Origin of the sequence: Streptomyces sp. 4F14, assembly GCF_048159485.1 — a bacterium.
GTDB lineage: Bacteria > Actinomycetota > Actinomycetes > Streptomycetales > Streptomycetaceae > Streptomyces.
This window is the reverse complement of record NZ_JBLRVY010000024.1, coordinates 115,343-170,048: the sequence shown is the minus strand read 5'-3', so window position 1 is coordinate 170,048 and position 54,706 is coordinate 115,343. Positions and strand designations below refer to the sequence as shown.

Annotated in this window: 50 protein-coding genes and 2 pseudogenes (2 of these 52 cut by a window edge); 23 read left to right on the top strand and 29 right to left on the bottom strand. The window is 72.6% G+C overall.

Annotated elements, in window-relative coordinates; all coding sequences use genetic code 11:
* Together ACLZOT_RS34485 and ACLZOT_RS34480 are read right to left on the bottom strand one after the other, a co-directional pair.
* Positions 1–1,000, bottom strand: the 5' portion of a protein-coding gene (locus ACLZOT_RS34485) for a glycoside hydrolase family 13 protein (RefSeq protein WP_416973089.1). The gene continues 602 nt to the left of window position 1, outside the view; the window shows 1,000 of its 1,602 coding nt (coding positions 1–1,000); the start codon lies at positions 998–1,000; its stop codon lies beyond the left edge, outside the window.
* A gap of 17 nt (positions 1,001–1,017) precedes the next feature.
* Entirely contained in the window at positions 1,018–3,318 is a 2,301-nt protein-coding gene (locus ACLZOT_RS34480) for a hypothetical protein (protein WP_416973088.1), read from the bottom strand.
* Between the two features lie 162 nt (positions 3,319–3,480).
* Here ACLZOT_RS34480 and ACLZOT_RS34475 point away from each other — a divergent pair, with 162 nt between their 5' ends.
* The 5 genes from ACLZOT_RS34475 to ACLZOT_RS34455 are packed head-to-tail and all read left to right on the top strand — an operon-like array spanning position 3,481 to position 9,223.
* The gene (locus ACLZOT_RS34475) at positions 3,481–4,530 is read left to right on the top strand and encodes a LacI family DNA-binding transcriptional regulator (protein WP_416973087.1); all 1,050 of its coding nucleotides are present in this window, start codon (positions 3,481–3,483) and stop codon (positions 4,528–4,530) included.
* Positions 4,527–6,125, top strand: a complete 1,599-nt coding sequence (locus tag ACLZOT_RS34470) for an FAD-dependent oxidoreductase (RefSeq protein WP_416973086.1) — start codon at positions 4,527–4,529, stop codon at positions 6,123–6,125. Before ACLZOT_RS34475 ends, ACLZOT_RS34470 begins: the two co-directional genes overlap by 4 nt.
* A 47-nt stretch (positions 6,126–6,172) precedes the next feature.
* Positions 6,173–7,444 (top strand): ABC transporter substrate-binding protein, encoded by a 1,272-nt coding sequence (locus tag ACLZOT_RS34465; RefSeq protein WP_416973085.1) that lies wholly within the window; start codon positions 6,173–6,175, stop codon positions 7,442–7,444.
* 2 nt (positions 7,445–7,446) lie between these two features.
* Positions 7,447–8,391 carry a carbohydrate ABC transporter permease gene (locus ACLZOT_RS34460; protein ID WP_416973084.1) on the top strand — a complete coding sequence of 315 codons (945 nt, stop codon included), beginning with the start codon at positions 7,447–7,449 and terminating at the stop codon, positions 8,389–8,391.
* Positions 8,381–9,223 (top strand): carbohydrate ABC transporter permease, encoded by an 843-nt coding sequence (locus ACLZOT_RS34455; protein ID WP_416973083.1) that lies wholly within the window; start codon positions 8,381–8,383, stop codon positions 9,221–9,223. The genes ACLZOT_RS34460 and ACLZOT_RS34455 overlap by 11 nt, the downstream gene beginning before the upstream one ends.
* Here ACLZOT_RS34455 and ACLZOT_RS34450 read toward each other — a convergent pair.
* Positions 9,216–10,718 carry an aromatic amino acid ammonia-lyase gene (locus ACLZOT_RS34450; RefSeq protein ID WP_416973082.1) on the bottom strand — a complete coding sequence of 501 codons (1,503 nt, stop codon included), beginning with the start codon at positions 10,716–10,718 and terminating at the stop codon, positions 9,216–9,218. The genes ACLZOT_RS34455 and ACLZOT_RS34450 overlap by 8 nt on opposite strands.
* A 142-nt stretch (positions 10,719–10,860) precedes the next feature.
* Here ACLZOT_RS34450 and ACLZOT_RS34445 point away from each other — a divergent pair, with 142 nt between their 5' ends.
* The 4 genes from ACLZOT_RS34445 to ACLZOT_RS34430 are packed head-to-tail and all read left to right on the top strand — an operon-like array spanning position 10,861 to position 14,147.
* Entirely contained in the window at positions 10,861–11,901 is a 1,041-nt protein-coding gene (locus tag ACLZOT_RS34445) for an ABC transporter ATP-binding protein (protein WP_416973081.1), read from the top strand.
* Positions 11,898–12,539 (top strand): ABC transporter permease, encoded by a 642-nt coding sequence (locus ACLZOT_RS34440; protein WP_416973080.1) that lies wholly within the window; start codon positions 11,898–11,900, stop codon positions 12,537–12,539. Before ACLZOT_RS34445 ends, ACLZOT_RS34440 begins: the two co-directional genes overlap by 4 nt.
* Before the next feature lies 1 nt (position 12,540).
* Positions 12,541–13,203 (top strand): ABC transporter permease, encoded by a 663-nt coding sequence (locus ACLZOT_RS34435; RefSeq protein ID WP_416973079.1) that lies wholly within the window; start codon positions 12,541–12,543, stop codon positions 13,201–13,203.
* Between the two features lie 11 nt (positions 13,204–13,214).
* Positions 13,215–14,147 carry an ABC transporter substrate-binding protein gene (locus ACLZOT_RS34430; protein WP_416973078.1) on the top strand — a complete coding sequence of 311 codons (933 nt, stop codon included), beginning with the start codon at positions 13,215–13,217 and terminating at the stop codon, positions 14,145–14,147.
* Between the two features lie 7 nt (positions 14,148–14,154).
* Here the strand turns inward: ACLZOT_RS34430 and ACLZOT_RS34425 are convergent, their stop codons facing one another.
* The 3 genes from ACLZOT_RS34425 to ACLZOT_RS34415 all read right to left on the bottom strand — a co-directional run bounded on the left by ACLZOT_RS34425 (position 14,155) and on the right by ACLZOT_RS34415 (position 17,325).
* Positions 14,155–15,513 (bottom strand): alpha-L-fucosidase, encoded by a 1,359-nt coding sequence (locus tag ACLZOT_RS34425; protein ID WP_416973077.1) that lies wholly within the window; start codon positions 15,511–15,513, stop codon positions 14,155–14,157.
* Positions 15,514–15,655: 142 nt separating this feature from the next.
* The gene (locus ACLZOT_RS34420; protein ID WP_416973076.1) at positions 15,656–16,135 is read right to left on the bottom strand and encodes an AAA family ATPase; all 480 of its coding nucleotides are present in this window, start codon (positions 16,133–16,135) and stop codon (positions 15,656–15,658) included.
* Entirely contained in the window at positions 16,132–17,325 is a 1,194-nt protein-coding gene (locus ACLZOT_RS34415; RefSeq protein WP_416973075.1) for a Cmx/CmrA family chloramphenicol efflux MFS transporter, read from the bottom strand. Before ACLZOT_RS34415 ends, ACLZOT_RS34420 begins: the two co-directional genes overlap by 4 nt.
* A gap of 150 nt (positions 17,326–17,475) precedes the next feature.
* On the opposite strand from ACLZOT_RS34415, the gene ACLZOT_RS34410 reads away from it, so the two are divergent.
* Positions 17,476–18,363 (top strand): helix-turn-helix transcriptional regulator, encoded by an 888-nt coding sequence (locus ACLZOT_RS34410; protein WP_416973074.1) that lies wholly within the window; start codon positions 17,476–17,478, stop codon positions 18,361–18,363.
* Between the two features lie 10 nt (positions 18,364–18,373).
* On the opposite strand, the gene ACLZOT_RS34405 is transcribed toward ACLZOT_RS34410, so the two are convergent.
* The 3 genes from ACLZOT_RS34405 to ACLZOT_RS34395 all read right to left on the bottom strand — a co-directional run bounded on the left by ACLZOT_RS34405 (position 18,374) and on the right by ACLZOT_RS34395 (position 20,764).
* Complete coding sequence (locus tag ACLZOT_RS34405; protein WP_416973073.1) at positions 18,374–19,333, bottom strand: quinone oxidoreductase family protein; 960 nt, start codon at positions 19,331–19,333, stop codon at positions 18,374–18,376.
* 103 nt (positions 19,334–19,436) lie between these two features.
* Complete coding sequence (locus tag ACLZOT_RS34400) at positions 19,437–20,336, bottom strand: hypothetical protein (protein ID WP_416973072.1); 900 nt, start codon at positions 20,334–20,336, stop codon at positions 19,437–19,439.
* Positions 20,333–20,764 carry a peptidase inhibitor family I36 protein gene (locus ACLZOT_RS34395; protein WP_416973071.1) on the bottom strand — a complete coding sequence of 144 codons (432 nt, stop codon included), beginning with the start codon at positions 20,762–20,764 and terminating at the stop codon, positions 20,333–20,335. The genes ACLZOT_RS34400 and ACLZOT_RS34395 overlap by 4 nt, the downstream gene beginning before the upstream one ends.
* Positions 20,765–20,924: 160 nt before the next feature.
* Here ACLZOT_RS34395 and ACLZOT_RS34390 point away from each other — a divergent pair, with 160 nt between their 5' ends.
* The 3 genes from ACLZOT_RS34390 to ACLZOT_RS34380 all read left to right on the top strand — a co-directional run bounded on the left by ACLZOT_RS34390 (position 20,925) and on the right by ACLZOT_RS34380 (position 24,974).
* Positions 20,925–22,841 (top strand): BTAD domain-containing putative transcriptional regulator, encoded by a 1,917-nt coding sequence (locus ACLZOT_RS34390; protein ID WP_416973070.1) that lies wholly within the window; start codon positions 20,925–20,927, stop codon positions 22,839–22,841.
* Positions 22,807–23,724 carry a tetratricopeptide repeat protein gene (locus tag ACLZOT_RS34385; RefSeq protein WP_416973105.1) on the top strand — a complete coding sequence of 306 codons (918 nt, stop codon included), beginning with the start codon at positions 22,807–22,809 and terminating at the stop codon, positions 23,722–23,724. Before ACLZOT_RS34390 ends, ACLZOT_RS34385 begins: the two co-directional genes overlap by 35 nt.
* 101 nt (positions 23,725–23,825) lie before the next feature.
* Positions 23,826–24,974: an NAD(P)-binding domain-containing protein gene (locus tag ACLZOT_RS34380; RefSeq protein WP_416973069.1), complete on the top strand. Its 1,149-nt coding sequence runs from the start codon at positions 23,826–23,828 to the stop codon at positions 24,972–24,974.
* A 12-nt stretch (positions 24,975–24,986) separates the two neighbouring features.
* On the opposite strand, the gene ACLZOT_RS34375 is transcribed toward ACLZOT_RS34380, so the two are convergent.
* The 3 genes and pseudogenes from ACLZOT_RS34375 to ACLZOT_RS34365 form a co-directional block, all read right to left on the bottom strand.
* Entirely contained in the window at positions 24,987–25,613 is a 627-nt protein-coding gene (locus tag ACLZOT_RS34375) for a TetR/AcrR family transcriptional regulator (RefSeq protein WP_416973068.1), read from the bottom strand.
* A 35-nt stretch (positions 25,614–25,648) separates the two neighbouring features.
* Positions 25,649–26,428: an SDR family oxidoreductase gene (locus tag ACLZOT_RS34370; RefSeq protein WP_416973067.1), complete on the bottom strand. Its 780-nt coding sequence runs from the start codon at positions 26,426–26,428 to the stop codon at positions 25,649–25,651.
* Between the two features lie 151 nt (positions 26,429–26,579).
* Positions 26,580–27,168, bottom strand: a pseudogene (locus ACLZOT_RS34365) (alpha/beta hydrolase); the annotation flags it as partial.
* A gap of 76 nt (positions 27,169–27,244) precedes the next feature.
* Here ACLZOT_RS34365 and ACLZOT_RS34360 point away from each other — a divergent pair.
* Positions 27,245–28,104, top strand: a pseudogene (locus ACLZOT_RS34360) (helix-turn-helix domain-containing protein); the annotation flags it as partial.
* 596 nt (positions 28,105–28,700) lie between these two features.
* Here the strand turns inward: ACLZOT_RS34360 and ACLZOT_RS34355 are convergent.
* On the bottom strand, positions 28,701–29,342 hold the full coding sequence (locus ACLZOT_RS34355) for a flavodoxin family protein (protein WP_416973066.1): 642 nt from the start codon (positions 29,340–29,342) through the stop codon (positions 28,701–28,703).
* Positions 29,343–29,425: 83 nt separating this feature from the next.
* On the opposite strand from ACLZOT_RS34355, the gene ACLZOT_RS34350 reads away from it, so the two are divergent.
* Positions 29,426–30,307 (top strand): sigma-70 family RNA polymerase sigma factor, encoded by an 882-nt coding sequence (locus ACLZOT_RS34350; protein ID WP_416973065.1) that lies wholly within the window; start codon positions 29,426–29,428, stop codon positions 30,305–30,307.
* Here the strand turns inward: ACLZOT_RS34350 and ACLZOT_RS34345 are convergent.
* Positions 30,304–31,323: a hypothetical protein gene (locus tag ACLZOT_RS34345; RefSeq protein WP_416973064.1), complete on the bottom strand. Its 1,020-nt coding sequence runs from the start codon at positions 31,321–31,323 to the stop codon at positions 30,304–30,306. The two genes, ACLZOT_RS34350 and ACLZOT_RS34345, sit on opposite strands and share 4 nt — an antisense overlap.
* Before the next feature lie 98 nt (positions 31,324–31,421).
* On the opposite strand from ACLZOT_RS34345, the gene ACLZOT_RS34340 reads away from it, so the two are divergent.
* Complete coding sequence (locus tag ACLZOT_RS34340; protein ID WP_416973063.1) at positions 31,422–32,960, top strand: serine/threonine-protein kinase; 1,539 nt, start codon at positions 31,422–31,424, stop codon at positions 32,958–32,960.
* Between the two features lie 7 nt (positions 32,961–32,967).
* On the opposite strand, the gene ACLZOT_RS34335 is transcribed toward ACLZOT_RS34340, so the two are convergent.
* The 6 genes from ACLZOT_RS34335 to ACLZOT_RS34310 form a co-directional block, all read right to left on the bottom strand.
* Positions 32,968–33,876 carry an alpha/beta hydrolase family protein gene (locus ACLZOT_RS34335; RefSeq protein WP_416973062.1) on the bottom strand — a complete coding sequence of 303 codons (909 nt, stop codon included), beginning with the start codon at positions 33,874–33,876 and terminating at the stop codon, positions 32,968–32,970.
* 31 nt (positions 33,877–33,907) lie between these two features.
* Positions 33,908–34,954 carry a GDSL-type esterase/lipase family protein gene (locus tag ACLZOT_RS34330; protein WP_416973061.1) on the bottom strand — a complete coding sequence of 349 codons (1,047 nt, stop codon included), beginning with the start codon at positions 34,952–34,954 and terminating at the stop codon, positions 33,908–33,910.
* Positions 34,955–35,147: 193 nt separating this feature from the next.
* Complete coding sequence (locus ACLZOT_RS34325; RefSeq protein WP_416973060.1) at positions 35,148–35,624, bottom strand: hypothetical protein; 477 nt, start codon at positions 35,622–35,624, stop codon at positions 35,148–35,150.
* Positions 35,625–35,668: 44 nt separating this feature from the next.
* Positions 35,669–36,493, bottom strand: a complete 825-nt coding sequence (locus ACLZOT_RS34320) for a carbohydrate ABC transporter permease (protein ID WP_416973059.1) — start codon at positions 36,491–36,493, stop codon at positions 35,669–35,671.
* Between the two features lies 1 nt (position 36,494).
* Positions 36,495–37,424, bottom strand: a complete 930-nt coding sequence (locus ACLZOT_RS34315; RefSeq protein ID WP_416973058.1) for a carbohydrate ABC transporter permease — start codon at positions 37,422–37,424, stop codon at positions 36,495–36,497.
* A complete protein-coding gene (locus ACLZOT_RS34310) occupies positions 37,421–38,764 on the bottom strand; it encodes an ABC transporter substrate-binding protein (protein ID WP_416973057.1) in 1,344 nt (447 codons plus the stop codon). The genes ACLZOT_RS34315 and ACLZOT_RS34310 overlap by 4 nt, the downstream gene beginning before the upstream one ends.
* A 241-nt stretch (positions 38,765–39,005) precedes the next feature.
* Here ACLZOT_RS34310 and ACLZOT_RS34305 point away from each other — a divergent pair, with 241 nt between their 5' ends.
* Entirely contained in the window at positions 39,006–40,034 is a 1,029-nt protein-coding gene (locus tag ACLZOT_RS34305) for a LacI family DNA-binding transcriptional regulator (protein ID WP_416973056.1), read from the top strand.
* 7 nt (positions 40,035–40,041) lie between these two features.
* Here the strand turns inward: ACLZOT_RS34305 and ACLZOT_RS34300 are convergent, their stop codons facing one another.
* The 5 genes from ACLZOT_RS34300 to ACLZOT_RS34280 form a co-directional block, all read right to left on the bottom strand.
* On the bottom strand, positions 40,042–40,959 hold the full coding sequence (locus ACLZOT_RS34300; protein WP_416973055.1) for a glycosyl hydrolase family 32: 918 nt from the start codon (positions 40,957–40,959) through the stop codon (positions 40,042–40,044).
* Between the two features lie 56 nt (positions 40,960–41,015).
* The gene (locus ACLZOT_RS34295; protein WP_416973054.1) at positions 41,016–42,050 is read right to left on the bottom strand and encodes a LacI family DNA-binding transcriptional regulator; all 1,035 of its coding nucleotides are present in this window, start codon (positions 42,048–42,050) and stop codon (positions 41,016–41,018) included.
* Positions 42,051–42,225: 175 nt separating this feature from the next.
* A complete protein-coding gene (locus ACLZOT_RS34290; RefSeq protein WP_416973053.1) occupies positions 42,226–43,260 on the bottom strand; it encodes an alcohol dehydrogenase catalytic domain-containing protein in 1,035 nt (344 codons plus the stop codon).
* A 118-nt stretch (positions 43,261–43,378) separates the two neighbouring features.
* Entirely contained in the window at positions 43,379–44,203 is an 825-nt protein-coding gene (locus ACLZOT_RS34285; protein ID WP_416973052.1) for an aminoglycoside phosphotransferase family protein, read from the bottom strand.
* Positions 44,204–44,481: 278 nt separating this feature from the next.
* Positions 44,482–45,354: a LysR family transcriptional regulator gene (locus ACLZOT_RS34280; RefSeq protein WP_416973051.1), complete on the bottom strand. Its 873-nt coding sequence runs from the start codon at positions 45,352–45,354 to the stop codon at positions 44,482–44,484.
* A 131-nt stretch (positions 45,355–45,485) separates the two neighbouring features.
* On the opposite strand from ACLZOT_RS34280, the gene ACLZOT_RS34275 reads away from it, so the two are divergent.
* Positions 45,486–46,346, top strand: coding sequence for an SDR family NAD(P)-dependent oxidoreductase (locus ACLZOT_RS34275; protein ID WP_416973050.1), 861 nt, complete (start codon positions 45,486–45,488; stop codon positions 46,344–46,346).
* On the opposite strand, the gene ACLZOT_RS34270 is transcribed toward ACLZOT_RS34275, so the two are convergent.
* Positions 46,347–47,336, bottom strand: a complete 990-nt coding sequence (locus tag ACLZOT_RS34270) for a cation diffusion facilitator family transporter (RefSeq protein WP_416973049.1) — start codon at positions 47,334–47,336, stop codon at positions 46,347–46,349. It lies immediately after the preceding gene.
* 149 nt (positions 47,337–47,485) lie between these two features.
* On the opposite strand from ACLZOT_RS34270, the gene ACLZOT_RS34265 reads away from it, so the two are divergent.
* From ACLZOT_RS34265 to ACLZOT_RS34255, 3 genes are all read left to right on the top strand, one after another.
* Positions 47,486–47,887: a hypothetical protein gene (locus ACLZOT_RS34265; protein ID WP_416973048.1), complete on the top strand. Its 402-nt coding sequence runs from the start codon at positions 47,486–47,488 to the stop codon at positions 47,885–47,887.
* A gap of 82 nt (positions 47,888–47,969) precedes the next feature.
* Positions 47,970–49,079, top strand: coding sequence for a PLP-dependent cysteine synthase family protein (locus ACLZOT_RS34260; RefSeq protein WP_416973047.1), 1,110 nt, complete (start codon positions 47,970–47,972; stop codon positions 49,077–49,079).
* The gene (locus ACLZOT_RS34255) at positions 49,076–50,317 is read left to right on the top strand and encodes an MFS transporter (RefSeq protein WP_416973046.1); all 1,242 of its coding nucleotides are present in this window, start codon (positions 49,076–49,078) and stop codon (positions 50,315–50,317) included. Before ACLZOT_RS34260 ends, ACLZOT_RS34255 begins: the two co-directional genes overlap by 4 nt.
* On the opposite strand, the gene ACLZOT_RS34250 is transcribed toward ACLZOT_RS34255, so the two are convergent.
* Positions 50,307–51,170: a LysR family transcriptional regulator gene (locus ACLZOT_RS34250; protein WP_416973045.1), complete on the bottom strand. Its 864-nt coding sequence runs from the start codon at positions 51,168–51,170 to the stop codon at positions 50,307–50,309. The genes ACLZOT_RS34255 and ACLZOT_RS34250 overlap by 11 nt on opposite strands.
* Positions 51,171–51,238: 68 nt before the next feature.
* Here ACLZOT_RS34250 and ACLZOT_RS34245 point away from each other — a divergent pair, with 68 nt between their 5' ends.
* Positions 51,239–52,138 (top strand): EamA family transporter, encoded by a 900-nt coding sequence (locus ACLZOT_RS34245; RefSeq protein WP_416973044.1) that lies wholly within the window; start codon positions 51,239–51,241, stop codon positions 52,136–52,138.
* Positions 52,135–53,244: a sensor histidine kinase gene (locus ACLZOT_RS34240; protein WP_416973043.1), complete on the top strand. Its 1,110-nt coding sequence runs from the start codon at positions 52,135–52,137 to the stop codon at positions 53,242–53,244. The genes ACLZOT_RS34245 and ACLZOT_RS34240 overlap by 4 nt, the downstream gene beginning before the upstream one ends.
* Here the strand turns inward: ACLZOT_RS34240 and ACLZOT_RS34235 are convergent.
* Positions 53,228–54,058, bottom strand: a complete 831-nt coding sequence (locus ACLZOT_RS34235) for a YwqG family protein (RefSeq protein ID WP_416973042.1) — start codon at positions 54,056–54,058, stop codon at positions 53,228–53,230. The genes ACLZOT_RS34240 and ACLZOT_RS34235 overlap by 17 nt on opposite strands.
* 65 nt (positions 54,059–54,123) lie before the next feature.
* Positions 54,124–54,706, bottom strand: partial view of a family 78 glycoside hydrolase catalytic domain gene (locus ACLZOT_RS34230; protein ID WP_416973041.1) — the end only. Its footprint extends 2,504 nt past the window's final position; the window shows 583 of its 3,087 coding nt (coding positions 2,505–3,087); its start codon lies off the right edge, out of view; the stop codon is at positions 54,124–54,126.

The following is a 54,706-nucleotide window of genomic DNA, read 5'->3' as shown; positions in this document are numbered from 1 at the left end:
CCACCCATTTCCGCGCGGCCCTGCGGCCGTAGCGGCTGGCGTGGCGCATGACGTCGTGGTTGGAGAGGACCCAGGTGGCGGGGGCGCCGACCGCGCCGAGGGTCGTGAGGGTGCCGTCGATGACCGTGCGCAGGTCCGCCGCGTCCCAGTCGGTCATCAGGTAGTCGAAGTTGAAGGCGGTGTGCAGGACGTCGGGGCGGACGTAGGCGGCGAGGCGCTCGGGCGCGTCCGTCCATGCCTCGGCGACGAAACAGCGGTCGCCGGGGTATTCGTCGGCCACTTTCCGCCAGGCGCGGTAGATGTCGTGGACTTCGTCGCGGTCCCAGAAGGGGTGCGCGGAAGCCCCTGCGAGATCCGGGAGTTCGGGATCCTTGACGAGTCCGTGGGCGACGTCGATGCGGAACCCGTCCACGCCCCGGTCGAACCAGAACCGCAGGACGGCCTCGAACTCGGCGTGTACGTCCGGGTGTTGCCAGTTGAGGTCGGGCTGCTCGGGCGTGAAGAGGTGGAGGTACCACTCCCCGTCGGCAGCCCGGGTCCAGGCGGGGCCGCCGAAGCGGGAGTCCCAGTCGTTGGGCGGAAGGGAGCCGTCGGGGCCGCGTCCGGGCCGGAAGACGTAGCGCTCACGTTCGGGACTGCCGGGCCCTGCCGCCAACGCCGCCTGGAACCAGGCATGTTGGTCGGAGGAATGGTTGGGCACGATGTCCGGAACGATCCGGATCCCCAACGCATGGGCCTCCTCGATGAGTTGCTCAGCCTCGTCGACCGTCCCGAAGAGGGGGTCGATCTCGCGGTAGTCGGCGACGTCGTAACCGTGGTCGGCCTGCGGCGACTTGTACCAGGGATTGATCCACAGGGCGTCCACACCGAGGGACTTGAGATACGGCAGCCGCGACCGGATACCGGCGATGTCGCCGACCCCGTCGCCGTTCCCGTCGGCGAAGCTGCGGATGTAGACCTGGTAGATGACGGCGTCGCGCCACCAGGGCGGAGTGGGCACAGAAGCTCCTTGAGGCGTCAGGCGAGTGTGTTGTCCGTGCGCGGTACGAGGCCGTAGTAGATCCTCGGCGCCCCGTCCAGTGTCAGGGAAGCCTTCCCGTTCGTGACGGGGATCTGCCGGCTCCGCCCGATCGCGTCGACCTGGCGTACGGCGCCCGGCGCGGCGGCCACGAGGGTGGTCTTGGTGGGCCAGGGGTCGGTCCAGACCTCGGGGGCGGGGAAGTGCCAGCCGGTGCGCTGTCCGGTGGTGTTGAGGAGGTAGCCGTCGGCGCGGTTCCACAGGACGACGGCGGGTCCGGTGGGGGTGTCGAACCACAGGCCGAACGTCTTGGGGTCGGCGAAGGTCAGCTTGCCCCGGAAGGTGGCCCGGTCGAGGGTGCGGGCGGCGTTCGCGTAGGCGAGGAGGGACGGTTTGGGGCTGAGGTCGCGGTTCATGAGGCCGTAGTGGTACTCGACGTTGTCGGGGTCGGCGATCTGCGGCATGCCGAGGACGCTGTCGTGGAACTGGTACCAGCACACGCACGTGACGCCTTCGGCCTTGGCGAGCGCGAGGGTCAGGAAGACGTTCTCGGCGGCGTGCCGATAGGTGTCGTGCCACCAGCTGTTGGGCTTCGTGGGGGCGTACGCCTCGGTGAGCCAGATCTCCTTCTCGCCGTACTGGGCCATGAGCGCCTTGAGTTGGCGCAGTCCGCCGTAGAAGTTCCAGTACGTGCCGGCGCCGTCGGTGCTCCAACTGTCCCCGGGCGGGATGTAGTCGGGGGTGAAGTTGCCGCGTCCGGGGTGGTAGGCGAAGGCGTCGATGAGGTCCCAGCCGCCCGCGGCGGCGAAGTTCTCCACCCACGGTCCGTCCATGCCGGCGAGGCCGTTGTTCATCAGCTTCACGGTGGCGCCGGTGGCCGCGCGCCGGTCGAAGACGGGCCGCAGGGCCTTATCGAGGTAACTCACCGCTGCGTCACCGGTGTTGAAGGGCCGGTTCAGCTCGTTGCCGACCTCGAAGTACCCGGCGCCCGCCCCGACGGCGACGGCCAGGTTGTCCTCCGCCCAGCCGGCCGCTACCGCGTCAGTGACCTGAAGCGACGGCTGGAGTTCGATGTTGTGCCGCATGCCGCGCGCGTCGAAGGCGGCGGGCGGGAGTCCGGGACCGCCGTCGTACGCGATCCGCACGAGGCTGATCCCGGCCTGCTGCCACAGGTCGAGGACGGCGTCGGCGTTCGGGCGTTGCAGCCAGGGGTAGTTGGCGATGCCGAACATGCTGTCCGCGCCGGCCTGGTAGGTGAACGGCGACAGGACGGCGAGGTTGGTGCGGGCGAACGCCTCGTCGCCGCCCGATCTCACCACGACCTCGGCGAGGGCGATCCCCGAGGCAGGGGCGGGCAGGGTGAAGGTGTGCGACCAGGCGGAGTCGGCCGCCACAGCCCCCGTCGTGGTCGTGGCGGCGAGCACCAAGCCGTCGAAGTCCCGTACCCACAGCTCCAGTTCGACGGTCTTGGCGGCACCCCCGTTGGCGACGAGGGCGGTGAGCGCGATCTGTTCGCCGGGGGTGTCGTAGAGGTTGAAGTCGCGGTTCGTGGTGAGTTCCAGGCCGAGTTCGCGGCCCCGGCCGATGGTGGCGGTGGCGGAGGGGCGGGTCTCGGAGAAGTAGAAGTCGGCGCGGCTGGTCCAGCCTCCGGCGGGGTCGGCCGTACCGGGTGCGTGGATCCAGGTGCTGTTGGTCCAAGCCTGCCGGGAGCGGTCGAGGAGGTACAGGCCGTGCAGGGCGGTGCCCCAGGTGGAGGTGTGGGCGACGCCGAGGGTGGTCTCGTACGGGATGCCGCCGCCGGTGTCGCGGACCCACTCGGTGACGGGGATGTAGTCGTCGGGCGCGGTCGGCGCCTGGATCGCGCGGCTGAACAGGAACCCGTCCGGGACAAGGGTGTTCGCGCCGGTGACATGCCATTCCAGCGCCGCGTGCGAGGTGCTGACGGTGAACCACCCGGTCACGGTGACGGCGGTGTCGAACGTGTAGTCCATGCGGATCGCCGGGGTGCCGTCCGGCAGCGTGCTCAGTGTCGGGGTGCCGCCGGTCGAGACCGCAATGCCCGTCGCACTGTCCTTGACCTGGAACTTCGAGCCGGCGGAGCGGGTGACGCCGGAGCCGTCGCGGATGGCGAGTCTGCCGCCAGGGCTGGCCAGCAAACTGATGCCGCCGGCGGTCAAGGTGACGTCCCCCGCCGCCGCGTACGCGGTGACCGGGGTGGATTCGGCGACGAGGACGACGCCTGCGGCGAGGGCCGCGCCGAGGAAGGCCCGGCGGTTCAGAGGGGATCGGGAGAAGGTCATCGGCTGCTCCAGTCAGGCGCCTGATAATGCCTATCTTCAGATTCGTGAACGACACATTTCCAGCCCGCTACTGTACTGTCAACGGGTACTTGTCAGGGGATCTGGCGTGAACTACGGTCATCGCTCAGAGATGAAGATAGGCATTATCACGATGGAGGAGCGATGGCGTCGAGACCTCGCCGTGTCACGCAACGCGAGATCGCGGAGCTGGCGGGCGTCAGTCAGACCACCGTGTCGGTGGTGCTGAACGACCGCGACGGCTCGAACGTGCGGGTCCCCGAGGCCACCCGGGCGCGGGTCAAGCAGGCCATGGAACAGCTCGCGTACGTCGCCGACCCCGCCGCCCGCAGGCTCGCCGGCCTGGACAACCAGATCATCGGCGTCTTCACCTACGAGGCGGCGCTCTCCCCGGAGAGCATGGACTTCTACGGCCCCCTCCTGAACGGCATCGAGCGGGCCGCCGAGCAGATCGGCTGGGACCTGCTGTTCTTCACGTCCTCGCCGGTCGAGAACGGCACGCGCAGCCTCTTCCACCGGAAAACGCGTCTGCGGCTGACCGACGGCTGTGTCCTGCTGGGCCAGCAGATGGTGGCCTCGGAGCTGGAGCGGCTGGTCGCCGAGCAGTTCCCGTTCGTCGCGATCGGCCGCCGGGACGAGACCGCCGCCGCCGTGCCGTACGTGGCGATCGACTACGCGACGCCGACGACCTCGCTCATCGACCAGGCCGCGGCCGGGGGCCATCAGCAGGCGCTGTACGTCCACCGGGGCCGGGACACGCCGACCGCGCGGGACCGGCGCGACGCCGTCGAGGCCGCCTCGGCGCAGGGGCGGCTGGCGTTCCTGCTGGTCGGCGAGGAGCGGATCGGCGAACTGGCGCGGCTGGCCCGGGCGACGGACGCCACGCTGATCGTCGCGGAGGACGCGTTCCTCGCGGAGGACGTCGCGCACGCCCTGTCCGGGGCCGGCGTCGCCGTACCGGAGGAGGTCTCGGTGGCCGCGCTCGGTGAGGTGCGCGGTCATCGGGTGGACGGGCGGACGCTCGCCGGGTTCCACGTGCCCCGGCAGCGGCTGGCGGCCGAGGCGCTCGACCTGCTCCAGCTCCTCATCTCCACGGATCCGCAGGAGTGGGCCGGGCTGGAGCGGAAGCGGCTGCTGGTGGCCGAGGTCGAGCCGGGGGACACGATCGTCGCGCGGCCGGGGTCCACGTCATGAGCGGCCGGATCACGGCCGAGGTGGCGGTGATCGGCGGCGGGCTCGGCGGTGTCGCCGCCGCGCTGGCGCTGCTGGAGCGGGGCCGCCGGGTGGTGCTGACCGAGGAGTACGACTGGCTCGGCGGCCAGCTCACCTCGCAGGCCGTGCCGCCCGACGAGCACATCTGGGTGGAGCGGTTCGGGGTCACCGCGCGCTACCGGGCGCTGCGGGAGGACATCCGCCGCTACTACCGCGACCACTACCCCCTGACGGCCGCCGCCCGCGCCGACCGCGAACTCAACCCGGGGCGCGGCCGGGTCAGCAAGCTGTGCCACGAGCCCCGGGTCGCCCACGCGGTCCTCACCGCGCTCCTCGCGCCGTACCGCTCGACCGGCCGCCTCACCGTCCTGCAACCCGCGATACCGGTCGCCGCCGAGGTCCGTGACGACGTGGTCCGCAGCGTCACCGTCGCCGACCCGCGCACCGGCGCGCAGACCGTGATCGCCGCCGAGTACGTCCTCGACGGCACCGAGACCGGCGATCTGCTGCCGCTGACGGGGACCGCGTACGTCGTCGGGGCCGAGGCCCGTACGGAGACCGGGGAGCCGAGCGCGCCCGAGGCCGCCGATCCCGGGAACGTGCAGTCGATCGCCTGGTGCTTCGTCTTCGACCACGTCGCCGGGGACCACACCATCGAGCGTCCGGCCGACTACGACCACTGGCGCTCCCTCGAACTCCCCTTCTGGGGCGCCCCGATGCTGTCGTTCACCGCGCCGAACCCGCGCACTCTGGTGCCGGAGGAGCGCACGATGAACGTCAACCCGGCGGACGACGTCACCGGAGATCCCCGGTACGACGCCGGGGACCGGGACCTGTGGCAGTTCCGGCGGATCGCCGCCCGGCAGAACTTCGCCGCCGGGTTCTACGACAGCGACATCGTGCTGGCGAACTGGCCGCAGCTCGACTACGTGGGCGGCTCGATCATCGACACCGGCGACCGGCAGCAGCACCTCGACGCCGCGAAGGCCCAGTCACGGGCGTACGTGTACTGGCTCCAGACCGAGGCGCCCCGGCCGGACGGCGGGCGGGGCTGGCCGGGGCTCAGGCTGCGCGGGGACCTGGTCGGTACGGCCGACGGGTTCGCGCAGGCGCCGTACATCCGCGAGTCGCGGCGGATCCGGGCGCTGACGACCGTGCGGGAGCAGGACATCTCCGTCAAGGTGCGGGGGGACGCCGGGCCCGCGCGGTTCGAGGGGTCGGTCGGGGTCGGGATGTACCGGATCGACCTGCATCCCTCGACCGGCGGCGACAACTACATCGACGTCGAGTGCGCGCCGTTCGAGATACCGCTCGGGGCGCTCGTACCCGTGGCCACCCGCAACCTGGTGCCGGCCGCGAAGAACATCGGCACCACCCACATCACCAACGGCGCCTACCGGCTGCACCCGGTCGAGTGGAACGTCGGTGAGTCGGCCGGGGAGCTCGTGGCGTACTGCCTCGACCTCGGCCTGAGCCCCCAGCAGGTGGCGGCGGACGAGCGGCTCGTCGAGCGCCTCCAGGGCCGGTTGACCGAGGCCGGGGTCGAACTCCACTGGCCCGAGATCGCCGGTTACTAGCCAACTCCCAGGCGCGGCACGCGCCGAGAACACGAAAGACGCTCGCCATGAACAGAACGAGAAAGCTGGTCGGTGCTCTCGCCCTCACGACAGCGCTGACCTTGACCGCCGCTTGCAGCGCCTCCACCGACGGCTCCGGATCGACGGACGCCAAGGACGTCAAGCTCCGGATGACCGTCTGGACGTCCAACCAGGACCAGTTGAAGCTGTTCGACTCGATCGCCGCCGCCTACCGCGCCCAGCACCCCGACATCGCGTCGATCACCTTCGAGAGCCTGCCCTTCGACGCCTACAACACGACCCTCACCACCCAGATCGCCGGCGGCAACGCCCCCGACCTGGTGTGGATGGGCGACCTGTCGCGGGACCTGATCGCCGCCGACGCCCTGGTGGGCCTCACCGACAAGCTGAAGTCGACCGCCGACTGGCAGTACGACGACCTGGAGGCCAGCGCCGTCAAGGAGTTCAGCCGGGACGGCACGCTGTACGCGTACCCGTTCTCGACGTCGCCGTTCGCGCTGTACGTCAACACGGACCTGCTCGCGAAGGCCGGGCAGCGGGTCGACCCGAAGAACCTGACGTGGGACCGGGTCGCCGCCGCCGGGGCCGCCGTCAACAAGGCGACCGGGAAGGCCGGGTTCGTCGTCCGGGACTTCGACTACAAGGCGTGGAACACCCTCGCCACGGTGTGGACCGGCTTCGGTGCCTCCGCGTGGAGCGAGGACGGCAGGAAGTGCACGTTCACCAGCCCGCAGATGCGGCAGGCGTTCACGTTCCTGCACGACGCGGCGTTCAGGACGAAGGCGATGCCGGGGCCGGGGACGACGGCCGACTTCTTCGCCGGTGACGCCGCGTTCACCGTCGCCCAGGTCTCCCGCTCCTCGCTGCTGACGGGCAAGTTCAAGTACGCCCTGTATCCCCTCCCGGCTGGTCCGGCCGGGCAGCACTCGGTCATCGGGCAGGCCGGGGTGGGCGTCCTGACCGCGAGCAAGCACAAGGCGCAGGCCACGGACTTCCTCGCCTATCTGACCAACCCCGTGAACTCGGCGAAGCTCGCCCGGTTCTTCCCGCCGCCGCGCAAGTCCCTGCTGACCGGCGCGAAGCTCGCCGCCGACAACAAGGTGCTGACGGCCGCCCAGCTCCAGACGGCCGTGGTCGACCAGCTCCCGAACGCCGTCACGCTCCCCAACCACACCAACCCGGCCGAGATCGCCCAGCGCGGCAAGACGGCCCTGGACGCGATGTGGAAGCCCGACGCGGACGTCGCCGCCGTCCTCAAGTCGGTGTGCTCCGCGATCGAACCGGTCCTGGCCAAGTAGCCATGGCCACCCTCACGCCTTCGCGGGTGCAGGCCAAGGCGCCCGGCAGCACCGCCAAGCCGCCGTACTGGACGACCCGCCGCCGCGACGTCCTCGCCGGTTACCTGTTCATCGCCCCGCAGCTCCTCGGGGTCGTCCTGTTCGTGCTGATCCCGGTCGGGCTGGCGGTCTGGTACAGCCTCAACGACTGGAACGTCTTCACCGGCGAGCAGACCTTCGTCGGCGCCGACAACTACGCCGCCCTCGCCGACGACCCCCAGCTCCCGTCCGTGCTGGGCGCCACCGCGCTGTTCTGCGGCGGGGTCGTGGTCCTCAACATCGGGCTGGGGCTGCTGCTCGCGGTGCTCCTCAACCGGCGGTTCCGGGGGGCGACGTTCTTCCGCACCCTGTTCTTCTCCCCCGTCGTCGTCTCCGTCGTCGCGTGGACCCTGGTCTGGGGGTTCCTCCTCCAGGACAACGGCGCGATCAACGGCCTCCTCGACAGCGTCGGCATCGACGGGCCGAACTGGCTCCAGCACGGCGACACCGCGATGGTGTCGGTGGTCGTCACACAGGTGGTCCGCAGCGTCGGCGTCAACATGGTGCTCTTCCTGGCCGCGTTGCAGGGCGTGCCCTCGGAGTTGTACGAGGCCGCCCGGCTCGACGGCGCGAACAGCAGGGTGCTCTTCACCCGGATCACGCTCCCGCTGATCTCGCCGACGCTGCTGCTGACGGCGATCATCACGGTCGTCGGGGCGCTCCAGTCGTTCGCGCAGATCGCCGTACTGACGGGCGGCGGGCCGGAGTTGAGCACGACGGTGCTCGTCTACTACGTGTTCCAGCAGGCGTTCGAGTTCAACCACATCGGGTACGGCTCGACGCTCGCGCTGATGCTGTTGTCGTTCGTCATGCTGCTGACGCTGGTGCAGTGGCAGTTGCGCCGGAAGTGGGTGTTCCATGAGGAGTAGTCACAGGGCCGCGCTGCGGCGGGTGCTCCTGGTGGTGGCGCTCGGGGTGCTGGCGGTCCCGTTCGTGGTGCCGACGGTGTGGATGGTGGCGGCGTCGGTGAAGCCGCTGCCGGAGATCTTCAAGGCGCCGCCGTCGCTGTGGACGTCGGATCCGACGTTCTCCGCGTACCGGGAGGCGTTCAGCTTCCAGCCGTTCGCCCGGCAGTACGCGAACAGTGTCTACATCGCGGTCCTGGTCACGCTGATCACGCTGCTGGTGTCGAGCCTCGCCGGGTACGCGTTCGCGCGGATCCGCTTCCCCGGTGCCAACGCGCTGTTCCTGGTCGTCCTGGCGGGGCTGCTGGTGCCGAGCGAGGTGACGATCGTGCCCCTGTTCCAGATGTTCAAACAGGTCGGGATGATCAACACGCACTGGCCGTTGATCCTGGTCACCGCGCTCGCCGGGCCCTGTGTGCTGGCCACGTTCGTCATGCGGCAGTTCTTCATCGCGCTGCCCGCCGAGCTGGAGGAGGCGGGGCGGCTGGACGGGCTCGGGCGTCCGGCGATCTGGTGGCGGATCTTCCTGCCGCTGGCGAGGCCCGCGCTGTCCGCGGTGGCGATCCTGACGTTCCTGACGTCGTGGAACCTCTACCTCGAACCGACGGTGTACCTCACCTCGCCGGAGCTGTTCACGCTCCCCCAGGCCCTCACCCGGTTCACGGACTCGTACGGCGGCGAGATGTGGAACACCCAGCTGGCCGCCGCGACGATGACCGTGCTGCCGGTGCTGGTCGTGTTCGTCGTCGCCCAGCGGCAGTTCGTGGAGGGGCTGGCGCACTCGGGGCTCAAATGACCTCCCAGATCTCCGTGAACCGGTCCAGCAGCCGGGCCGCCGCGCTCACGTCGTCCGTCAGCGGGCGGTCGGCGTGTTCGGCGTCGAGCACCTCCTCGGCCAGCTCCAGCGCCCGGGCGATCGGCAGGCCTGGGTCGGGGCGCAGGTCGCGCAGGCGCAACGCCCGTACGGCGGCGACGAGTTCGCAGCCGACGACGAGCCGGTACGCCCCGCAGGCGCGCAGGGTCTGGCGGGCGGCGAGGGACGCGAAGCTGGCCTGTTCCTCGACGCCCCGGGAGAGGACGGCGTGGCCGAGGGAGGCGGGTGCGGAGAAGGCGCGCAGGTCGCCGAGGGCGGCGCCGGCGGCGTACTCCAGGATCATGACGCCGGAGGAGCCGGGGCGGTCCTCGGCGAGGAAGGGGCGCAGGCGGGTGTAGGCGGGTTCGTTGAGGGTGGAGAGGCGGGCGGTGGACAGGCGGGCGACCTGGACCAGGGAGAGTCTGAAGTGGTCCAGGGCGAGGGCCAGTTGGGCCTGGTAGAAGCCGCCGTGGTGGTAGGCGGTCTGGTCCTCGGGGCAGATGAGGGGGTTCTCGGCGGCGGCGTTGACCTCGATGCCGAGGACGTCCTCCAGGGCGTCGGCGGCCTCGTGGGCGGGGCCGTGGATCTGGGGCAGGCAGCGGAAGCCGTACGGGTCCTGGATGCGGCCGAGGGGCGGGACGGGGTGGTCGTCGGCGCCGATCAGCTCGCGCATGCGGCGGGCGACCTCGATGGAGCCGCGGTGCGGGCGGGCCGCGTGCACGGGGGCGGCGTACGCCTCGTGGGAGCCGTCGACGGCGAGCAGGGAGAGGGCGGCGACGACCTGGGTGGCCTGGACGAGGCCGCGCAACTCGGCGACGGCGAGGGCGGCTTGGCCGAGGGTCAGGGCGTTGCTGCTGATGAGGGCGAGCGCGTCGTTGTTGTCGAGGGGCTGGGGTGCGGGGGCGCCGGGGCCGCGCCAGGGGTGTTCGCCGGCGAGGGCCAGTCCGACCTGGGCGAGGGCGGCGAGGTCTCCGGTGCCGACCGAGCCGAACTCGTTGACGACGGGGTGGGCGCCGTTCTCCAGGGCTTCGCACAGGGCGGTGACGACGCCGGGGCGCAGGCCCGCGCCGCCGGCGAGGAGCTGGTTGGCGCGGACGGCGAGCATGGCGCGGATCTGCCGGGCGGGGAGTTCCTCGCCGATGGCTCCGGCGTGGCTGCGCAGGAGGCGCAGTCCATGGGCGGCGGCCTCGTCGGTGGGGACGGCCTCGCCCCGGTTGGCGCCGACGCCGGTGGAGCGGCCGTAGACGCGTCCGGTGGCGGCGATCTGCCGGGCGGCGTCCCAGACGTCGGTGGTGCGGCGCATCGCGTCGGTGCCGGGGACCGGGCGGGCGGTGCCGTCGGCGAGGCGGACGATGTCCGGGACGCCGAGGGCGATTCCGTCGAGGACGACGACGCCGTTCTGTACGGCCTCCGTGGCGTCCAGAATCCGAGACGACATTGAAGAAATAACCTCCCAGATGTGGACACTGTGTCCCACCCACCGATCATCCGCCACGATGGATCGGCCTCGAACCGTTGACAAGTTATTCAGTCGCGATGAACTCTGCATGACGTTATGCATCCCGGGCAAGGGGCAACTCATGATCCAATTCGACGCGGTCCACAAGCGCTTCCCCAACGGCACGACAGCGGTGCACGACCTCACGCTGGACATGCCCGAGGGCGGCGTGACCGTCCTGGTCGGCTCCTCCGGCTGCGGCAAGACCACCACGCTGCGCATGATCAACCGCATGGTGGAGCCGACCTCCGGCACCATCGAGGTCGCGGGCAAGGACGTCACCCGCCAGGACGCGGCCGAGCTGCGCCGCTCCATCGGCTACGTCATCCAGCAGGCCGGCCTCTTCCCGCACCGCACGGTCCTCGACAACATCGCGACCGTCCCCCTCCTGCTCGGCCACGGACGCCGCAAGGCCCGCGCCCGCGCCGGTGACCTCCTGGAGACCGTCGGCCTGAGCCCCGACGTCGGCAAGCGCTACCCCCACCAGCTCTCCGGCGGCCAGCAGCAGCGCGTGGGCGTGGCCCGCGCGCTCGCCGCCGACCCTCCGGTGCTGCTCATGGACGAGCCCTTCGGCGCGGTCGACCCCGTCGTCCGCACCCAGCTTCAGGACGAACTCCTGCGCCTGCAGAAGGAGTTGAGCAAGACCATCGTCTTCGTCACGCACGACATCGACGAGGCCGTACGGCTCGGCGACAAGATCGCCGTCTTCCGTACCGGCGGCCACCTCGTGCAGTGCGCCTCCCCCGCCGAACTGCTCGCCCGGCCCGCCGACGACTTCGTGGCCGGGTTCCTCGGCGCCGAACGCGGTCTGAAGCTGCTGTCGCTCAAGACCCTCACGGACGTCCCGCAGGGCCCGGCCCCCGAGGGCGGCCCCTGGACGCTCGTCCTCGACGCGGCCCGTAGGCCCCGGCACTGGGCATCCGACGGCGCCGAGCTGCCCGTCCGGCCCCTGCGCGACAACGATTCCCTGCTCGCCGCGCTCGACGAGTCCCTCGCCTCCCCCACCGGCCTCGTCGCACGCGTCGACGCCGACGGCACCCTGACCGGCGTCACCTCGCGCGCCGACATCCACGACCACGCGGGCCACGCCCACACCGCGGCGCGCGCAGGCAGGGCGGCGTGAGCGTCGACTGGTCCTGGATAGCGGACCACACCGACGACCTCACCAGCCTCACGCTCTCCCACCTCCAGGCGGCGCTCACCGCCGTCCTGCTCGGCCTGCTGGTCTCCCTGCCGCTGGCCGTGCTCGCCCACCGGGTCCGCCCCCTGCGCGGCGTCCTCCTGGGCCTGTCCAACGTGCTGTTCACGATCCCGTCCATCGCGATCTTCGTGCTCCTGCTGCCGGTCAGCGGCCTCACCCGCACCACGACCGTCATCGGCCTGACCGTCTACACACTGGTCGTGCTGCTGCGCAACACCGTCGAGGGCCTCGACTCGGTGCCCGCGAAGACCAAGGAGGCGGCCGTCGCGATGGGCACCCGCCCGCTGCGGGTCCTGCTGACCGTCGAACTCCCCCTCGCCCTCCCCGTGATCATGGCCGGCGTCCGGATCGCCACCGTCATGTCGATCTCCCTCGTCTCCGTCGCCACCTACATCGGCGACGGCGGACTCGGCCAGCTCTTCACCGACGGCTTCCAGCGCGACTTCCCGACCCCGGTCATCGCGGGCGTGGCCCTCACGATCCTGCTCGCCGTCGTCGCGGACGCCGCGCTGGTCGCCGTGCAGTACGTCCTCACCCCGTGGAAGAGGCGGCGAGCCTGACATGTACGAACTCTTCAAGAACCTCGGCTCCTGGCTGACCAGCGGCGCCCAGTGGTCCGGGACCGACGGCATCGCCCACCGGCTCGCCGAGCACCTCCAGTACTCGCTGCTCGCCACCCTCGTGGCCGCCGCGATCGGCCTCCCGCTCGGCCTGCTCATCGGCCACACCGGCAAGGGCGCCTTCCTCGCCATCAACCTGGCGTCCTTCGGCCGCGCCCTGCCGACCGTCGGCCTCGTCGTCCTGGTCTTCCTGGCCGGCGGTCTGTCCATGCTGCCGGTGTACGTCGCGCTGGTCGCCCTCGCCGTCCCGTCCATCGTCACCAACACCTACGCCGGGATGACGGCCGTCGACCCGGACGTCAAGGACGCGGCGCGCGGCCAGGGCATGCGCGGCCACCAGGTCCTGTTCCAGGTCGAACTCCCCCTCGCGCTGCCCTTGATCATGACCGGGCTGCGGCTCGCGCTGATCCAGGTCGTCGCGACCGCGACCATCGCCGCGTACGTCTCCTTCGGCGGCCTCGGCCGGTACGTCTTCGACGGCCTCGCGCAACGCGACCTCGTCCAGGTCCTCGGCGGCGCGGTCCTCGTCGCCGCGGTGGCCATCGTCCTCGACCTGATGCTCAGCGGCCTCCAGCGCTTCCTCTTCCGCCACCGCACCGCCTAGGGAACCCCACCATGAACCGACGCGCTCTCCTCGGCGGCCTCTTCGCCGCGGCCTCCGTCCCCGCGCTCGCCTCCTGCTCCGGCGGCATCACCTCGCTCGACAACACGAGCACGGACACCTCCGGCGGCGGCTCCAGCAAGGACGGCATCACCATCGGCACCGCCAACTTCACCGAGAACCAGATCCTCGGCTACCTCTACGCCGCCGTCCTCACCCAGGCCGGCGTCAAGGTCAAGGTCCGCCCCAACCTCGGCACCCGCGAGATCGTCATCCCCGCGCTCCAGGGCGGCGACATCGACCTGCTGCCCGAGTACCAGGGCGCCCTCCTCGACTACCTCGACCACAAGGCGACCGCCAGCGAGGAGGGCGAGATGCAGAACGCCCTCACCATCGCCCTGCCGGGCGGCCTCCAGGTCCTGCCGTACGGGCTCGCCGAGGACGCCGACGCGTTCGCCGTCACCCGCGCGACCGCCGAGAAGTACGGGCTGGCCTCGCTGGCCGACCTGCGCAAGCAGAACGGCAAGCTGATCCTCGGCGCCGCCCCCGAGGTCAAGAAGCGCAAGGTGGGGGTGGTCGGGCTGAAGGAGGTGTACGGCGTCGAGTTCAAGGAGTTCAAGTCCCTCGACTCCTCCGGGCCGCTCGTCAAGGGCGCCCTGAAGAAGGGCGACATCGACGTCGCGAACCTCTTCACCACCGACACCGACATCCTCGACAACGGGTGGGTCGTCCTCGCCGACCCGAAGAACCTCATCCCCGGCCAGCACGTCGTCCCGCTCATCGCCGACCGCAAGGCCGACTCCACGGTCCGCAAGGCGCTCGCCCGCCTCGGCAACGTCCTCACCACCGCCCACCTCACCGAGCTGAACCGGCAGGTGGACGGCGAGAAGAAGGATCCGGACGACGTGGCGAACGCCTACGCGAAGCGGCACGGGCTGCTGAAGTAGCCGCCTGTCAGACCCCGGCGGGCCGTCCGCACACCTCGACGCACAGGACCGAGACGTCAGGGTTCGGCGCGGTGGCCGGGACCGTGACGGTGATCGTGTCGCCGGTGCGCCGGTAGCGGAGGCTCGTCCCGGGGGCGTTCATCGCGAAGACGCGGGTGATCCTGTTGCGGAGCGCCGGGATCTGGAGGGTGCCGGTGGTGGGCCAGGTGAAGACGTGCGCGAAGAGCCGGCCGTCCTTCGCGGTGAACCTGCCCCACGCCGGTTCGGCGGCGAAGGGGCTGCCGGTGGTGCCGTAGACGCTGTCGCCGTACGTCGCCGTCCAGGCGCCGAAGCCGGTCAGGACCTTCCGGGTGCCCGGGGTGACGGTGCCCGCGCCCGTGGGGCCGATGTTGAGGAGGTAGTTGCCGTCGCGGGAGACGACGGTGACGAACTCCTGGAGGAGGTCGTGGACCGAGCGGTACGAGTTCTCCCGGCCCTCGTTGTAGCCCCAGGCGCCGTTCATGGTCACGCAGGTCTCCCACGGGCGCTCCAGCGGGGCCGGGGGCACCTTCTCCTCCGGGCACGCGAAGTCCCCGAGGCCCAGGTCACGCTTCACGCGCTCGTTGACGATCAGGTCGGGCTTGCGCGCGGTCAGCCAGTCGTACAGCTCCCGGCCGTCGGACTCCACCCACCAGTCGTCCAGCGTCGGGGCCGCCGGGTTGCCGCACCAGTCGCCGTCGAACCACAGCACCGCCGGGTCGTAGCGGTCCAGGAGCTCCTGGAGCTGGGCCTTCATGTCGGCGATGTACGCGGTGCGGGCGGACAGGGAGGTCATGGAGGAGAAGACCGTGCGGTGGTTGACGGTCTGCGAGGAGTGGTTCCAGTCCATGATCGAGTAGTAGAGGCCGAACCTGATGCCCCGGCGCTCGCACTCCCGCTTCAGCTCCGCGAGGAGGTCGGGGCGGTAGCCGCTGTAGTCGTGGAGGTTGTACTCCTTCGTGCCGGTGGTGTCCGTGAAACTCGGTACGTCCGAGTCCCACATCGCGTACCCCTCATGGTGCTTGGCGGTGATCACGAGGTACTTCATGCCCGCGTTCTTGGCGAGTTCGGCGATGTCGGCGGCGCTGAAGGAGACCGGCGCGAAGGGGGCGCTGACCTGGTTCTGGTACGGCGCCTTGGCCCAGTTCTCGCTGTAGAACGCCCACTCGCCGTGGCCCCGGTAGGAGTACGACCCGAAGTGGATGAACATCCCGAACCGGGCCGCGTACCACCAGTCCATCTTCGCGGGCACGGAGTACGCCTGCGCCGTCCCCGGCAGGCCGAAGGCGACGGCGCCTCCGGCGAGGGCGGCGGCCTTCACGAGGGAACGTCGGCTGAGCGTGGACACGGAGCGACTCCAGGGGTGGGGGGCAGCGGGACGATGCGTGACGGCCACGAGGCACGGCGTCACACATCGGATGATTCTGGAGGGTCGACAAGGAGTGCGTCCAGGGGTGTGCACGTGGTGCGTGATCGGGGCTTCAATCGGCCTACGAAAGGTAGGATCTCCGAGGGGCGTCGAACAGAGCCAGCTCGTCCGCGCCGGGCGCCTGGAACACCGCCGCGTACCCCTCCAGCAGCTCCCGGCTCACCGGCACCAGCCCCGGCGCACTGCCCCGCCCCGCGAGACGCCGGCCCAACTCGTCGACGGGTACGGCGAGATGGTGCAGCTCCACGCCGACCCCGAGCGCCCGCGCCACCGCACGCTTCTCGTCGCGCTCGGCGCGGCCCCAGAAGCCGAACTCCAGCACCACGGTCTGCCCGAGCCGCAACAGGTCCTGGGCGTGCTCCCACAACCGCCGCTCCAGCCGGTCACGCGCCTCCTCGTCGAACAGGTCGATCCCGAGGTCGGCCAGCCACTCGTCCGGACACAGCCGCACCGCCGGGATCTCCCGCACCAACCGCTTGGCGAGGGTCGTCTTCCCGGAGCCGGGGAGCCCGCAGAGGAGGATCAGTACGGGACGGTTCATACGTGCATGCTCGCGCAGGCGTCCCGGGCGGCGGAAACGGTTTCCCGGCCGGCGAGGGCCCGGTCCGTGAGGGTGCTCGCGAGCGCCGCGAGGGCGAAGGCCGCGCCGATCCAGCCGATGCCCGGAAGGCCGAGGCCCGTGTCGATGACCAGGCCGGAGAGCCAGGGGGCGACGGCGATGCCGACGTTGAAGGCGACGATGTTGAGGGCGCCGCCCAGGGTGCGGGTGTCGCCGAGGAGCGTGAACACCCGGGCGTTGACCGCCGGGTTGGTGGCGAAACCCCCGGCTGCGAGGACAACCGCGAGCGGGATCACCAGTGCCGGGACCCCGGCGGTCAGCGCGATGGCGGCGGCCGCGGCGGCGGCCGTGCCCATGCCGGTCAGGAGGACGGCGTACGGGGCCCGGTCGGCGACGCGTCCGCCCACCGTCAGCCCGGCCAGCGCGCCGACGCCGTACAGGCCGAGGACCAGCGGCACGAGGGATTCGGGGACACCTGTGACGTCTTCGAGGAGGGCGCCGAGGTAGGAGAAGACGGCGATCGTGGCGGAGACCGCCAGGGCTGTGGTGGTGTAGGCGACCCACAGCCGGGGTACGGCGAGCGACCGCAGTTCGGCGCGCAGGCGGGGCCGATGGGCCGTGGTGTCACGGCCACCGGGCAGCGCGACCAGTGCGGCGAGCGCCGACAGCGCGCTCAGCGCCGCGACCGCCCAGAACGCCGCCCGCCAGCTCGCGTGCTGCGCCAGCACCGTGCCCGCCGGAACGCCGAGGATCATCGACAGGCTCAGCCCCGACACCACGACCGACATGGCCCTGCCGCGCCGGGAGGGCGGGACGGCGGACACGGCCGCGACCGAGGCGAGCGCCCAGAACCCCGCGTACGCCATCCCCGTCACGACCCGCATCGCCAGCAGGAACCCGAAGTCGGGGACGAGCGCGGCGGCCGCGTGCCCGGCGACGAACACCGCCTGGAAACCCACCAGCGCGGCCCGGCGCGGCAGCCGCAGCGTGGCCAGCGTCAGCAGCGGGGCGCCGACGATCATCCCCGCCGCGAACGCCGAGACCAGCAGCCCGGCGTCCGGCAGGGACACGCCGAGATCGTCGGCCAGCGGGGGCAGCAGCCCGGCGAGCATGAACTCCGAGGTGCCTTGCGCGAAGGTGCCGAAGCCGAGGAGGTGGACGAGGAGAGGCATGGTGCTCCGGGGGACGTTCACGGGCGGACGCCGTCCAGGCTCTCCCGTACCGGCGGCCCGTACGCCGCCGTACCTGGCCCGGCCGAGCCGGGGTCCAGGTGGGCCACCCTCGGCCCGGCGCCGGTGCCGAGGGGGCCGAATACTGGGGGGATGGAGCGGAACGCCGAACTCGGAGACTTCCTGCGCACCCGCAGAGCCCGCCTGAACCCGGCCGAGGCGGGGCTGCCTCCGGGGGCGGGCGTACGCCGGGTCCCGGGTCTGCGCCGCGAGGAGGTCGCGCGGCTGGCCGGGGTGAGCACGGACTACTACACGCGTCTCGAACAGGGGCGTCACCCGCGCGTCTCCGAAGCCGTCCTGGACTCCGTGGCGCGTGCGCTGCTGCTGTCGGACGACGAGCGCGACCACCTCTTCGACCTCGTCCGCCACCGCGTCACGCGTTCCCGTCCGCGCCGTCCGGAGCGCGTGCAGCGGGTGCGGCCGGACGTCCATCAGCTCCTGGACACCCTGAACGGCGCGGTCCCCGCGTTCGTCGCCAACCACCGGCAGGACGTGCTCGCCTCGAACCCCCTGGCCCGCGCCCTGATCGTCGACTGGGACGCGCTGCCCTACCGGGAGCGCAACTTCGCCCGGTACGTCCTGCTCGACCCGGCGGCCAGGCGGCTGTACCGGAACTGGGACGAGGTCGCGGAGATCGTCGTCGCCGACCTGCGTCTGGAGGCCGGGCGCCATCGTGACGACGCGCTGCTGAACGAGCTGATCGGCGAGGCGGCCGTCGAGGTGCCGGAGTTCGGCACGTGGTGGGACAGCCACCGGGTGGCGCAGTGTGTCCACGGGACGCAGCACTTCGACCACCCGGTGGTGGGGGAGTTCACCCTCCACCACGAGACCCTCTCCTTTCCGGCCGACCCGGGGCAGAGCGTGTGCCTGTACAGCGCCGAGCCCGGTTCCGCGTCGGCCCAGGCCCTGTCCCTCCTCGCCAGCTGGAGCGCCCCCACGCGGGACGCCCACGCCCTGAAGGAGACCCACGACACGCCGTGAGCCGGGGCCGTCAGAGTTCGAGGACGACCGAGCCGACGGCCTCGCGGGAGGCCAGCCGGGTGAAGCCCTGCTCGAAGTCGTCGAGGGGAACGGTGCTGTCGATGACCGGGCGCAGCTTCCCCTCGGCGGCGAGCCGCCCCAGCGCGTCGAGTCCCTCGCGCGTGGCCGTCTCGGTGTCCGCGTGCAGGGCGTAGGCGGTGACGTGCTTCTCGCCGACGAGGAGGTCGACGATGTCGATGTCGGCCCGCTTGCCGCCGGTGAAGCCGAGGGAGACGAGGGTGCCGTGGCGGCGTACGGCGCGCAGCAGTTCGCCGAGGCGGGGTCCGCCGACGGGGTCCGCCGCCAGGTCGACGCCCTGGCCGTCGGTCAGTTCGGCGACCCGTGCGCCGAGGTCCTCGCGGGACAGGTCGATGACCGCGTGCGCTCCGGCGCGGGCGGCGTGGCGGGCCTTGGCCGGTGAGGAGACCACGGCTATGGACCGGGCGCCGAGGGCCGTGCCGGTCTGCACGAGCGCGCCGCCGACGCCGCCGGCCGCGCCGGAGACGAGGAGGGTCTGTCCTTCCCGTACTCCGGCGATCCGGGTCAGGGCGATGTACGCGGTCAGGTGGTTGACGGTGAGAGCCGAGCCCTCCGAGAAGGTCAGGGTCTCGGGCAGTTCGAGGAGCCGGTGGTCGGGGACGACCGCCCACTCCTGGTAGAGCCCGTCCACCAGGACCCCGATGTCGCCGTGCCCGTAGACCGCGACCCGTGTACCGGCCGGGAACCGGTCGCTCTCCTCGACGACGCCCGCTCCCTCGTTGCCGAGCACGAGCGGCACGGGCGGCGCCCCGAAGTGCCCCGTGCGCAGGGAGTTGGCGAACTGGTTGACGGTCGCCGCGCGCATGCGGACCAGGGTGGTTCCGGCGCGGCGTACGGGCTGGGGGCGCTCTTCGACGGCCATCTCGGGAGGGGTGCCGACACGGCGGGTCACGATCGTCTTCGTGCACCCAGTGTTGGGCCCCTGACCTGCCCCGACGGGGTCTGATCCCGGCCCACCCGGACCTGGGTCCAGGTGGGCCGGGCTCTTCCGGTGGTCAGGCGGTCGGGCAGGAGTACGTGTCGCCGGGAGCGGGGTCCGTGGCGGGCCGGGCCAGGATCTGTTGCGCGGCGTCGCACTGCCGGCGCAGCAGCAGCTTCCAGGTGGGCAGCAGGTCCGGGGTCTCGGTGAGCACCTGCCGCTGGGCGGCGGCGAGACCGGTGTACGCCCACCGCAGATAGCCGGTCTCGCCCTTGCAGGACACGTCTGCCCGTGCGACCGGCTCGGCCTTGAACGTCGCTTTCGCGGGGAGTTCGTCCAGCACCTGCGACGGCTCGCGCAGCGTGAACCCCGCCCGTTTCATGCAGGCGGCCCAACTCGCGTTCAGGGACGCGAAGTCCGGGTGTCGCCGGAGCAGGTCCTGTGCCCGTACCTCCGCCTTGTACAGGGCGACACGGGTGTCCGACCAGCTCTTGAGGTTCTTCCGCTCGCCGAGCAGCCGTACGTCGGCCTGGGTCCGGCAGCCGTTCTCGTCGCCGTACAGCGCCCGCATGTACTTCTCGTCCACGGGCCCCGCTTTCTCGACGACCGGGCGCTCCCGCGACGCCAGGGGCTGTTCGAGGGATTCCAGCCCGAACGGCTTGGGGCGGTCGGGGACCCCGGCCTTGGCGGGGGCCGGGTAGGAGAAGCCGGCCTGCTTCATGCAGCGCGCGATCAGCTCCTCCTTCGCCGCTCCGATCCGGTTGCCCACCTCCTCGGTGTCGTAGACGGCGGCGTAGATGGGCGGGAGCCAGTGGGGCGCGACGGCGCTCGGCGCGGTCGCGGGGCCGGCGGCGGGGGCTGGGGCGTTCGAGCACGCGGTACCCAGCGCCGCCACCACCGGCAACAGCAGTGTCGTCGCCATGAGGCGCCTCGGCGGCCGGTGGCCGCCGAGGTCCTCTCGTCCGTCGACCGTCATCCGGTCAGGTTGAAGCAGGTGATGCTCGTCGTCCCCCTGAGGAGGAGCGAGCTCGCCTGGTCGTTCTGGGAGGAGGGCAGGTATGTCGGGGTCTGCCGGCCCGGGTTCACGCAGAACAGGAAGCCCACGTGGTTGATGTCCCGGTAGTAGTGGCTCTCGTAGCCGCCGGTCGAGGAGTTGCTCGCCGCGGTGATGTTGTCGTTGACGACTCCACCGCCGTTGCTGAAGCTGTCGTTGGTGAAGCTGTTGTCGGTGTTGAAGTAGTTGTGGCGCTGGTTGTCGCCCTGGTTGTCCTTGAACACGCAGTGGTAGCCGGCCGGGCAGTTGGAGGCGGCCGAAGCGGGTGAGGCGACCAGGAACCCGCCCAGGGTGATCGCCGCGACCGAGCCGAACGCCGTCGCCGTGCGTGCGATGGACAGTCTCTGCATGGTTCTTCTCCTTGGAGTCGAGGTTTCGAACTGCGGTCCCACGGTGTGGCGTGAATGTGGGCAGGCACCTTGCGAAAACCTTGCTTTACTGGTCGGCGCGGGTCGGCTGGTGGGGGAGCAACACCGTGGGGGCGGTGGACCGGAGTGACTCGGGGTGAGCATGAGCGACTTCCTGCTGCTGGGCACGGTCGAGTTACGGAGCGCGGACGGCGCCGCCGTGGACCCGGGCCCGGCCAAGCAACGCACGGTGCTGGCGGCGCTGTTGGTGGACGCGGGCCGCTGGGTGCCGGTGGAGACCCTGATCGACCGGGTCTGGGGGCAGGACCCGCCCGCCCAGGTGCGCCCCTCGCTGTACGCCCACATCACCCGGGTCCGCCGGACGCTCGCGGACATGGACCCGCCCGCGGGCGATGCCGCCGCGCGGCTGCGGCGCGGTCCCGGGGGCTATCTGCTCGACGTACCGCCCGACCGGGTCGACGTGCACCGGTTCCGGCACCTGGTCGAGCGGGCCCGCCGCGCCGGCCTCGCGGACGCCGAGCGCAGCACGCTGCTGGGTGAGGCGCTCGGGCTGTGGCGCGGTGAGCCGCTCGCGGGGCTGCCCGGGGAGTGGGTGCGGCGCACCCGGCACGGCTGGGGGCAGTACCGGGTCGAGGCGGTGGCGGCGTGGGCGGACGCGGAGACCGCCGAGGGCCGGCACACGGAGGTGATCCGTGCGCTGACCGGTCTGCTCGCGGAACATCCGCTGGTCGAGCCGTACGCGGTGGCGCTCATGCGGGCGCTGCACGCCGCCGGGCGGGGCCCCGAGGCGCTGGCGGTGTACGCCGGTCTGCGGGAGCGGCTGGTCGAGGAGCTGGGCGCCGATCCGGGTGCCGAGGCGCGGCGGGCGCATGAGGCGGTGCTGCGCGGCGACGACGTGCGGCCCGCTGCCCGGCCGCCGGTGAGGGCCTCGGTGGTCCCGGCGCAACTGCCACTGGAGGCGCGGGGGTTCACGGGCCGGGCGCGGGAACTGGCCCGGCTGGACGAGGTCGTGGCCGACAGCGCGGAGGGGCCCGCCACGGTGGTCGTCTCGGCGGTCGCGGGGGCGGGCGGCATCGGCAAGACGTGGCTGGCGCTGCACTGGGCGCACCGCCGAGCCGGGCGCTTCCCCGACGGTCAGCTCTTCGTCGATCTGCTGGGTTTCAGCCCGTCGTCGCCCCCGATGGAGCCGGCGACGGCCCTGCGGGGTTTCCTGGAGGCGCTGGGGGTCGCGCCGGGCGCGGTGCCGTCCACCCTGCACGGCCTGACCAGCCTGTACCGGAGTCTGCTGGCGGACAAGCGGATGCTGCTGGTCCTGGACAACGCGGCCGGCCCGGACCAGGTCGTGCCCCTGCTGCCCGGCCACCCGGGGTGCGTGGTGCTGGTCACCAGCCGCCGCAAGCTGACCGAGCTGGTCGTCCGGCACGATGCCCGGCCCCTCGGGCTCGACGCGCTGAGCCCTGACGACGCGCGCCGCCTCCTGGACACGCGGCTGGGCACCGCGCGTACGGCGGCCGAGCCGGACTCCGTGGCCGAGCTGCTGGCGGTGTGCGCCGGGTACCCCCTCGCGCTGGGCGTCGTCGTCGGCCGTGCGGCGTGCGCGCCGAGGCTTCCGCTGGCGCGGCTCGCGGCCGAGCTGCGGGAGTCCGCGACGAGGCTGGACGCCCTGGACGACGGCATGCCCTCGGCGAGCCTGCCGCAGGTGCTGTCCTGGTCGTACCGCGCGCTGGCGCCCGTACAGGCGCGGCTGTTCGCGCTGCTGGGGCTGGCTCCCGGCCCCGACATCGGTCTGTTCGCGCTCTCCTCCCTCGCGGGCCTGCCCGGCTCTGCGGCCCGCACGGCCCTGCGCGCTGGAGAACCTGCACCTCGTCGAGGAGCACGACTCCGGCCGCTGGCGCATGCACGACCTCGTCCGGCTGTACGCCGCCGAGCGGGGCCGCGAGGACGTCTCGGCGGACGACCGGGAGGCGGCGCTGCGGCGGCTGGCCGAGTTCTATCTGCACACCGCGTGCGCGACCCGCCCGTTGATGCGGGTGTACGAGACGCCTCGGGGTCTCGGTGACCCGGTGCCCGGCTGCCGGCCGCAGCCGCTGGCCACGCAGGCCGAGGCGGTGCGGTGGCTCGCCGGGGAGCTGCCCAATGTGCTCGCCGCCCAGGGGCTGGCGGCGGAGCGGGGCTGGCGGCAGCTCGTGTGGCAGTTCGTGTGGGGTCTGGACCACTTCCACAGCCTGCTCGGGCGGGCCCGCGACCGCCTCGCGATGTGCAGGGCCGGCCTCGCGGCCCTCGGCCTGGACGACGCGCTCGACGTCCAGGTGACGGTGCACCGGCAGCTCGGGCACGCCGCCGCGCATGCCGGAGCCCATGAGGAGGCCACGGAGCACCTGACGCACGCGCTGGGCCTCGCCGAGCGGGCCGGCGATCACGGCTCCCAGGCCCTCATCCACATCTCGCTCGCCCAGGCGTACGGGCAGCGGGACCGCGTCCCGGCGGCGCTGGAGCACGCCACCCGCGCCCTGGTGCTGCACGAGCGGGTGGACCAGCCGGTGACGAAGGCCACCGCGCTCAACTCGGTGGGCTGGTACAGCGCCCTGCTCGGCCGCTACGAGCAGGCGCGTGAGCACTGCGAGACGGCGTTGGAGCTGTGCCGGCGGGTCGGGCACGCGTCGCTGGAGGCGGACGTCCTGGACAGCCTCGGTTACATCGCCGACCGCACCGGCCGGCACGGTGAGGCGGTGGACCACTACCGGCTCGCGGCGGACCGGTACCGCGCGCTCGGCGGGGACTACTGGGCCGCCGACACGCTCGACCGCCTGGGGCACGCCTACCGTGCGCTGGGCCGGCGCGACCGGGCGCGCGCCGCCTGGGAGGAGGCGGCCACGCTGTACCGGGACCAGCACCGCGCCGGGCACGCGGAACGGGTCCAGCGTCTGCTCGACGTCGAGTAGGTCCGAGGCCGCCGGGTTCACCGAGCGCACCCCCTGCGGGAATAGGTGATACGTCAGCTTGTTGAAGGACATGCCCGGTCAGGCAGCCTTCAGGAGTCGCGATGCAGCACGAGTTCACCGGTCACACGCGGCGCGCGGGTGTCGTCGTCATCGGCGGTGGGCAGTCCGGTCTCTCCGCCGGGTACCACCTCAAGCGGCGTGGGTTCACCAGCGCCCTCGACGACCCGTCCGGTGACCGCACCTTCGTGGTCCTCGACGCCGAGCCCGCGCCCGGCGGGGCCTGGCGGCACCGCTGGGAGTCGCTGCGCATGAACACCGTGAACGGCATCTTCGACCTGCCGGACTTCCCGCAGCCGCCGGTCGACCCCGAGGAGCCGAGCCGTACGGCCGTGCCCCGGTATTTCGCCGGGTTCGAGGAGGCGGTGGGGCTGCCGATCCTGCGGCCGGTGACCGTCAGCTCGGTGCGGGCGCTGGACGCGCGGCCCGACGGGGAGCTGGAGGTGGAGTCCAGTGCCGGGACCTGGACCACGCGGGCCGTCATCAACGCCACCGGCACCTGGACCAACCCCGTCCTGCCGCACTACCCCGGCCAGGAGACCTTCACCGGCGTCCAGCTCCACACCCGTGACTACGGGTCCGCCGAGCGGTTCGCCGGGCAGCGCGTCGCCGTCGTCGGCGGTGGCATCTCCGCGCTCCAGCAGCTGGAGGAGATCTCCCGGGTCGCCACCACCCTCTGGTACACGCGCCGTGCCCCCGTCTTCCGCGACAGCTGGTTCAACCCCGAGGTCGAGGGCCGCGAGATCATCTCCAAGGTCGCCGCCGACGTCGAGGCGGGGCGGCCGACCGGGAGCGTCGTCTCGTACACCGGTCTCGCCTGGACCCCGTACGCGCTGGCCGCCAAGGCGCGCGGGGCGCTGGAGCGCCGGCCCATGTTCACCGCGATCGAGCCCCACGGCGTCCGGGAGGCCGACGGCTCCTTCACCACCGTCGACACGATCCTGTGGGCCACCGGCTTCAAGGCCGCGCTGGCGCACCTGGACCCCCTGGGCCTGCGCAACGAGTCCGGCGGAATCACCATGCTCGGCACCCAGCCCGCCCGTGAGCCCCGCGTCCACCTCGTCGGGTTCGGGCCGTCCCAGTCCACCGTCGGCTCCAACCGCGCGGGCCGCCAGGCCGTCAACAGTCTGCTGCGGCGGTGGAAGGCGGCGGCCGCGCAGGACGGTGACCCGGCGCGGGTGCCGGTCGGCTGAGCGCCGCGCCGGCTACCGCCCGGACGACCCGTCCGCGAGGGCGGTCAGGAGCGGCTTGGTCAGGCGGGTCATCTCGGCGGGCGGGCGGGGACAGCCGCGCAGCAGCCAGTCCGTGGCGACGCCGAGGAGCGCGCCCGCGACGAACGCGGCCGGGACGTCGTGCGGGAGGTCCGAGGGGTCCGGTTCGACGCCGTCCGCCGGGGCGAGGTGCGCGGAGTGGTACGCGGTCGCCGTGGTCCGGCGGCGGACGTGCTCGATGACACGGGCGCTGCCCGTGGGGCCCAGGAGGCTGCGGTAGAGACCGGCGTGCTGCGCGAAGTGGGCGAAGAACGCGGTCAGCGCGGGGTCCGGGTCCTCGTCGGAGGCGCCCGTGCGGGTGGGGTCGAGGTCCAGGACGAACCCGATCATGTCGTCGATCATCGAGGTGCTGGCGGCCTCGGCGAGTTCGTGGACGTCCTTGTAGTGGTCGTAGAACGTCGAGCGGCTCACCTCGGCCCGGTCCGCGACGTCGGCGACGCTGATCTGTGCCAGGTCCCGCTGCTCACCGACCAGGTCGATCAGGGCGCGCTCCAGGGTCGTGCGGGTGCGCCGTACGCGCCGGTCGACCGGCGGGGTACCGCTGCTCTTCGTCGTGGCCATCCGCGTGATCCTACCGACCCCTCCCGACGTGGCCCTCAGGCCGCCTTGACCGTGCCGCCGTCGATCACGTAGTTCACGCCGGTGATGTTCCCCGCGACGCCGGACAGCAGGAACGCGATCAGTGATGCCACCTCCTCCGGTGCGGTCATGCGGCCCGTCGTGACGTTCTGCCCCGTCACCATCTGCTGCCGGAACTCGGCGAGGCTCATGCCGGACGCGGCGGCCCACTGGGCGACCGTGCCCTCGGGGTTCGAGTAGACGGACGTGTCGACCAGCCCCGGGGAGATGGTGTTCACGCGGACGCCCTGCGGGCCGAACTCCTCCGACAGGGCCTTCCCGAGCGCGGTGACGGCGGCCTTCGCCGCGCTCATCGCGGGCGGGAAGCCGCCCGGCATCAGGGCCAGGATCGACGACACGTTCACGACCGCGCCCCGCCGTTCGATCAGGCTGGGCAGCGCCGCGCGCGTGGCGCGGACCGTGCTGAGGACGTTCATGTCGAACGCTCCGGTCCACTCGGCGTCCGCGACATCGAGGAACCCGACGGTCGCCCCGTCTCCGCCACCCACGTTGTTCACCAGCAGATCTATCCCGCCGAGCTCGGCGAGCGCGGCGTCCATGAGGGCGGTCACCCCTTCCCCCGTACTCAGATCGGCGGCCACCGCGTACGCACCCGTCTCCTTCAGCTCCGCCGTGACACTCCGAGCGGCCCCCGCCACCCTGACCCCCTCGGCGATGAGCGTACGGACGGTGGCGAGACCGATACCCCGGCTGGCACCGGTGACGACAGCGGTCTTGCCCGCGAGATCGAGATTCATGGCATTCCCCTCTTCGTGAAGCGACACGGACACACGAGGCGGTCGCTCTCAGCGGCGACCGCTCGACATCCACGTTAGCCTACGGATGCAGGTTTTCCAACACTCGTAGGTATTCACGTCAGCTCTCTGGTGAACGCCAGCAGGGAGGCGGCCGTTCGGGGAGGGGGCGTTCGTCGAGGTACGCGCGCGTCCCTCGCATCGTCGCCGTGAGCGTGTGCAGCGTCATCTGGCGGACCTCGTCGAGGAGTTCGGGCGGGATCTCGTAGCCGGGCCGGCTGAAGCCCGTGCTCGCGAACCGGCGGATCTGTTCGTCGGTCGGCGGCCACTGGGAGATGTCGGCGCCGGACGCGATGAACGCGTGCAGACCGGGACCGGTGTTGATGAGGGCGAGCCCGCTCACCAGGTCGGGGCGCTGTTCCGTCAGGGCCGTCGCGACCGCGCCGCCGCTGGAGTGGCCGACGGCCACGGCGTGTCCGACGCCGAGCCGGTCCAGTACGGCGGCCAGGCGCCGCGCCTGGCCGGGGAGGGCGTAGCCGCGGTCGGCGGGTTTGGCCGAGCATCCGTGTCCGAGGAGGTCGGGGCGGACGACGTGGTGCGAGGGCAGTGAGCAGGGGGACCAGGGCGTCCCAGGAGCGGGCCGAGGACGCGGAGCCGTGGATGAGGAGGAGTACGGGGGCGTCGCGGGGGCCGTCGTGGCGTACGTGGATGTCGCCGTCGTCCGGCGTCAGGGTGTCGGTCATGCGCCCACTGTCGCGGCGGGCGCCCATCGTCGTATTGGACGAATGTTCCCCGCGCCCCCTCAAGTAGCCTGAGCCTGTGGGGACTTTCCGGCACGGCACCACCACGTGGGACGTCGCCTGCCCGGAGCGTCCCAGCCGCGTCGTCGGTCTCTCGATGGCCGGGTTCCGGGTCCGCGATCTGGACGCGCTGCGGATGGTTTCGCACCCGGCGGTGACGGAGCTCCTGGAGTTCGGGGCGGGAACCCCCGTACTCGACCGCGCGGCAGGACGACAGCGCGGATCCCTCGTCGCCGGGCCCGGACTGGGGTCGGGCGGCGCGGCCGTGGTGCGCGGCGAGGACGTGGTGCGCGGCGCGGCCGTGGTGCGCGCGAGGACGTCGAATGCGTACAGGTACGGCTGTCTCCCGTGATCGCACGCGCGGTACTCGGTGTCCCCCTCGCCGACCTCGACGGTGACGCCGTCCCGCTGGACGCCCTGTGGGGCCGTGAGGCCGACCGGATCCGCGAGCGGCTCGCCGAAGTGCCGTCGCGGGAGGGGCGTTTCGCGCTGACGGAGGCGCTGTTGACCCGCCGCTACGAGGCGGCACCGCCGGTGGACCCGGAAGTCGCCCGGGCCTGGCACCGTATCGCCGCCACCCGCGGCCTGGCCCGGATCGATGCACTCACCGCCGAAGTCGGCTGGAGCCGGGGGCGCCTGTGGTCCCGGTTCCGTGCCCAACTCGGCCTGCCGCCCAAGCGCGCCGCCACCCTGGTGCGCTTCGACCACGCCGCCCACCGCCTGGTCGCGGGCGAGCCGGCGTCCCGGGTCGCGGCGGACGCCGGGTACGCCGACCAGTCGCACCTGCATCGGGAGGTCGCGGCATACACGGGGGCGACCCCGGCGACGGTGGCCCGCGAACCGTTCCTCGCGGTCGACGAGATGGCGTGGCCGGGAGCCGGGTTCCGATCAAGTCCTGCGCCGCGCCGACCTGTTCGGTTCACTGGGGCAGGTGTTCCTGAGGGTCACATGCCCGCGAGGCGCTGGACCTTCGCGATCTTGCAGGTGACGTTCGAGGTGACCTGGGCCGTCCCGCCGGCCGTCTGCTTCGACTTCTGGCCCGCGCCGAGGCTGTTCGCGGTGGCGGCGCCCTCGGCGACGCGGGTGCCGGAGCCGTCCACGAACTCCAGTTGGACCAGGTACGTCGCCGAGTCCTTGCCGCTGTTGGTGACCGTGACCTCGGCCTCGGGGATCTTCGTCGCGGAGTCGACCTCGCAGGAGTCGATCTTCACGTCGCCCGTGGCCGAGGTCATCGCGCCGACCGGGGCCGACGGCGTGGGGAAGGCGGTCGGGGTGTTGTCGTCGCCGCCGGTGAAGGCGGGGCCGTCGTCGTTCGACGAGCACGCGGTGAGAGTGGCCAGGGCGGTCACGGCGAGCAGTGCCGTCGTGGACATGATCCTCGTTCGGATGGGCAACGGACCTTCTCTTCCCTCGTGACGACACCGGGCCAGTTCATTAGCTCAGATGAATGTGACGAGCATAGCATTCACAACAGCTCACACAACTAGCCCCTGTGCGGCCCCGACACCTCGCCCCACCCGCTGCACCCGCGCGATCCCCGCGACCCGCTCCCCCAGCCGGAACGCGGTCCGCAAGTCCGAGGCGGGCGGCGCGACATCGGCCCCCCGGTCGGCGTCCGCCTGGGCCATCGCGCCGAGCCAGCTCCCGATCCGGTTCGCGTCCTCGGCCGAGCCGGTGCTCGTGGACCACCCGGCGGGCAGGTCGAGGCCGACCCAGAGCATCCCGTGCTGCGCCGCGAGGACCGTCAGGTCGACCAGCGTGTTCAGCTTGTCGCCGCTCATGCCACCGCTGGTCGTGAACCCGGCCGCGACCTTGTCCCGCCAGCGCAGATCGTCGGCGAGGACCTTGCTGGTGCGCTCGGCGAACGCCTTGAACACCGCCGAGGGGCTGCCCATGTAGGTGGGGGTGCCGAAGACGATCGCGTCGGCGGCGTCCAGCGCCTCCCACAGCACGGGGTCGTCGGGGTCGTCCACGGCGACCAGCTCCGCGAGGGTCCCGGCGACGGAACGGGCGCCGTCCGCCACGGCCTCGGCCTGCCGGGCGGTGTGGCCGTAGCCGCTGTGGAAGGCGACCGCCACCCGCGTCGAACCGTCTCGAACAGCCGTCGACTCGATCATGTAATACTCCGTTCTCGTACAAATCCGGCTCCCAGAAGCCGGTTTCCGAACACAGGACGAAGCAGCGCGCGAAAAGGTGACCGATGGACGAGCGGGACGCGACAGCCGAACGTTTCGAGACGCATCGCGGCCACCTCCGCGCCGTCGCCTTCCGCATGCTCGGCTCGCTCGCTGACGCCGAGGACGCGGTCCAGGAGGCGTGGATCCGCCTCGACCGCTCCGCCCCGGCCGACGTGGACGACCTCCGCGCCTGGCTCACGCGAGTCGTCGGCCGGATCTGCCTCGACATGCTGCGCTCCCGTACGGCACGCCGCGAGGTCCCCGCCGAGCAGGCCGCCGCCGAGACGGTCACCGACGACCGCGCGCCGGACCCGGAGCGGGAAGCGGTCCTGGTCGAGTCGGTCGGCCGCGCGCTGCTCGTCGTCCTCGACCGGCTCACCCCGGCGGAGCGGATCGCGTTCGTGCTGCACGACCTGTTCGCGGTGAGGTTCGACGAGATCGCCCCGATCGTGGACCGCACCCCGGCGGCGGCCAAGAAGCTCGCGAGCCGAGCGCGCTTGCGTGTCCACGGCGCGACACCGCCCGAGGACGACGTAGACCTGGCCGAACACCGCCGGGTCGTCGAGTCGTTCCTCGCCGCCGCGCGCGGCCGGGACATCGCCGGTCTGCTCGCCGTCCTCGCCCCGGACGCCGTACGCCGCGCCGACGCGCTCGCCCTGCCGCCCGGCGTACCGCTGGAGGTGCGGGGCGCGGAGGCGATCGTCGAGGAGACTCTGCTGCTCACCCGCAACGCGCAGGCCGCCGACGTCGTCCTCGTCGACGGTCGTGTGGGTCTCGCGGTCGCGCCTCAGGGCCGGCTCCGTCTCGTGCTCACGTTCCTGGTGCGGGACGGCCGGATCGCCGAGTACCGGGTGACCGGCGATCCGGAGCGGCTGGGGCTGCTCGAACTCGCGGTGCCCGCCTAGCGGGCCGAGACCGTCGGGTCCGGGCGGGTGCCGGTCAGCAGGGGGCCGAGGTCCTTGGCACGCCAGGCATCGAAGAGGGCGGTCACCTTGCCCAGGGGGCGGGCGGTGAGCCGTACGACGTGTTCGGAGCCGTCGAGGACCTCGGCCTTCGGGTCGGCGAGGACCTTCGACCAGGGTTCGTTGGTCAGGTAGGAGGTCACGGACTGCACGCGGCCGGGCCAGGCGGAGGCGATGTCCTCGGCGGCGTCCCGGCTCTTGGTCACCATGCAGACGACCGCCGTCGCGTCCTGAGGCGACGACGTCTGGACGCCGATACCCATCAGCTTCGGCGAGGTGTTGATGTCCATGCCGATCTGGGCGGCCTTCACCGGGCCGAGGCAGTCCGCGACCGCGCCGACGTCGAAGGCGTCGGAGAGCGGCCGGGGGCCGGTGAGCGTCTTGGTGTCGATGTCCTTGGTCGCGCCCGCGTAGACGACGCGGGTCGGGGAGACCCGGATGACGTTCAGCGCGGTGAGGATGCCCAGCTGCGCGAACCGGTCGTTCGCGTCGATGGCGTGGTTGTCGCGGATCACCCACTCCGCCTCGCCGCCGCCGACGTCGCGCTTCTTGTAGCCGAGCTTCTGGAGCTTGGCGCCGATGGCAGACGGGTCGAACGTGCCGTTCAGAACCCCTACTTGCTCAGGGGGTTGGCCCAGCGTCAGGGCGGTGCGGGCGGCGAGCGGGTCGATGCCGGTCAGGTCGTGGAGCTGGGCGGCGGCTTGGACCAGCTGGGACTCGCCGTACCCGAGGAGGGGGTCCGGATTCTCGGCGGCTCCCCGGGCGCGGACGCCGGCGACGTCGCCGAACTCGCTCCAGTAGTGCGTCAGGAAGCTGTCCCTGACGCCGCTCAGCGCGGTGATCAACTCGGTGTGGGGCCGGGGAGCGGGGTCGTCGCCCTTCCCCGAGCCGCAGCCGCTCGCGACGGCGATCGACAGGGCCGCGCACACCCCGGCCGTCCAGCGCACAGCACGTTTCACGTTATCCCCCTCGGTGATCTGAACCCAGATTCATGAGGGTACATTGGTCATTCACATCAGCTCATACCGTATGGTCCGCGCAACGTCCGGAGACACGCATGAGGAGTCTGGATCCCACGGATCCCCCGGCCATCGGGGGCTATCCCCTCCTGGCGAGGCTCGGCGCCGGCGGCATGGGGCAGGTGTACCTGTCCCGTACGCCGTCCGGCCGCCCTCTCGCGCTGAAGACCGTCCGCGCCGAGTACGGCGAGGACCCGGACTTCGCGCGGCGGTTCGCCCGCGAGATCACCAGCAGCGACCGGGTGCGCTCGCCGTGGGCGGCGTCCGTGGTCGACTACAGCCCGCCGGGCGGCCGTCCGCAGTGGCTGGCGACGGAGTACGTCGCCGCACCGGCCCTCTCCGACTGGGTACGGCTCCACGGCCCGCTGCCCGAGCCCGCCGTCCGCGCGCTGGCGCTCGAACTAGCCGAGGGACTGGGCACCGTCCACCGCGCATGCCTCACCCACCGCGACGTGAAACCCTCCAACGTCCTGCTCGCCCAGCGCCGCCCCCTCCTCATCGACTTCGGCATCGCCCGCGCCGCCGACGACACGCGCCACACCCGTACGGGCGGCGTCATCGGCTCGCCCGGCTACATGCCGCCCGAGCAGGTCACAACGGGCACCTCGGCGGAACCGGGCGACATCTTCGCGCTGGGCGCGGTCCTGGTGTACGCGGCCACCGGCGGAGGCCCCTTCCAGCGCACGGGCGAGGAGTCCTCGGCGGCGCGGCTCCTGTACCGGGTCGTGCACGAGGAACCCGCGCTGGACGGCGTACCGCGCTCACTCGCGCCGCTCCTCGCCGCGTGCCTGTCCAAATCGCCGCAGGCACGCCCGACGACGGAGGAGCTGCGGGGCCGACTCGGCGCGGGCGCCTGGGACATCGCGCTGACGCCGGGGCTGACGGAGGACATCGGGGCGCGGGAGGCCGAGCTGTGGGGGTTGCTGGAGCGGTCGGCGTCCGGGGCGGGGTTCGGGCCGACGCCGGTGATGGCCACGGCATCGTACGAAGCGCCGACCACGTACGGGCCACCGCCCGCCGACCCGTCCAAAACCGCCCCGCGCCCCGCCTCCCGCCTCCGCCCGGCCGCCATCGCCGTGGGAGCCGTCGCTGTCGTCGCCGCCGTCGCCGCTCTGGCCTGGCTGAACGGCGGCCAGGACGGCGCGGACGAGAACCGGCACCCCTCCCCCGCCTCCGACGCCCTCCCCGCCTCCTGGGTCGGCACCTGGAAGGGGACCAGCGCGGGCAGCCTCGAAGGGGACGGGGTCCTCAACCCCCGTACCACCTCCGCGAGCGTGACCTTCACGCTCCACGCGGCACGCCGGGGCGAGCTGGCGGGCCGTCAGGTCAGTCACGAGACCGACGCCGACAGCGGCAAGGATCTCGGCTGCACGGAGACCCTCCGGCTCCAGGAGACGCACGGGACGACCATGATCTTCGAGGCGGTGACCGGTTCCGCCTCGGACCCGACCTCGGCCGTCCTGTGCCTGCGCGGGAACGTCTACGCCCTCACGATGACCGGCCCCGACACCCTGGCGGTGGGTGACGAGACGACCCAGACACAGGGCGAGCCCACGCACTACACCCGTGTCTCCTGACCACGGCTCAGTACGGGCACGTGGTCCGGGACCTGGAGATCCCGCTCGGGTCGGCGAGCGCGGGGCACAGGAACTGCGTGTACCGCGTGTCGTCGTCGAGGAAGATCTTCAGCCAGGGGATCGCGCGGCGGGTCACGGCGGAGTTGCCCCGCGTGGGGAACCCGTGTCCGCCGGTGGCGAGTTCGAGGAACGCGCCCTCGGTGGCGGCGGGCAGGGTCGCGTACAGGTTGTCCACGGAATTCGGCGTCACGACGGTGTCGTCCCGTGCGCTGATGATCATCGTCGGGACGCGGAGGGTCGAGAGGTTCTGCGAGGGCGAGTAGGGGGCGAGCGGTACGGCCGCCTTCAGGGACGGCCGGCGTTCGGCCGCGCTGATCGTGCCGCCGCCTCCCATCGAGTGCCCGAGCACGCCCAGCCGGTTGGGGTCGACGCGGTCGCGGACGGGGCTGCGCTGCGTCAAGTAGTCGAGCGCGGCGAGGAGTTGGGTACCCCTCGCGGTGTCCCAGTCGAGGGTGCTGTTGGTGTCGATGCCGATGACGACGAACCCGAAGGACGCGAGCCAGGGCCCCATCCAGGCGCCCTCGGTGTCCCAGCGGGCCGTGAAGCCGGGTACGGCCGCGAGGCCGGCCCAGGTGCCCTGGGTGGTATCCGTCGGGTAGTAGATCTTCCCGCCCTTGAAGCCGTTGCCGGAGCCGACGGTCAGTTCGGCGGTGGCGAACGTGCCCCGCTCGGCGGCGACGCTGCTCACCGTCGGGTCGGGGCCGCGCTGGTAGGGGTTGTCCTGCACGGTCGCCGGACCGCGCAGGTAGGGGTTGTCCCGCGCGGTCGCCGGCGGGGTGGAGACGAGCGCGGCGAGCAGGCCGATCACGGCCGCGACCAGGGCGGCGCGCAGTCGTACCGTTCTGTTCGGGTGCATGCGGTGCGTTCCTCTCTACGGGCGGTGGGGGTCAGGAGGTTCGCGCGGTGCAGGTGGCGGTGGCCGAGGGGGTGCCGGGGGTGCTGGCGATGAAGCCGAAGGTGGCGCTCGCGCCGGGGGCGAGGGCGCCGTTCCAGGACGCGTTCACGACGGTGGCCGTGCCGTCGGCCGCTGTGGTCAGGGTGCCGTTCCATGCCTGGGTGATGCGGGCGCCCGTACCCGGTACGACGGTGGCGGTCCAGCCGGTGACCGGGGACGCGGAGGTGTTCGTCACCGTGACCTCGCCCTGGTAGCCGCCCTGCCAGGAGGAGACGGCGCGGAAGGTCGCCGCGCAGGTGGTCGGGTCGCCCGGGTCGCCGGGGTCGCCCTGGACGAGGTGTGCGGTGAGGGCCGGGTACCAGCGGGCGGCGATCTTCGCGTTGCCGGGGTCGGAGGGGTGCACCCCGTCGTACGTGTCCGTCGCCGTGGCGAACCCCGTCCACTGGTCGACGACCGTCACCGGGGAGCGGCTCGTGCTCGTCGCCTGTGCCCAGGCGGGGATGCGGGCGTTGAGGTCGACGACGCGCTGGGCGCAGGGGGCGCAGTTCGCCGGGGTCATCGGGATCAGCTGGGCGACGAGGATCTTCATGTCGGGGTTGGAGGCGCGCATCTGGCCGACGAGGGTGGTGTAGGCGGCGAGGATGCGGTCGGGGGCGATGTCGCTCCACACGTCGTTCGTGCCGAAGTGCATGACAACGATGTCCGGCCGGGTGGACGCGAGCCTGGCGGGCAGCAGGTTCTGGTTCGCCACGTTGGTGACCAACTCGCCGCCGTGGCCCTCGTTGTCGCCGTCGAAGGACTGACCGCAGCCCTGCTGGGCGAGGGTGCCGACGAAATCGATGTTCGTGTAGCCGGTGCTCTGCAACTGGTTCCACAGAAGCGCCCGCCAGCACCCCGGCGAGCCGGTGATCGAGTCACCCAGCGGCATGATGCGCACGGGCGGGGCGGCCGAGGCGGGCGGGGCGAGGGCGATGCCGAGGGAGAGCAGGAGTGCGGCGAACAGGATCCGCAGGGCGGATAACGGGCCGGGTCTGCGCATGCTGGTCCTCTTCTCGTTGCCGTACGTGATGTGCGCGGGCGGGCGTGAAGCGGTGCATCCAGCCGGGCGGGGGGGCTCAGCAGCCTCGGCCGGGCGTCCAGGTGGGCGAGTGCGACTGCCTGTGGTCGTTCCCATACAACTCGCCAACCGCATCACGAGCTTCCCGACCGTCTGACCACGTGTCAACCAGTCGTCACCGACTATGACCGGGAGTCACGCACACCCGCTCCGCCAACTCCTCCAGCCCCGCCCTGATGAGCCGCCCGTACGCGTCGTCGGCGAGCGCGCCGACGGTCTCCCGGGCGTACCCGAGATGCTCGCGGGCACGCGCGAGATCCCCCAGCTTCCGGTAGCACTCCCCCACGTTGAGGTGCAGCGACGGATACAGCCCAGCCACCGCCAAGGAGACCCCGGCCTCCGCCGCCCGCTCCTCGGTGACCAGCCCGACGGCGGCGAGCGCCCGGAGGTCCCAGCGGAGCTCCTCGCGTACGTCGTCCTGGACGTCGGCCATCGTGTGGGCGAGGACGCACACGTGCAGCGGATCGCCCTGTTCGCCGCCGATGTCGTCCCAGATCTCCGTGAGCAGGGCGTGGGCGGCTTTCCGCCGGCCTTGGTGGTGGTGCAGTTGTGCCGCGTCCCCGATGCGCAGGATCGTCGGATCGGTGACCATCGGCGGCTCCTTCTCGGGGTGGTCGTCCGAGCGTACGGGTCACCTCATCCCTTCACCGACCCCTGCAACAGTGCGCTCACGAACTGGCGTTGGAAGAGCAGGAACACGATGAGGGTGGGGGTGAGGATGAGGAGGGAGCCCGCGCAGAGGAGGACGAGGTCGGTGCCCCACTGGCCCTGGAAGGCGCCGAGGGCGCCGGCCATGGTGCGTTTGGTGGGGTCGTCGACCAGGACGATCGTCAGGAGGAACTGGTTCCAGGTCCACAGGAACAGGAGGATCGTGAGGGAGGAGATGGCGGGGCGGGCCAGGGGGACGTGGACGCGCCAGAAGAGCTGCCAGGTCGTGGCGCCGTCGACGCGGGCCGCTTCGGAGAGTTCCTTGGGGACGTTGAGGAAGTGGGCGCGCATCCAGTAGACCGCGAAGGGCATGTAGAGGCCGATGAGCGGGAGGACGATGGCCCAGCGGGTGTTCAGGAGGCCGAGGTCGTCGATCTGGTGGTAGATCGGGGTGATGACCGCCTCGAAGGGCATGGTGAGGCCGAGGAGCAGGACGCCCATGGCGAGCCCGCCGCCGCGCACCTTGAGGTGGCCGAGCCCGAACCCGGCCATGGTCGCGAGGATCACGGCGGCCGGGACGACGCCGAGGGCGATGAGGAGGCTGGAGCGCAGCAGCGCGCCCATGTCGGCGACGTCGAACGCGTCGGCGAAGTTTCCCCACTGGGGGTCGGAGGGCCACTCCAGGCCGGAGGGGACGGTCCCCCGGGGCTGGAGGGCGGCGGAGAGCATGCTGACGAAGGGGAGGAGGGTGACCAGCATGAGCAGGACGAGGAAGGCCCGGCCGGTGAGGGCCTCGCGGCGGCTGAGGTTCACTTCACTTCCCCTCTCGGGAGAGCCGCTGGATCGGCAGCACGCAGATCAGGACGAGCAGCATGAGGACGACGGCGAGCGCGGAGGCGAGCCCGACCTGCCGCTGGGCGAAGGCGAGCCGGTAGATCTCCAGGCCCGGTACGGTCGTCGCGGTGCCGGGCCCGCCGCTGGTGGAGATGTACACGATGTCGAAGCTGGCGAGTGCGGCGATGACCGTGACGGTGAGGCAGATCCCGATCTCGCGGCGCAGGCTGGGCAGGGTGACGGCGAAGAACTCCCGTACGGATCCGGCCCCGTCGATGCGGGCGGCCTCGTACAGCGCCGGGTCGATCTTGCTCATGCCGGTGACGAGGAGGATCGTGCACAGGCCGAGCATCACCCACGCCCCGATGATGCCGACGGCGGGCAGCGCCGTACCGAACTCACCGAGCCAGGCGCGGGTGTAACGGCCGAGGCCGACGGCGTCCATGACCTGGTTGACCATGCCGGTCGTGCTCAGGACCCAGCTCCAGGCGATGCCGGCGGCGACGAGCGGGATGACCTGCGGGAGGAAGAGGACGGTTCGGGCGGCCGTGCCGAGGGCGCCGGTGCTGACGCGGTGGATGAGGCTCGCGACGAACAGGCCGAGGACGACGGGGACGAAGCTGAAGAAGACGATCAGGACGAACGCGTGGCCGATGATCTCCAGGAGGTCCGGGTCGGTGAGGACGGTGCGGTAGTTGTCGAGGCCGGCCCACTGGGAGGGGCCGATGCCGTCCCAGCGGTAGAGGGAGTACTGGAACGTCGTCAGGAGGGGTTTGAGGACGAAGAATCCGTACACCGCGAGGGCGGGGAGGACGAACAGCCAGCCGTTCCAGCGGTTCCCCCGCCGCTTGCGGACGACGCGGCCGGCCGTGCGCGGCAGGGGCCGGGCCTTGTGCAGGGTGGCGGTCACCGCGACAGCTCCTTCGCGTACTCCTTCTGTACGGCCTCGACGTAGCCCTCGGGGGTCTGCTGGCCGACGATCAGCTTCTGGAGTTCGGGGGTGATGGCCGAGGCGAAGATGGAGCCGGTGGCGTTGGCGGTGAAGTCCACGGCGCCGTTCTCGGCGGCGAGTTGCTGGGACGCGGCGAGGGTCTGGGCGAGGACGGTGCCCGTCTTGGCCTGCGGGACGGCGAGGTCGGCGGGGCCGCCGGGGCTGGAGCCGCCGACGTCGACGAGGATCCTGCGGGCCTTGGCGTCGGTGTGCAGCCAGTTGAGGAAGTACGCGGCCTCGTTCGGGTGCTTGGCGCGGGCGCCGATGCCGAAGGTGTTCGGCGAGGACATCGCGACGTGCTTTCCGCCGGCCTTCTCGGCCGGGAAGAGGAAGAAGCCGACGTTGCCGGGCATCTTGCTGTCGAGGTTGGCCGACTCCCAGTCCCCGTTGAACATGAACAGGCCCTGGCCCTTGGTGAATTCGCCGACCATGTTCGTGTAGTCGAGGGCGTTGGCGTCCTTGGTGAAGTACCCGGCCTTCGCCCACTTCCCGATGGTCTCGGCGGCCTTGAGGGAGGCGGGGGTGTCGAAGGTGGCGCCGGTCTTCTGGAAGATCCAGTCGTTGACCTGGGCGGGGTCGGTGAACTGGTTCTGGAGGGCCTGGTAGGGGAAGTTGACGCCGGCGGTGTTCTTGTTGAACTGCACGATCGGCTGGACGCCCGCCTGCTTCGCCCTGGCGAGGAGCGCCTCGAACTCGGCGACGCTCCCGGGGGCCCCTCTCATGCCGACCTTCTTCGCGAGGGTCTTGTTGTAGAAGACGCCGGTGACGCTGTAGCCGAGTCCGGCGCCGTACAGGGGTCCCGAGCCGCGCTGTCCCGCCTCGTCGACGCGGAGCTGGGCGAGCTGGGAGGCGGGGAAGGTGTTCCAGCCGTAGGCGGTGACGTACGGGTCGAGGTCCTTGAGCAGGTTGTCCTTGACGAGGTCGACCATGGTCGGCAGCCGCATGATGTCGGGCGCGTTGTCGCCGGCCAGGACGCGGGGCGCGTTCTCGACGAGGACCGTGAACTGGTCCTCGCGCACCTTGAAGGTGACGTTCGGGTGCTGGCGGGTGAACTCGGCCGCCAGGGCCTTGGCCAGGGGGAAGCCGGTCTCGGCGTACATCTGGAGGGTGACCTTGCCGGTGCCCAGCGAGGTGCTGACGGCCGTGTCGCCGGAGCCGTTCGCGGCCGGGGCGCCGGAGCCGGGGGCGCTGCACGCGGCGCCCAGGAGCAGCAGCGGGATCAGCAGGGCCCGTATCGGCCGTCGGTTCGCTTCGTACATGGAGCACTCCTTGCCTGGGTCACGAGGGAGGGACCGGTGAGCCCCGGTCAGAGGTCGTGGGGGCGGACACGTTCCGGCGGATCCGGACGTGCCTGGGGGGAGGCCGTGACAGTGGGTTCCGGTGGTCTCGGCAGCGTCTCTCAGGGCGTTGCCAAGGCGGCTTCCACCGGTGCTAAATAGATTTAGCTGCGAGCATGAGCCCTGCCTCAGACCCTGTCAAGAAGCCCGTGGGGGAACTCTTTTGAGCCGACGACGCGTCACCATGACCGACGTGGCCCGCCGGGCGGGGGTGTCGCCGACCACGGCGTCCTTCGTCCTGGCCGGCCGCCGCGACATGCGCATATCGGGCGACGCCGAGGAACGCGTACGGCGGGCCGCGCGCGAGCTCGGCTACCGGCCCAACCTCACCGCCCGCGGCCTGCGCACCTCGGTGACCAGGACCGTCGCCCTGATCTCGGACACCATCGCGACGACCCAGTTCGCGGGCGAGGTGATCCACGGCGCGCTCGACGCGGCGGGCGCCCGCGAGCACGTCCTGTTCGTCGCGGAGACCGAGGGCGACCCCCAGGTCGAGACCCGGCTCGTCGAAGGGATGCTGGACCGGCAGGTCGACGGGTTCGTGTACGCCACGATGTACAGCCGCGAGGTCCGGCTCCCCGCCGCGCTGCGCGAGGCCCGGGTGGTGCTGCTCAACTGCTACGAGCGCGACACGCGGGCGCCCAGCGTGCTGCCGGACGAGGTGAACGCGGGCCGGGACGCGGCGCGGGTGCTGCTCGACGCCGGGCACCGGGAGGGCGTCCACGTCGTCGGGGGGCGGCATGTGACGGAGGCGACCCCGGACGGGGTGTGGGCGGGGCGGGAGCGGATGCGGGGCATCGAGGAGGTGCTCACGGAGGCGGGGGTGCGGGTCGACGGGGTCGCCGAGTGCGACTGGCAGCCCGAGGACGGGCACCGCGAGGTGGGGCGGCTGCTGGCGGCGGGGACCGTGCCCCGGGCGCTGGTCTGCCTCAACGACCGGCTGTCGCTGGGGGCTTACCAGGCGCTCCAGGAGGCGGGGCTGCGGGTGCCGGACGACGTGTCGGTGGTGTCGTTCGACGACTCGGACCTCGCGGTGTGGGTACGCCCGCGGCTGACGAGCGTGGCGCTGCCCCACTACCGGCTGGGGCGGACCGCCGTGGAGATGCTGCTGGACGACGGGACGGAGCCGGTCGTCCGGCGGGTGCCGATGCCGGTGATGCCGCGGGCCTCGCACGGGCGGCCCCGGGCCTGACGGGGGCTCAGCGGAGCCCTTCGGGGGTCCAGTGGACGGGTACGGGGTCCGAGAGTTCCCCCACGAACTCGCCGTCCCGCTCGTCCACGAACCCGATGAGCCGCCAGGTTCCGTCGGCCGCCCGGACGAGGCGGGGCGCGTAGAGGTCCGGGCCGGGTACGGGGATCGCCGCCGCCGGGTCCCAGGGGCCCGTGGTCGAGGGGCCGGGGATCGCCCACAGGCGGCCCTCGTCGGCGCGCGGGTGCGGGGTGTTGGTGCAGAACAGCAGGAGGGGCTGGCCGTCCACGACGGCGACCTGGGGGACCTCCAGGTGGCCGAAGCCGGCGGGTGCGGTGAGGGGCGGTCCGACGGTCCAGTGGAGGAGGTCGGTCGAGCGGGCGTGTCCGACGACGCCCCGGCCGGCGGCGGGGCCGTGGTTCGCGCGGGCGGTGATCAGCATGTGCCAGCCCTCCCCCGCTGGGTCGGGGAACACCCAGGGGTCGCGCCACGCCTCCTCGTACCAGGTGCCGGCGCCGAGGCGCTCGTACCAGGCCGGGTCGGCCTCGACGAGGGGTTTGTCGCCGTGCCGGTGCCAGGTGTGCAGGTCGTCGGAGACCGCGAGGCCGATGCGCTGGACGAGGCCGTCGTCGGCGCGGCTGACGCCCGTGTAGTACAGGTGCCAGCGGCCGTCGGGGGCGCGGACCACGGAGCCGGTCCAGGTGGCCAGGTCGTCCCAGGCGGGTTCGGCGGCGGCGGCCAGCGCGTCGGCGACGGGCCGCCAGGTGTACAGGTCGTCGGAGACGGCGTGGCCGATGCGGGCGCCGCGGTGGCGGCGGTCGGGGTCGAGGAGGGCTCGGGGCGCGTTCAGGAAGAAGGCGTGGTGGCGTCCTTCGTCGTCCCGCGTGTACCAGCTGTCCCACACCCAGTGGTCGGGCAAGCGCAACATCGAGGTGCCTCTCCCTCACGGACGTTGCGGGAAAACTAGCAGGATAAATCGTTTTATCAAACCCCCGTTCCCGAGGGGGCGGCGACGGAACCGCGGGCCTGTACGGGCATCGGGACCCACTGGACGCCGGGCGTGAGGTCCTGGCCGAGGAGGGTCTCCACGGCCAGTCGGCCCATCCGTTCGTGCGGCAGCGCGGCCGTCGTGAGGCCCGGGCGCAACCATCCGGCGATGGGGTCGTCGTCGAAGGAGACGACGGAGACGTCGCCGGGCACGGACAGGCCCGCCTCGGCGAGCGCCTGGTAGGCGCCGAGGGCGAGCCGGTCGTTCATGCAGACGATGCCCCCGGGCGGGGTGCGGCGGCGCAGGAGGTCGCGCATCGCCTCGTACCCGTGGCCGGGTTCCCACTCCTCGGCCCGGCCGCCGGGGGTGAGGCGCAGGCCGTACGGCTCCAGGGCGCGGCGGATGCCGCGCAGGCGGGGGCCCGCGGCGAGGGAGCGGCGGGGGTCGCGTTCCACGGCGTCGGCGCGGCCGATCACGGCGATGCGGCGGTGGCCGTGCTCCAGGAGGGCCGTCGCCACGTCGAAGCCCGCGCGTTCGTCGTCGGGGAGCACGCAGGCGGCGGGTTCCGTGCTGTCGGCGTTCAGCAGGACCGTGGGGCGGCTCGCCATCGCCGGGGGGACCGTCAGGCGGCGGCACGCCATGGCCGCGTACACGAAGCCGTCGATCTGGCGGTCGAGCATCGCCTCCACGGCCTGCCGTTCCGCCTCGGGGTCGCCCTGGGTCTCGGCGATGAGCAGGACGTGGTCGCGTTCGCGGGCCGCTTCGAGGGCGCCGCGGATCATGTCGCCCGCGAAGCGGGTGGTGGCGACGACGTCGGAGACGAACGCGATGGTCGCGGTCTTGCGGGTGCGCAGGCTGCGGGCGGCCACGTTGGGCCGGTAGCCGAGTTCCTCGGCGGCCGCGAAGACCCTCGCCTGCGCCTCCGCCGAGATCCGGGTCTCCGGACGGCGATTGAGCACCAGCGACGCCGCCGTCACCGAGAGACCGGCGTGCCGTGCCACGTCGGCCAGTGTCACTCTGCCCCGCACCATGTGTCGCTCCTCCCGCGCGGGCCCATCTTCACCCATGCCGACCGCTCGCCCTGATTCAGCCGCACGAGAGACGACACCGAGTCACCCGGCCCGCCGGTCGGGGAGGGCGGAAATCTCTACGGTGTGCTCGCAGGCCACGCCGGTGTCGCGCCCCCCCGTCCGGGCCCTCCGCCGGTCACGCCCCGGGGACGAGCACCATGCGGAAGCGGGCCTTGCCCTCCTGCTGGACGTTCAGTGCGTGGTGGGCCTCCTCCAGCGGGGCGGTCTGGATCAGGGGCCGGACCCCGGTGGCGGTGGCGAAGCGCATTGCCTGTTCCGTGTCGGCGGGGCTGCCGGTGAGGTGTCCGGTGACGCTGCGGGCGCTCATGACCAGCTTGGCGAGCGGGAGTTGGAGGGGGGTGCCGTCGAAGCCGACGACGGTGAGGCGGCCGTGCGGGGCGAGGCCGTCGACGAGTTCCGTGAGCGGTTTCGTGCTGGACGCCGTGGACAGGATCAGGCGTGCGCCGCCCAACTCGGCGAGCGCGGCGCCGGGTTGGTGGCGTTCGGTGTCGATGTAGTGCCGTGCGCCGAGTTCTTCGGCGAGGGCGCGTTTCTCCTCGCCGCGTGCGAGGGCGACGGTCTCGAACCCCATGGCGGCGGCGAACCGCACGGCGAGGTGCCCGAGTCCGCCGATCCCGAGGACGGCGACGAGGTCTCCGGGTCCGGCGCCGGAGTGGCGCAGGGCGTTGAAGGTGGTGACTCCGGCGCACCCGAAGGGCGCCGCTTCCACCGCGGACAGCCCCTCGGGGATGCGCGCCAGGGTGGTGGCGGGCACGGTGACGGTGCTCGCCCACCCGCCGGGGTACGACAGCCCGGGCACCCGGTGTTCGGGACAGTGCACGACGTCGCCCTGGCGGCACGCGGCGCAGTGCCCGCAGCTTCCGCCGAACCAGCCGACGGTCACCCGCTCCCCCACGGCCCACCCGGCGACCCCGGGCCCCACCTCGGCGACAACTCCGGCAACCTCGTGCCCCGGGGTGACGGGGAAGCCGGTCGCCGGGGCGGGGTTGCGGACGGTGCCGATGTCGGCGCCGCAGATGCCGGTGGCCTCCACGTCGATCCGCACCTCCCCGGTCCCGGGTGCCCGCGCCTCGACCGGGACGACCCGCACGTCGGCTCCGGCTTCGGCGACCTGTGCGGCGCGGTGGGTGCGGCTGGGGGATCGGGACATGGGAGCCCCTCCTTCGAGCAAAGGGGCGCGGACATCCCGCGCGTGGGTTCGTCCGCACCGTATGACGTTCCGAGCAGCCCTGGTAGGAGGGGAGGGCGAATGGGGGTACAGCGGCCGGCTATGGCCGGTGATCCATGCCGCCCGCGAAGGGCAGACTCCGCCAGTGCTCGACGGCGGGCTTGAGATAGTCCACCAGCTCGGGCAGCTGAGGCGCCAGGCTGAGCGCGGCGAGGGCCCGCAGCATCCCCACGGCGTTGACGAAGCGCAGGACGTCCGCGTCGAGCGTCCTCGTACCGGCCCGCCGCGCGCCCCGGTCGTAGGCGGCCTCGTGCTCGGGCCCGAGGCCGGCCAGGTCCCATTCGACGGGGCCCAGGGTGATCAGTTCGAAGTCGGCGTAGAGGTCGCCGTCCGTACCGGCGTAGATGTTGGCGGGCGGGGAGTCACCGTGGACGGGCTGGAGGCCGATGCCGGGGAAGCGGGCCTCGAAGGCGGCGCGGGAGCGTACGAGGGGTTCCAGGATCCGCCATTCGCGGCGGGCGCGGTCCAGGTCGGCGGGGTCGATCAGGACGGGGTCGGCGAGGGCGCGCGTGATGAACTCCGGGTCGGCGGCGGACAGGAACTCCAGGCGGCCGGGGTAGTCGCGCAGGGCCTTGTGGAGGGCGGCGACGCTCTCGGCGTTCGCCACGTAGTCGGGTTCGCTGTCCCGGTTCTCCGGGACGTACGTCCACAGCGTCATCGAGAAGCCGTCGCGCCGGACGGGCTCGCACGGCACGAGCGGGCTGGGCGGGATCACGGGGACGTGCCGCCGGTGCAGCCATTGCGTCACGGCCAGTTCGTCCCGCTGGCGCAGGGCGAGGGCGGCCGGGTCGGTGGGCTGGGGCAGGACGGTGGGGATCCGGGCGACGACGGGCGCGGGGGCGAGGTGGACGACGACGGAGAACACGTCGTGCAGGACCCGCGGGTCGGTGACGGTCAGCCCGAGGTCATGGTGGCTCCGTCGGTCGGGTGGGGCGGTCGGAATCGGCCGCCCGCGAAGCGATCACGGAAGGCGCGGTCGTGGGACACGGCTCCCGGGGGGGGCGGCAAGTGCCAGGCGCGCGAAGGGCCTGCGGGCGGCGATGACGGCGGCGTGGGCCGTGCCCGGGCTCAGACGAAGAAGAGGAAGGCCATGGCCCGACCGTAGCGAGGGAATTCGCCGGGCCTCAACGCGTTTTAGCGGCCTCACCGCCCGAAGGCGGCCCTCACGTGCCGGACGAAGGGCCGGATGTCGACGGCCGTACGCTCACGCGACCACAGCAGCCGCAGCGGGACGAGCGGGGCGTCCGTGACGGGGATGGCGACGGTGCCCTCGGGTTCCGTGCCCCGTTCCTGGGGGACCCCGAGGGCGCAGGCTTGGCCGAGGCGGACGACGGCGAGCATCTGGAGCCCGTCGCTGACCTCGGGTCCGGGCCGCCCGGGTGGGCCGGCGGGCCACAGGTCGGGGTCGGCGAGGGGGGTGCCCGTCCCGGACCAGCGCACCAGCGCCTCGTCGGCGAGGTCGGCCACGCTCAACGCCTCCTTGCCGGCCAGCCGGTGCCGGACGCCGACGAGGACCTGGCACGGCTCGTGCCGGACGACGACGCCGACGAGCCCGGTGTCGCGCGGGTCGGCCCGGCACAGGGCGAGGTCGGCGCGGCCCGAGCGGAGCCGTTCGAGCTGGTCCTCGGGGGTGCCGACGCTCGCGCGGGCCGGGCGGGCGGGGGCACCGGCGTTGTAGGCGGTGACGAGGCGGTCGAGGAGGGACGCGTCGCAGCCGGCGCTGGTGACCGTGACGGTGTCGTACCGTTCGGCGGCCCGGCGGACCCGGGCGGTGAGGTCGGCGGCGCGGGCGAGGAGGGCGCGGCCCTCGTCGAGCATGACCTCGCCGACCGGAGTGAGGGTGACGCCCTGCGGGGTGCGGTCGAGGAGGGGGGCGCCGAGGTCGCGCTCCAGGGCGCGGATCGCCCGGGACAGCGCGGGCTGGGTCATGGCGAGGCGGTGCGCGGCCCGGGTGAAGTTGCGCTCCTCCGCGACCGCGACGAAGTACTGGACCTGCCGGATCTCCATGTCCCCCATGCGGGCACTCTCCCACGTGCCGTGATGCCGGGAGGGCATCGCCCCATGCCGAAGCGGACCTTCCGCGCGCGGCCGACGGGCGATGAGGTGGAGGAGGTCCAGAGATCCAACTCGATTGCAGGGAGCAGCAGATGTCGAAGAAGGCCGTGGTCACGGGCGGGACCGGCGGGATCGGGCTGGAGACGGCCGTGGGGCTGGCCGCCGAGGGGTGGGACGTCACCGTCGTCGGCCGGGACGCCGCGCGGGGCGACGCGGCGGTGGCCCGGATCGACGCGAGCGCCGGGCGCGCGGCAGGGCGTTTCCTCGCCGCCGAACTGTCGTCGCTCGCGCGGACGCGGGCACTGGGCCGCCGGCTCGCCGCGGAAGGCCCGCTGGACCTGCTGGTGAACAACGCGGGCGGCATGTGGGTGACGCGCTGGGAGAGCCCGGAGGGCGTGGAGGCCGGCATCGCCCTCAACCACCTCTCCCCGTACGTCCTCACGGAAGAGCTGCTGGACGCGCTCGCCGCCGGGGCCCCGAGCCGGATCGTGAACGTCACGTCGTCCGCGGTCGAGGCCGCGCAGCCGGTGTACGACGAGATGGAGCCGCCCGGCCCGTACTACGGCCTGGCCGCGACCGGCCGCGCGAAGCTGGCGCACCTGGTGCACACGCTGGATCTCGCCGAGCGGATGAAACCGCGCGGGGTGTCGGTGTTCGCCGCCGACCCCGGCCCGGCCGACACCGCGAACGCGGCCGCGATGACCATCGACATCCTCCCGCCGGCGATGCGCCCGCACTGGGAGATGATCCGGCAGGCGGTCTCGGGCCCCGTCCCCGACGCGGCGCGCTCGCCCCTGGCGGCGGCGACGGACCCGGCGCTGGAGGGCAGCACGGGCGTGGTGCTGGACTCGGACGGGCGGCCGGACGACAAACTCACGGCACCGATCACGCCGGAGCTCGCGGACGCGGTCCGCTCCTGGACGGCCGGACTCCTTGCCACGTACGCCAGTTGATCAGTGCTCGTGCGGCCCGGCCCGGTGCACCGGGCCGTGCGTGTCGTCGCGGTGGTCCGGGGTCCGCTCGTCGGGGGCCGTGATCGTCAGGAGGCCGTCGGCGGGGTCCTCGCCGAGGTGGTCGACCTGGAGGGTCGCGTGGGTGATGGCGTGGCTGTCGCGCAGGAGGCGCTGGAGGTCGCGGCGTACGGCGTGGCAGTCGCCGCCGGGTTCCACGAGGACGTGGGCGGAGAGGGCGGGTTCGCCCGAGGTGATGGTCCACAGGTGCAGGTCGTGGATCTCGACGACCTGGGGGCGGGCGGCGAGTTCGTCGCCGATGGCGTCGGGGTCGAGGCCGACGGGGGCCGCTTCCAGGAAGATCCGGCCCGAGTCGCGGACCAGGGCGTAACCCGCCTTGACCATCAGGGCGACGACCACGAGGGTGGCGATGGCGTCGGCGCGGGCGAACCCCGTGAGGACGACGACCAGGGCCGCGATCGCGGTACCGATGAACGCGAAGAGGTCGTTGAGGATGTGCTGGTAGGCGCCCTCGACGTTCAGGGAGGTGCGGTTGGCCTTCGAGATGCACCAGGTCGCGGCGATGTTGACGACGATGCCGGCGAGGGCGGTCACCAGCATGAGGCCGCCCTCGACCTCGGGCGGGTCGATCAGGCGCCGGACGGCCTCGTACGCCAGCCAGGCGCCCAGCAGGAGCAGGGTGAGGCCGTTGGCCTGGGCGGAGAGGATCTCGGCGCGTTTGAGGCCGTAGGTGAAGCCGCCGCGCGCGGGGCGGGCCGACAGGCGCATCGCGGTCAGCGCGAGGACGATCGACACGGCGTCGGTGAGCATGTGGGCGGCGTCGGAGAGCAGGGCCAGGGAGCGGGCGAGAATGCCGACGACGACCTCGGCGGCCATGAACAGCGTGATGAGGGTGAGGGCGATGAGCAGCCAGCGGCGGTCGGCGTCGGCCGTCACGCCGTGGGCGTGGTCGTCGGTGTCGTGCTGGCTCATCGTGAACGCTTCCCTGTCGCGGCGGTTCCCGAGAAGCAGTGAAACGCACCTGCGGGGCGCACGCGAGCGGCGGGCCACGGCCGGGTGACCCACCCCCTTTCGGCCACTCACAGGATCTTTACGCGCACGCACGGTTAAGGTTCGGGTTCATGCGGGCCGTGTCAGTCAGCCGGGACACCCGCTCCGCCCACCGGGCCGGAGCGGCGCTGCTGCTCGCGCTGGTGGCGGTCCTGCATCTGCTGTGCTGCGCCCACGGCCCCACGGCGGCCGAGCCGTTGCGCGCGGACGCCCTCGTCGTCGTGTCGTCCGTCGCGTGCGATCCGCACCGTTCCGGCCATGTGCACCACGGCGGCGCCTCGCACTGCTGGGACGCGGACGTCCCGACCGTCCAGCCGACCCGCGACCACCCGGTCGGCCCCCTGGCCGCGATCACGGCCGTCCCCGCCGTCCTGCTGCCGACGGCGGCCCCTCTCCCCCACCGCGCGGGCGCACCGCCCCCGCCTCTCCCGCCCGGCAACGACCGGGCCCGCCTCGGCGTGTGGCGGAACTGACCGGACCCGCGTCCGATCACCTCCGTCTCTTCCCCCGACCCACGGCCGGTCCCCTGTGACCGGGCCGCAGGAGAAGCACGCCATGACGCATACCCCCCACGCCCCGGCGTCCCAGTTGCTGGCCGACGCCAAGCACCCCCTCCACACCCCCGCCGGACTCGTCGGCGACACCCCGGTCCTGTGGATCGGCGAGCCCTTCACCACCGCCGGACGCGGTTTCTGGGCCAAGCTGGAGGGCCACAACCCGGGCGGCATCAAGGACCGCACCGCCCTGTACATGGTCCGCGCGGCCCGCGAACGCGGTGCGCTGCGGCCGGGCGCCCGCATCGTCGAGTCGACGTCGGGCACCCTGGGCCTCGGCCTGGTCCTGGCCGGCGCGACGTACGGCCACCCCGTCACCGTCGTCACCGACCCCGGCATGGAACCGCTGATGACGGGGCTCCTCACGGCGTACGGCGCCGAGGTGGACCTCGTCGCCACGCCGCACGCGGAAGGCGGCTGGCAGGAGGCCCGGCGCCGGCGCGTCGCCGAGCACCTCGCGCAGGACCCGGACGCCTGGTGCCCGGACCAGTACAACAACCCCGACAACGTGGCCGCGTACGCCCCGCTGGCCACCGAACTCGTCGCCCAGCTGGGCCGGATCGACACGCTCGTCGTGTCCGTCGGCACGGGCGGGCACTCGGCCGGGATCGCGTCCGTGCTGCGCGGCTGGTTCCCGCGCCTGAAGGTCGTCGGCGTCGACACGACCGGCTCCACGATCTTCGGCCAGCCCGCCGGGACGCGTCTGATGCGGGGTCTCGGCTCCAGCATCTACCCCCGCAACGTGGCGTACGAGCTGTTCGACGAGGTCCACTGGGTCGCCGCCCCGGAGTCGGTGTGGGCGGCCCGTCACCTCGCCCGCGGCCACTACGCGACCGGCGGCTGGAGCGTCGGCGCGGTCGCGCTGGTCGCGCGCTGGCTGGCGCGGACGCTGCCGGCCGAGGACCGGATCGCGGCCGTCTTCCCGGACGGGCCGCAGCGGTACGTGGGGACGGTGTTCGACGACGGCTACTGCCGGCGCCACGACCTGCTCGGGCGTCCGCCCGCCGACGACCCGGACGAGATCGCCGCGAGCCACGAGCGGACGGTCACCCGCTGGACGCGCTGCACGCACGTCGTCGACCCGCTCGCGGTGAGCGGGGTGGCCCGGTGAGGGGTCTGTGGCGGCAGACCCGCTCCTTCCCGCCGGCCGTACGGCTGCTGATGGTCAACCAGTTCGCGATCAATCTCGCGTTCTACATGCTCATGCCCTACCTCGCCGCGCACCTCTCGGACGGGCTCGGGCTCGCCGCCTGGGCGGTCGGGCTGGTGCTCGGGGTGCGGAACTTCTCGCAGCAGGGGATGTTCCTGATCGGCGGGACGATCGCCGACCGCTTCGGGTACAAGGCGCCGATCATGGCGGGGTGTCTGCTGCGGACCGTCGGGTTCGGGCTGCTGGGCTGGGTGGACAGCCTGCCCGCACTGATCGCCGCGTCGGCGGCGACCGGGTTCGCGGGGGCGCTGTTCAACCCGGCCGTGCGCGCGTATCTCGCGGCCGAGTCGGGTGAGCGGCGGGTCGACGCGTTCGCCACGTTCAACGTGTACTACCAGGCGGGCATGTTGCTCGGCCCGCTGGTCGGACTCGCGCTGCTGGCCGCCGACTTCAAGCTGGTGTGCGCGCTCGCGGCGGCGATCTTCGCGGGGCTGAGCCTGTTGCAGTGGCGGGCGCTGCCCGTGCGGCACGGGGGCTCCTCCGACGGCGAGAAGAAGGAGAGTGTGCTCGCGCAGTGGCGGACGGTCGTCGCCAACCGGCCGTTCCTGCTGTTCTCGGCCGCGATGATCGGCTCGTACGTGCTGACGTTCCAGGTGTATCTGGCGTTGCCGCTCGCCGCCGAGGACGCCCTCGGGGAGCGGGGGACGGCGGTCACCAGCGGGCTGTTCGTGGTGTCCGCCGCCGTCGCCGTGGCCGGACAGCTGCGGCTCACCGGCTGGGCGAAGGGGCGGTGGCGGGCCGACGAGGCGCTCGTTCGGGGGCTCGCGGCGATGGGGGTGGCGTTCCTGCCGCTGGCGCTCGTCCCGCGCGGGTCGTCGTACGCCGTCCTCGTCGGGCTGGTGCTCGCGGTGGTGCTGCTCGCGGTGGGGTCGGCGGTCGTCTACCCCTTCGAGATGGACACGGTCGTCGCGCTCTCCGGGGAGCGGCTCGTGGCCACGCACTACGGGCTGTACAACACGGTCTCCGGTCTCGGTATCACCCTGGGCAACCTCGTCACGGGGGCGCTGTGGGACTTCGCCCGGCGGCACGACGCGCTGTGGCTGACCTGGGTGACGCTCACCGTGACCGGGCTCGCGTGCGCGGCGTCGGTCGCGGCGCTGGCCCGGGGCGGGCGGCTGCTGAGGCCCGTCACGGTGTGACCCCGTAGAGCGCCGTCAGCAGTTCCACCACCTGCTGGGCAGCCGGGTGCGGGTCGTCCCGCCACCAGGCGAGGCGCACGACGATCGGCTCGGCGTCGCGTACCGGGAGGTACGTGACGCCGGGTCGCGGGTACTGGTGGGCGGTGGACTCGGCGGTCATGCCGATCCGCCGTCCCCCGGCGATCGCGGTCAGCCAGTCGTCGACGTCGTACGTGTCCTCCATCGCCGGACGTCCGCCCGCCGGCCACAGGTCCGGGGTCGTCGTCCCGGTCCTGCGGTCGATCATCAGGGTGCGCCCGGCGGCGGCGAGGTCGGCGAGGCGTACGGCTGCCTGCGCGGCGAGGGGGTCGTCGGCGGGGACGGCGGCGACGCGGCGCTCCAGGCCGACGATCACCGAGTCGAGGCGGTGGTCCTCCAACGGGCGGCGGACGACGGCCAGTTCGCAGCTGCCCTCGGCGAGGCCGCCGGTGGCGGAGTTGTGGCGGATGAGGTGCAGGTCGGTCGCCGGGTGGGTCTCGGCCCAGCGGCGCTGGAAGACGGGCGTGTGTCTGCCGAGGGCGGACCAGGCGTAGCCGACGCGCAGGCTGGTGTGGCCCGAGGCGGCCTCGTGGACCAGGTCGTCGACCTCGGCGAGGACGCGGCGGGCGTGGACGACGACGCGGATGCCCGCGGCCGTCGGGGTCACCTCTCGCGACGTACGCCTCAACAGCCTTACGCCCAGGGCCTGTTCGAGGGCGGCGAGGGTACGGGAGGCTGCCGCCTGGGAGATGCCGAGGGTGATCGCGGCGTCGGTGAAGGTGCCCTCGTCGACGATGGCGACGAGGCAGCGCAGGTGCCGCAGCTCCACATTCATGCGTCCAGCGTATAGATCCGGTGGTGGACGCATTTTGCGTATAGGGGCAGGCGGCGCAGCATCGGGGCATGTCCGCCAGCACTGACCGGCCCGCTGTCGCCGGGGTCGCCACCATGGTCGGCAGTGGTCTGTCCAACCAGACCGGTGCCGCGATCGGGTCCCTCGCGTTTCCCGTCCTCGGGCCGGTGGGGGTCGTCGCCGTCCGGCAGTACGTCGCCGCCGCCGTCCTCAGTGCCGTGGCGCGGCCCCGGCTGCGCGGGCTGACCTGGTTCCAGTGGCGGCCCGTGCTGGCGCTCGCCGTGGTGTTCGGGACGATGAACCTCTCCCTGTACACCGCCATCGACCGGGTCGGCCTCGGGCTCGCGGTGACCCTGGAGTTCCTGGGGCCGCTCGCCCTCGCCCTCGCGGGGGCGCGGCGGCGGACCGACGCGGGGTGCGCTCTCGTCGCGGCGGCCGGGGCCGTCACGCTGATGCGGCCGCAGCCGTCGACGGACTACCTCGGCATCGGGCTCGGGCTGCTCGCGGCCTGCTGCTGGGCCTCCTACATCCTGCTGAACCGGGCCGTCGGGGAACGGGTGCCGGGCGCTCAGGGGTCGGCCGCCGCCGCGCTCGTCTCCGCCGCGCTGTTCCTGCCGGTGGGGGTCGCCGTCGCGCTGCGCCATCCGCCGACGGTGAGCGCGCTCGGGTACGCCGTCACGGCCGGGGTGCTGTCCTCGGCCGTGCCGTACCTCGCCGACCTGTTCACCCTGCGGCGGGTGCCCGCGCAGGCGTTCGGGCTGTTCATGAGCGTCAACCCGCTGCTCGCGGCCCTGGTGGGACGGGTGGGGCTCGGGGAGCGGCTCGGGTGGCTGGAGTGGGGGGCCATCGGGGCGGTGGTGGGGGCGAACGCGGTCAGCATGGTGACGCGGACCGGGGGCGCTCCCGTCCCGGGTGGGGGTGGGCGAGCGCGCCTACGATGGCTGCCGTGAGCGGGAGAGGAGGCCGCGAGTGGACCGCCGTCGGGCGGACCGTCCTCGTGGTCGTGTGCACGGTGACGACGCCGATCGGCACGGACCGGGACTTCCTGGTGCCGGTGACCGTGGCGGCGCTGGTGTGCGGGACCGTGCTGCTCGTGCCCCGGCTGCGGTGGCCGGTGGCGCCGGTCGTCGTCTCCGTCGCCACCGCGTGGTGGGGCTTGCCGCTGCTGCCGTTCCTGGTGATCGCCCTGTTCGGGGTGGCCGTCGAGCTGCGGGGGCGGGCGGCGGTCGGCTGCGGGGCTCTCGCGCTCGCCGGGAATCTGCTCAGCTACCGGGAGACCGCGCTGTGGACGGCGTCGACGTACGCCGCCGTGGTGCTGCTGCCGGGGCTCGCCGTCGTCGGCGGGCTGTGGCTCGGCAGCCGGCGGCGGCTGCTCGACGCCCTCACCGCCGACCTCGGACATCTCCGGGTCGAGGCGGAGCTGCGCGAGGAGGCCGCGCGGGCCGCCGAACGGTCCCGGATCGCCGCCGAGATGCACGACGTCCTCGCGCACCGGCTCAGCCTCATCGCCCTGCACACCGGGGTGCTGACGACGAAGCGCGACCTGCCGGCGCCGGTCGTGGAGCGCCTCGCGCTGCTGCGGGAGACGTCCGTGGAGGCACTGACCGATCTGCGGGATGTGCTGGGCGCGCTGCGCGAGAGCGACTCGCCCGCGCTGCGGCCCGCCGTGCGGGACGTGCGGGAGCTGGTCGAGGAGGCGCGGGCGGCGGGGCAGCGGGTCGCCCTCGCCACCGACGGGACGCCCTCGCTGGCGCCGACCACGCACCGGCTCGCCGTGTACCGGCTCGTGCAGGAGGCGCTGACCAACGCCCGCAAGCACGCCGACGGGGCGCCCGTGACCGTACGCGTCTCCTACGATCCGCCGGACACGCTCGTCGAGGTCACCAACCCGCCCGGCGGGTCCCGTACGGACGCGGAGGGGTCCGGTTACGGGCTGGTCGGTCTGCGGGAGCGGGTCGCCGCGCTCGGGGGCGAGTTCAGTGCGGGGCCCGTGGGCGCGGGGGCGTGGCGGCTGACCGCGCGACTCCCGGTGACGGGGGCTAGCACTGTCCCGTGAAGGCGATCCGGTCGAAGCGGCGGGCCGCCAGGTCCTTCGGGTGGATCAGCCAGTAGAGGGTGCCCTCGTCGAACCAGGACATCTCCGCACCGCTGTCGCTGTCGAACTGGGCGAGGAGGAGCCAGGGCTCCCCGGTGGGGGCGGGGTCGTGTTCGACGGGGCCCTGGAGGGGGACGGGGTGGCCGGCGAGCTGGTGGCCCATGCTGGTGCGCAGGCCGGTGAAGGCGCGGACGAACGGGCGGAGTTCGCGCGGGGTGTCGCGGGGGTGGGGCCAGGGGCCGGGGGCGCCCAGGAGGGCTTCGGCGGATGCGGGGAGGGTGAGGTCGGGGGCGCTCTCCTCGGGGGTGGCGGTGAGGGGGACCTCGGGGTACGGGGCCACGGACGGGGGCGGGGCCGCCTCGGTCACGGGGGTGTCCGCCGGGATGTGGTGGACCTGGGCTCCGGCCCAGGTCTCGGGGTCGTCGGCGGAGACGAAGGCGTCGTCCTCAGGGTCGCCCCCGTAGAAGAAGAACAGGAGGGTCCCGTCCCGTGGGAACTCCTCGGGGAGGGCCTCGTGCGGGAGGGCCGCGCAGTCGACGGACGCGACGAAGGACAGGGGGCCTTGTCCGGGCCACTCCGGCCAGGGTGTGCCGGGCGGGAGCGACGGGGTTCCCCCGAGGCTCGCCGCGACCGGGTCGCCGTCGGCGGCGTGACGCAGGCGGACGCAGGGGCGCAGGAGCGCCGTCCAGCGCCGGGCGGTGTCGTCGCCGAGGTGCTCGGCGGCGAGGCGGGAGTAGCGGTCGTGCCCCATGCGCTTCCCTGATTCGGTGATCATCGGATGAGAAGACTAGCGGGGAGGCTCCGCGCGCCGGACGGAGCCTCCCCGTGGACCGGTCCGGGTCAGCGCAGGCGGGTGGTCACCCGGTAGCGGCCGGAGGTGAGGCGGTAGGTGGAGGTGCCGTTCTCGTGGGCGAGGAAGCGGGCACCGTCGGCCTTGGCGAGGGGGGTGCGGCCCTCTCGGACGGTGTCGGGGGACGTCGAGGGGAGGTGGAGGGTGGCTTCGGTGTTCGGGGGGACGGCCGCCTCGTACGTGAGGGTGTCGCCGGCGGCCGTCCACTCGCTGCGGATCTCGCCGTACGGGGAGTCGTGGGTGGCGGCCACGTGGGTGATGCGCCCGGTGGGGTCGAGGCGGGGGTGGAGGACGAAGCGGCGGAAGCCGGGGTGGGCGGGGTCGCGGGCTATGCCGGCCATGTAGGCGTACATCCACTCCACGATCGCGCCGTACGCGTAGTGGTTGAAGGAGTTCATGGAGACGGGGCCGAAGCCGTCGGTGCGGGAGTAGGAGTTCCAGCGCTCCCAGACGGTGGTGGCGCCGCCGCGCACCGAGAACAGCCAGGAGGGCAGGGCGTCCTGGTGGAGGAGGGCGTAGGCGAGGTCGGAGCGGCCCTCGTCGGAGAGGACGGGGGCGAGGACGTTGACGCCG

Excerpts from the sequence above, each read along its gene's own strand:
- ACLZOT_RS34410 (WP_416973074.1), top strand. The coding sequence starts at position 17,476 with ATGGAGCGGAACGCCGAACTCGGAGACTTCCTGCGCACCCGCAGAGCC.
- ACLZOT_RS34455 (WP_416973083.1), top strand. The coding sequence starts at position 8,381 with ATGAGGAGTAGTCACAGGGCCGCGCTGCGGCGGGTGCTCCTGGTGGTG.
- ACLZOT_RS34350 (WP_416973065.1), top strand. The coding sequence starts at position 29,426 with ATGGACGAGCGGGACGCGACAGCCGAACGTTTCGAGACGCATCGCGGC.
- ACLZOT_RS34370 (WP_416973067.1), bottom strand. The coding sequence starts at position 26,428 with ATGAATCTCGATCTCGCGGGCAAGACCGCTGTCGTCACCGGTGCCAGC.
- ACLZOT_RS34330 (WP_416973061.1), bottom strand. The coding sequence starts at position 34,954 with ATGCGCAGACCCGGCCCGTTATCCGCCCTGCGGATCCTGTTCGCCGCA.
- ACLZOT_RS34250 (WP_416973045.1), bottom strand. The coding sequence starts at position 51,170 with ATGAATGTGGAGCTGCGGCACCTGCGCTGCCTCGTCGCCATCGTCGAC.
- ACLZOT_RS34325 (WP_416973060.1), bottom strand. The coding sequence starts at position 35,624 with ATGGTCACCGATCCGACGATCCTGCGCATCGGGGACGCGGCACAACTG.
- ACLZOT_RS34390 (WP_416973070.1), top strand. The coding sequence starts at position 20,925 with ATGAGCGACTTCCTGCTGCTGGGCACGGTCGAGTTACGGAGCGCGGAC.
- ACLZOT_RS34300 (WP_416973055.1), bottom strand. The coding sequence starts at position 40,959 with ATGTTGCGCTTGCCCGACCACTGGGTGTGGGACAGCTGGTACACGCGG.
- ACLZOT_RS34450 (WP_416973082.1), bottom strand. The coding sequence starts at position 10,718 with ATGTCGTCTCGGATTCTGGACGCCACGGAGGCCGTACAGAACGGCGTC.
- ACLZOT_RS34275 (WP_416973050.1), top strand. The coding sequence starts at position 45,486 with ATGTCGAAGAAGGCCGTGGTCACGGGCGGGACCGGCGGGATCGGGCTG.
- ACLZOT_RS34265 (WP_416973048.1), top strand. The coding sequence starts at position 47,486 with ATGCGGGCCGTGTCAGTCAGCCGGGACACCCGCTCCGCCCACCGGGCC.
- ACLZOT_RS34270 (WP_416973049.1), bottom strand. The coding sequence starts at position 47,336 with ATGAGCCAGCACGACACCGACGACCACGCCCACGGCGTGACGGCCGAC.
- ACLZOT_RS34395 (WP_416973071.1), bottom strand. The coding sequence starts at position 20,764 with ATGCAGAGACTGTCCATCGCACGCACGGCGACGGCGTTCGGCTCGGTC.
- ACLZOT_RS34375 (WP_416973068.1), bottom strand. The coding sequence starts at position 25,613 with ATGGCCACGACGAAGAGCAGCGGTACCCCGCCGGTCGACCGGCGCGTA.
- ACLZOT_RS34355 (WP_416973066.1), bottom strand. The coding sequence starts at position 29,342 with ATGATCGAGTCGACGGCTGTTCGAGACGGTTCGACGCGGGTGGCGGTC.
- ACLZOT_RS34465 (WP_416973085.1), top strand. The coding sequence starts at position 6,173 with ATGAACAGAACGAGAAAGCTGGTCGGTGCTCTCGCCCTCACGACAGCG.
- ACLZOT_RS34260 (WP_416973047.1), top strand. The coding sequence starts at position 47,970 with ATGACGCATACCCCCCACGCCCCGGCGTCCCAGTTGCTGGCCGACGCC.
- ACLZOT_RS34295 (WP_416973054.1), bottom strand. The coding sequence starts at position 42,050 with ATGGTGCGGGGCAGAGTGACACTGGCCGACGTGGCACGGCACGCCGGT.
- ACLZOT_RS34430 (WP_416973078.1), top strand. The coding sequence starts at position 13,215 with ATGAACCGACGCGCTCTCCTCGGCGGCCTCTTCGCCGCGGCCTCCGTC.
- ACLZOT_RS34385 (WP_416973105.1), top strand. The coding sequence starts at position 22,807 with ATGCGGGTGTACGAGACGCCTCGGGGTCTCGGTGACCCGGTGCCCGGC.
- ACLZOT_RS34310 (WP_416973057.1), bottom strand. The coding sequence starts at position 38,764 with ATGTACGAAGCGAACCGACGGCCGATACGGGCCCTGCTGATCCCGCTG.
- ACLZOT_RS34470 (WP_416973086.1), top strand. The coding sequence starts at position 4,527 with ATGAGCGGCCGGATCACGGCCGAGGTGGCGGTGATCGGCGGCGGGCTC.
- ACLZOT_RS34335 (WP_416973062.1), bottom strand. The coding sequence starts at position 33,876 with ATGCACCCGAACAGAACGGTACGACTGCGCGCCGCCCTGGTCGCGGCC.
- ACLZOT_RS34445 (WP_416973081.1), top strand. The coding sequence starts at position 10,861 with ATGATCCAATTCGACGCGGTCCACAAGCGCTTCCCCAACGGCACGACA.
- ACLZOT_RS34280 (WP_416973051.1), bottom strand. The coding sequence starts at position 45,354 with ATGGGGGACATGGAGATCCGGCAGGTCCAGTACTTCGTCGCGGTCGCG.
- ACLZOT_RS34460 (WP_416973084.1), top strand. The coding sequence starts at position 7,447 with ATGGCCACCCTCACGCCTTCGCGGGTGCAGGCCAAGGCGCCCGGCAGC.
- ACLZOT_RS34380 (WP_416973069.1), top strand. The coding sequence starts at position 23,826 with ATGCAGCACGAGTTCACCGGTCACACGCGGCGCGCGGGTGTCGTCGTC.
- ACLZOT_RS34340 (WP_416973063.1), top strand. The coding sequence starts at position 31,422 with ATGAGGAGTCTGGATCCCACGGATCCCCCGGCCATCGGGGGCTATCCC.
- ACLZOT_RS34400 (WP_416973072.1), bottom strand. The coding sequence starts at position 20,336 with ATGACGGTCGACGGACGAGAGGACCTCGGCGGCCACCGGCCGCCGAGG.
- ACLZOT_RS34420 (WP_416973076.1), bottom strand. The coding sequence starts at position 16,135 with ATGAACCGTCCCGTACTGATCCTCCTCTGCGGGCTCCCCGGCTCCGGG.
- ACLZOT_RS34235 (WP_416973042.1), bottom strand. The coding sequence starts at position 54,058 with ATGATCACCGAATCAGGGAAGCGCATGGGGCACGACCGCTACTCCCGC.
- ACLZOT_RS34475 (WP_416973087.1), top strand. The coding sequence starts at position 3,481 with ATGGCGTCGAGACCTCGCCGTGTCACGCAACGCGAGATCGCGGAGCTG.
- ACLZOT_RS34290 (WP_416973053.1), bottom strand. The coding sequence starts at position 43,260 with ATGTCCCGATCCCCCAGCCGCACCCACCGCGCCGCACAGGTCGCCGAA.
- ACLZOT_RS34435 (WP_416973079.1), top strand. The coding sequence starts at position 12,541 with ATGTACGAACTCTTCAAGAACCTCGGCTCCTGGCTGACCAGCGGCGCC.
- ACLZOT_RS34415 (WP_416973075.1), bottom strand. The coding sequence starts at position 17,325 with ATGCCTCTCCTCGTCCACCTCCTCGGCTTCGGCACCTTCGCGCAAGGC.
- ACLZOT_RS34245 (WP_416973044.1), top strand. The coding sequence starts at position 51,239 with ATGTCCGCCAGCACTGACCGGCCCGCTGTCGCCGGGGTCGCCACCATG.
- ACLZOT_RS34480 (WP_416973088.1), bottom strand. The coding sequence starts at position 3,318 with ATGACCTTCTCCCGATCCCCTCTGAACCGCCGGGCCTTCCTCGGCGCG.